Below are 49,266 nucleotides of genomic sequence, written 5' to 3' on the forward strand. Positions count from 1 at the left end.
TGGCCCGAAACAGATGTGGGAGCCGGCTTGCCGGCGATGCGCCGCGCGGGCGGCGCTCGATCTCACAGGCGCTGCAACTGTCGTGGCGAGCACCTGTTCGCCCTGGTGCCGAACCCAAGGCGAGCACCTGTCCGCCCTGACGCCAGTCCAAGGCATGCCCCGCTGCCCTCCATCAATTCCCTGACCTCCGGCAGATGAGCCCCCGGCGCTCCTATGGTAGAGTGGCGGCCTTTTTCCGAAGGGGCGTTTACTGTGTGGGAATTGGTCAAGTCCGGTGGTTGGATGATGCTGCCGATCATTCTGAGCTCCGTCGTTGCCATGGCTATCGTCGTCGAGCGCCTGTGGACCCTGCGCGCCAGCCGCGTCACCCCGCCGCACCTGCTGGGCCAGGTGTGGATGTGGATCAAGGACAAGCAACTGACCAGTGACAAGCTCAAAGCTTTGCGCGCCGATTCGCCACTGGGTGAAATTCTTGCCGCGGGCCTGGCCAATTCGCGCCATGGCCGCGAAATCATGAAGGAATGCATCGAGGAGGCCGCCTCGCGCGTCATCCACGAACTGGAACGCTACATCAGCACCCTCGGCACCATCGCCGCCATGGCGCCGTTGCTCGGCCTGCTGGGCACCGTGCTGGGCATGATCGACATCTTCAGTGCCTTCATGGGCTCGCAGATGACCGCCAACGCGGCCGTGCTGGCCGGCGGCATTTCCAAGGCTCTGGTCACCACGGCGGCCGGCCTGATGGTCGGCATCCCGGCGGTATTCTTCCACCGTTTCCTGCTGCGCCGCATCGATGAACTGGTGGTCGGCATGGAGCAGGAGGCGATCAAGCTGGTGGAAGTGCTCCAGGGCGACCGCGAAGTGGAAGTGGCCGGAGGCAAGGCGTGAAGTTCCGGCGCAATCGCCAGCGGGAGAACGTCGATATCAACCTGGCGTCGCTGATCGATGTGGTGTTCGTCCTGCTGCTGTTCTTCGTGGTCACCACCACCTTCACCCGCGAAACCCAGCTGCGCGTCGAGCTGCCCGAGGCCGCCAGCGCCGAACAGGCGCCACCGGACCAGGGCAAGCTGGTGGAAATCACCATCAGCGCCGAAGGCGTGTACTCGGTGAACAACCACCTGCTGCCCAAGAGTGACCTGGCCACCCTGAGCGAGGCGATCGAGCGCGAATCGGGTGGCGACAACAAGCTGCCGCTGGCCATCAGCGCCGATGGCAAGACCCCGCACCAGGCTGTGGTCACCGCGATGGATGCCGCCGGCAAGCTCGGTTTCAGCCAGTTGCGCATGACCACCGTCGAGGCGGCCCAGGGCACGCCTTGATGGCCTTCGCCGACCGCCTGCTCGCCGCCTGGTACGCCGGGCACCCGGCCCTGGCGCTGCTGCGCCCGCTGGAGGCGCTGTACCGTCGCGTGGTCACGCGCAAGCGCGCGCGCTTTCTCAGTGGCGAAAGCGCCAGCTACCGGGCGCCGGTACCGGTCATCGTGGTGGGTAACATCACCGTGGGCGGCACCGGCAAGACGCCGATGATCCTCTGGCTGATCGAGCACTGCCGCCAGCAGGGCTTGAAGGTGGGCGTGGTCAGCCGTGGTTACGGTGCCAAGCCGCCGCAATTGCCCTGGCGCGTGCAGGCCGACCAGCCAGCCGAACAGGCCGGTGACGAGCCGTTGCTGATCGTGCAGCGCAGCGGCGTGCCGCTGATGATCGACCCCGACCGTTCCCGCGCCGTGCAGGCACTGCTGGCCAGCGAGCCGCTCGACCTGATCCTGTGTGACGACGGCATGCAGCACTACCGCCTGGCCCGTGACCTGGAGCTGGTGCTGATCGATGCCGCGCGCGGCCTGGGCAACGGCCGCTGCCTGCCGGCGGGGCCGTTACGCGAGCCGGCCGAGCGCCTGCAAGAGGCGGACGCCGTGCTGTTCAACGGTACCCGCGAAGCCGGTGGCGATGGTTTCGCCTTCCACTTGCAACCGTCCGCCCTGGTCAACTTGCGCAGCGGTGAGCGCCGTGCCCTCGACCATTTCCCCGCTGGCCAGCGCCTGCATGCGGTGGCCGGTATCGGCAACCCGCAACGTTTCTTCAATACCCTGCTGGGGCTAAACTGGCAGCCGCTGCCGCATCCGTTTGCCGACCATGCCCAGTTCAGCGCCGAAAGCCTGGCGTTCAGCCCGCCGCTGCCGCTGGTCATGACCGAGAAGGACGCGGTGAAATGCCGGGCCTTCGCCGCTGACGACTGGTGGTACCTGGCCGTCGATGCACAGCCTGCGCCGGCTTTCGGCGCCTGGTTCGACGACCAGTTGCAGCGCTTGCTGCGCAAGCCCTGAGCCCGTTTTCATTTTTCCGGCCACCTGGCCCCAAGGAAGCCTTCAATGGACACCAAACTGCTCGATATCCTGGCCTGCCCGATCACCAAGGGCCCGCTCAAGCTCAGCGCCGATAAGACCGAGCTGATCAGCAAGGGCGCGGGCCTTGCCTACCCGATCCGCGACGGCATCCCGGTGATGCTGGAAAGCGAGGCGCGCACCCTGACCGACGACGAGCGTCTGGACAAATGAGCCTGAACTTCACCGTGGTCATCCCCGCCCGGCTGCGCTCCACGCGCCTGCCGGGCAAGCCGTTGTTGCCGATCGCCGGCAAACCGATGGTGCAGCATGTATGGGAACAGGCGCGCAAGAGCGGCGCCAGCCGTGTGGTCATCGCCACCGACGACGCCAGCATTGTCGAGGCCTGCCAGGCCTTCGGCGGTGAAGTGCTGCTGACCCGTGCCGACCATGAGTCCGGCACCGACCGCCTGGCCGAAGTGGCCGCGTACCTCGGCCTGCCGGCCGATGCCATCGTGGTCAACGTGCAGGGCGACGAGCCGCTGATCCCGCCGGTGATCATCGACCAGGTGGCGGCCAACCTGGCCGCGCATCCGGAAGCCGGTATCGCCACCCTGGCCGAGCCGATCCACGCACCGGAAACCGTGTTCAACCCCAATGCCGTCAAGGTGGTCAGCGACAAGAACGGCCTGGCCCTGACCTTCAGCCGTGCGCCGCTGCCGTGGGCCCGCGATGCTTTCGCCAAGGACCGCAGCGTGTTGCCCGAAGGCGTGCCTTATCGCCGCCACATCGGCATGTACGCCTACCGCGTCGGTTTCCTTCAGGACTTCGTCAGCTGGGGCCCGTGCTGGCTCGAGCAGACCGAAGCGCTGGAGCAGCTGCGTGCCTTGTGGCACGGCGTGCGCATCCATGTCGAGGATGCCATCGAGGCGCCAGCCGTGGGCGTGGACACCCCTGAAGACCTGGAGCGCGTACGGCGCTTGCTGGAGGCCTGATGCGCATCCTGTTCGTGTGCCTGGGCAACATTTGCCGCTCACCCACCGCCGAAGGCGTACTGCGCCAGCAACTGCAGGCCGCCGGGCTGGCCGACAGGGTGCATGTGGCGTCCGCCGGCACCGGTGACTGGCACGTCGGCAAGGCGCCTGACAGCCGCACCTGCAAGGCAGCGCTGGCGCGCGGTTACGACCTGTCGCAGCAGCGTGCCCAGCAGGTCAAGGCGGCGCATTTTGCCGAGTACGATCTGGTCCTGGCCATGGACGAGAGCAACCTGCGTGATCTGCATGCGCTGCGCCCGCACACCGCAGTCGGCGAACTCGACCTGTTCCTGCGCCGCTACGGCGCAGCCCTGGATGAAGTGCCAGACCCGTATTATGGCGGCGCCGACGGCTTCGAGCAGGTGCTCGACCTGGTCGAAGCGGCGTGCCAGGCGCTGGTCCTGGAAATCAAGGGGCGGCTATGACCGGGCAGTGGCAAGAGCAGGTATCGCTCAAGCCTTACAACACCTTCGGTATCGATGTGAAGGCGCGCTATTTCAGCCAGGCGCAGGATGACCAACAGGTGCGTCAGGCGCTGGCCCAGGCGCAGCAACAAGGCCTGCCGGTGCTGGTGATCGGCGGTGGCAGCAACCTGCTGCTGACCGGCGATATCGACGCGCTGGTGCTGCACATGGCCAGCCGTGGCCGGCGCGTGCTCAGTGACGATGGCGAACGTGTCGTGGTCGAGGCCGAGGCTGGCGAGCCGTGGCACCCCTTCGTGCAATGGACCCTGGCACAAGGGTGTTGCGGGCTGGAGAACCTCAGCCTGATCCCCGGTACCGTCGGCGCCGCACCCATGCAGAACGTCGGCGCCTACGGGGTCGAGATCAAGGATGTGTTCGCCGGCCTGACTGCCCTCGATCGCGAAACCGGCGAGCTGCGTGACTTCGGCCTGGCGGAATGTGCCTTTGGTTATCGCGACAGCCTGTTCAAGCGCAACCCCGGGCGCTGGTTGATCCTGCGCGTGCGCTTTGCCTTGAGCCGCACCCTGAAGGCGCACCTGGACTACGGCCCGGTGCGTCAGCGCCTGACAGAACAGGGCGTGAGCGAGCCGACCGCGCAGGCGATCAGTGAGGCGATCAGCAGCATTCGCCGCGAGAAGTTGCCGGACCCGGCCGAGCTTGGCAACGCCGGCAGCTTCTTCAAGAACCCGGTAGTGGCGGCCGCCCAGGTCGAGCGTATTCGGGCGCAGCACCCGGGGGTGGTGGCTTATCCGCAGGCGGATGGCCAGGCTAAGCTGGCGGCGGGCTGGTTGATCGAGCAGGCGGGCTGGAAGGGTTACCGCGAGGGGGATGCCGGGGTGCATCGTTTGCAGTCGCTGGTGCTGGTCAACCATGGCCAGGCGAGCGGGGCGCAAATGTATGCGCTGGCGCGGCGCATCCAGGCGGATATCCTCGAGCGCTTCGGGGTAGAGCTGGAGATGGAGCCTAACCTCTACTGATTCATTGCCTGGGCTGGCCCTTTCGCGGCTGAAGCCGCTCCCACAGGGGCCTCACAGGGCCTGAGGGTAGTGGGCGTCCTGTGGGAGCGGGTTTACCCGCGAAGAGGCTGTACAGACAAAACGCCCAACCAAGAAAAAGCCCCGCCAGTTCGCACTGGCGGGGCTTTTTCATTCAGCCTTGGCTATCAACCGTGATGAGGCTTGTGCTCATCGGCGGCTTCCAGGGCTGGCTCCTCGGAAGCTGCAACAGCGTCCTGTGCGGCTTTGGCGGCAGCCTCGGCCTCACGCTTGCGGCGGCGAACTTCACGTGGGTCGTTCGGTGCCCGGCCGTTGGCCAGCATCACGGTGGCAGGCTCTGCCACAGCTGGGGCTTCGACCGGCGCAGGCTCGGCAGGTGCAGGCTGCTCGGCAACCGGGGCAGCTTCGACCACGGCCGGGGCCTGTTCGATTTCACCGGCTTCGACAGCAGGCGCTTCTACCGGTGCTTCGACAGCTGCGGCCGGCTCGACCACCGCCACTTCTTCGGCGACCGGCTGCGGCGCAACTTCGACCACCGGCTCGGCAGTTGCCTCGACCACGGCCACAGGCTCGCTGAACGGCTGCTCGACCACTGGGGCCACGGCCACTTCGTCAGCCTGGGCGACAGCTTCGACCGGCTCGACCTGTTCAGCCTGCTCGACCGATTGGGCGATTTCGCTGTTGTCGGTTTTTGCGGCTTCAGCGGCTTCTGTGACAGCTGCGACTTCAGCGGTAGCGCGTTCGGCCTGCTCGTTGGCCTGGGCCTCGGCGTCGCTGCTGATGTTGCTGCTAGCGACAGCGGCAGTCACCGCCAGGCCGGCGGCCAATTCAGCACCCAGCTCGGTGGCCTGGTGCTGTTGTGGCTGCTCTTCGCCGCCTTCTTCTTCGCTGCCGTCGATCAGCTCGCCATTGGCGTTGCGCTGACGTTCACGACGGTTGCTGCGACGACGCTGGCCGCGGGAGCGGCGGCGCGGACGCTCGCCATCGGTGCCTTCCTGTTCGTCCTGCTGCAGTTCATCGTTCGGCAGTTGCTCTTCGGCCAGTTCGGCAGCCTGTTCGGCGGCTTCTTCGGCTGCGCGTGGCTGACGTTCCTCGCGTGGCGGACGCGGTGCACGTTCTTCGCGAGGAGCACGCTCCTCACGCGGTGCGCGTTCTTCACGCGGAGCACGCTCTTCACGCGGAGCACGTTCTTCACGCGGTGCGCGTTCTTCGCGCGGAGCACGTTCTTCACGCGGTGCGCGTTCTTCGCGTGGGGCACGCTCTTCACGCGGTGCACGTTCCTCGCGGGCTACACGCTCTTCACGCGGCTGGCGCTCTTCGCGTTCGACAGGCGGGGTGGCGTCCAGCGGCTCACGCAGTTCGCGCACGCGCTCTTCGCCACGGTTGCCGCGACGGTCTTCGCGTGGCTGGCGTGGGGCACGTTCTTCACGCGGTGCACGCTCTTCGCGTGGTGCGCGTTCTTCACGTGGCGCACGCTCTTCGCGTGGTGCGCGTTCTTCACGTGGCGCACGCTCTTCGCGCGGTGCGCGTTCCTCGCGTGGCTGGCGCTCTTCGCGCGGCTTGCGCTCTTCATCGCGGCGGCCGTTGCGGTTGCGGCTCTGCTGGCGGCCGTTACGGCGTTCTTCGTTGCGCGGGCCGCGCTCGGTGGCCGGTTTTTCGGTAGCGGTGACCACCGGTGCGGCAGCAGGTTCGTCCTTGCCGGCGAACAGGCTGACCAGCGACTTCACCAGGCCCTTGAACAGGCTTGGCTCCGGCGCGGCCGGGGCAGGGGCGACCGGGGCAACAGGCTGCGGCTCTTCGGCGGCGGCCGGTACTGGCGCGTTGGCGCGGGCCGGGGCGGTCTTGACCGCGGCTTCCTGGCGAACCAGGGTGCGGGTGGCGGTCGGCTGCGGCGCTTCTTCGGCCTCGCTGGCGGCGATTTCGTAGCTGGACTGGTTGTTCAGCACTTCCGGGTTGTCGTCGCGCAGGCGCTGGACTTCGAAGTGCGGGGTTTCCAGGTGATCGTTCGGCAGGATGATGATGCGCGCACGGGTGCGCAGTTCGATCTTGGTGATCGAGTTGCGCTTCTCGTTGAGCAGGAACGCGGCCACCGGGATCGGCACCTGGGCGCGGACTTCGGCGGTACGGTCCTTCAGGGCTTCTTCTTCGATCAGGCGCAGGATGGCCAGCGACAGCGACTCGACGTCACGGATGATGCCGGTGCCGGAGCAGCGTGGGCAGACGATACCGCTGCTTTCGCCCAGCGACGGGCGCAGGCGCTGACGGGACATTTCCAGCAGGCCGAAGCGCGAGATGCGGCCGACCTGAACGCGGGCGCGGTCGGCTTCCAGGCATTCACGCACGCGCTCTTCCACAGCGCGCTGGTTCTTCGCCGGGGTCATGTCGATGAAGTCGATGACGATCAGGCCGCCGATGTCACGCAGGCGCAGCTGGCGGGCGATTTCTTCGGCCGCTTCCAGGTTGGTCTGCAGGGCGGTCTCTTCGATGTCGCTGCCTTTGGTGGCGCGCGCCGAGTTGATGTCGATCGACACCAGGGCTTCGGTCGGGTCGATCACGATCGAGCCGCCGGACGGCAGATCGACCACGCGCTGGAAGGCGGTCTCGATCTGGCTTTCGATCTGGAAGCGGTTGAACAGCGGCACGCTGTCTTCGTACAGCTTGACCTTGCTGGCGTACTGCGGCATCACCTGGCGGATGAAGGTCAGGGCTTCTTCCTGGGCATCGATGCTGTCGATCAGCACTTCGCCGATGTCCTGGCGCAGGTAGTCGCGGATGGCGCGGATGATGACGTTGCTTTCCTGGTAGATCAGGAAAGGCGCGGCGCGGTCCTGGGACGCTTCCTTGATGGCGGTCCACAGTTGCAGCAGGTAGTCGAGGTCCCACTGCATTTCTTCGCTGCTGCGGCCAAGGCCGGCAGTGCGCACGATCAGGCCCATGTCGCCCGGCACGGTCAGGCCGTTCAGCGCTTCACGCAGTTCGTTGCGTTCTTCGCCTTCGATGCGGCGGGAGATGCCGCCGGCACGCGGGTTGTTGGGCATCAGCACCAGGTAGCGGCCAGCCAGGCTGATGAAGGTGGTGAGGGCGGCGCCTTTGTTGCCGCGCTCTTCCTTCTCGACCTGGACGATGACTTCCTGGCCTTCGCTGAGCACTTCCTTGATGTTGACCCGGCCTTCAGGGGCCTTCTTGAAGTATTCGCGGGAGATTTCTTTCAGCGGCAGGAAGCCGTGACGTTCGGAACCGAAGTCGACGAAGGCGGCTTCGAGGCTGGGTTCGATGCGGGTGATCTTGCCTTTGTAGATGTTGGCCTTTTTCTGCTCGCGCGCGCCGGACTCGATGTCCAGGTCGTAGAGACGTTGGCCGTCCACCAGGGCTACACGCAACTCTTCGGGTTGAGTCGCGTTAATCAGCATTCTTTTCATGTTGTACCGTCGGTTTCCGGGCTGCCGGAAACGGCGTTCGGCACACACGACTTCTCATGGTCGGTGCCAAGGTGCGCAAAGGGTGGCCGGGCCACCCCCGTGTCGAGCGACGTTCGGCACCAGCCGGTTGCCCAGCCTGCCGTTGTCGCGACGACGCGTCCTGTTTGCTGCGGTGCCAACAAGGCCCCGGTGGCTTCGAATTGGAATCCGAATCAACCAAGCGGGCCTTGTGCACTCAGTCAGGAGGAGGAATCAACCGTCAGCCGTGGACGCCCGGGGGCATCTGTTCAGGACCTTATCCGCTCGCCAGCCGTTCAATGGGCTGGTGGGCCGGACGCGGTGCTACACGGTCCGAGGGCTGTGCATCTCCACCCTGCACGTATCCCTGATAATTCGGGTGCTGCCGCGCGCTGAATCCGCAACGGGTTGCATTTTTCGCCAGCGCAGGTTCTGCGCTGGCGCCATTCATGTCCAAGGCAGGTATTTCCGAAGCATTCGCCGGGCGTTGCGTGGAAGCGACGTGGCGGGCAGAGGTGCAGCGAAAAGAATCGGGTAAGCAGGTGAAACACCGCACTTGTCGTTTTTTTTCGGTCTTCTCTACACAGCGCTGGTGGCGATTCCAGGCAATTCGGTAAACTGGCGAACACCCCGTAGGACGGCCTCGCGTCCTGGAGAATTGCGTAGGTCAGGAACCGGCCAAGGGCCTGGTTTCACTGGCCTGCCGCTTTTGGCGGCGTTCGCGACTATAGCAGCAATGATTAAGTGCTTCAATTCCATAAAAAATTGTTATGATCCCGCCATGACGACCAATACCCCTCCGACTTCCGGCGTTCAGCTGATCGAAGTCGCGCCGGAGCTTGCCGGCCAACGCATCGACAATTTCCTCATCACGGCCCTCAAGGGCGTGCCCAAGACCTTGGTCTACCGCATCCTGCGCAAGGGTGAAGTACGGGTCAACAAAGGGCGCGTCAAGCCGGAGTACAAGATCCAGGCCGGCGACATCGTGCGGGTACCGCCCGTCCGTCTGCCGGAACGTGACGAGCCGGCGCCGGTGGCGCAGGGCTTGCTGCAGCGCCTGGAGGCCGCCATTGTCTACGAAGACAAGGCGCTGATCGTGATGAACAAGCCGGCCGGCATCGCCGTGCATGGTGGCAGCGGCCTGAGCTTCGGCGTGATCGAGGCGCTGCGCCAGCTGCGCCCGGACGCCAAGGAGCTGGAGCTGGTGCACCGTCTGGACCGCGACACCTCGGGCCTGCTGATGATTGCCAAGAAACGCAGCATGCTGCGCCACCTGCATGCCGCGCTGCGTGGCGATGGCGTCGACAAGCGCTACATGGCGCTGGTGCGCGGCCATTGGCCGACCTCGAAGAAGCAGGTCAATGCGCCGCTGCTCAAGAGCAACCTGCGCTCTGGCGAGCGCATGGTCGAAGTCAACGACGAGGGCAAGGAGGCGTTGACCCTGTTTCGCGTGCTGCGCCGCTTCGGCGAGTTCGCCACCATTGTCGAGGCGCGCCCGATCACCGGCCGTACCCACCAGATCCGCGTGCACACCCTGCATGCCGGGCACATGATCGCCGGTGACAGCAAGTACGGCGACGAAGACTTCAGCCGCGAAATCCGCGAGCTGGGCGGCAAGCGCCTGTTCCTGCATGCCTATGCGCTGACCGTGCCGCTGCCGGACGGTGGCGAGCTCAAGCTCGAGGCGCCGGTGGATGAGGTGTGGGCGAAAACCGTTGAGCGGCTGAGTGCGTCCTGACCCATGAAAAAAGGCTATGAGCTACTGATCTTCGACTGGGATGGCACCCTGGCCGATTCCATCGGGCGTATCGTCGAGGCGATGAACGCCGCCGCCGCGCGTGCCGGCGAGGCGCAAAGCAGCGAGGATGCAGTGAAAGGCATCATCGGCCTGGCCCTGGGTGAGGCGATCCACACCTTGTACCCGCACCTGACGCCCGCGCAGGTCGACGGTTTCCGTCAGCACTATGCCGATATCTATATGGCGCTGGATCAACAGCCTTCGCCATTGTTCGAGGGTGTGGTGGAGTCGCTGGATGCCTTCCGCGCCGAGGGTTACCGCCTGGCGGTGGCCACTGGCAAGGCGCGTCGCGGCCTGGACCGGGTGCTCAAGGCCAATGGCCTGGAGCAGTTCTTCGACATCACCCGCGCCGCCGATGAGACCCGCGGCAAGCCGCACCCGCTGATGCTCGAGGAAATCCTCGGCCATTGCCGCGTCGAACCCGCGCGTGCGCTGATGGTCGGAGATTCGGCGTTCGACCTGCAGATGGCCAGCAATGCCGGCATGCATTCGGTGGCCGTGGGTTATGGTGCCATGTCGCTGTCGGCGCTGGCTGAATTCGGCCCGCAGGTGTGCATCGATCATTTTTCCCAGTTGCGAGAGTGGCTGGGTGGTTCCGCATTTCCTTTTCCAAGGTAGGTAAGCATGGCAGACGAATGGAAAGCCCCCGAGGCCGAACCCGAGGAGCGCGAAGAGCGCAAGAGCTGGAAGCTGCTGGAAAAGACCCTGCTGGCGAGCGTCCAGGAGCAGCGCCGGGCGCGGCGCTGGGGGATTTTCTTCAAGGCGCTGACGTTCGTCTACCTGTTCGGCATTCTGGCGTTGTTCACCCCGTTGATGGATATGGACAAGGCCGCCTCGCGCAGTACCAGCCATACCGCGCTGGTCGAGGTGCGCGGGGTGATTGCCGACCAGGAGCCGGCCAGCGCCGACAATATCGTCAAGAGCCTGCGCGAGGCGTTCAAGGACAGCAAGACCAAGGCTGTGGTCATGCGCATCAACAGCCCTGGTGGCAGCCCGGTGCAGTCGGGTTACGTGTATGACGAAATCCGCCGCCTGCGTGCCGAGTATCCGGCGATCAAGCTGTATGCGGTAATTGCCGACCTTGGCGCTTCCGGCGCCTACTACATCGCCAGTGCCGCGGACGAGATCTACGCCGACAAGGCCAGCCTGGTGGGCTCGATTGGTGTGACGGCAGCCGGCTACGGCTTTGTCGGCACCATGGAGAAGCTGGGTGTGGAGCGGCGCACCTATACGGCAGGCGAGCACAAGGCCTTCCTCGACCCGTTCTCGCCGCAGAAGCCGGAAGAGACCGAGTTCTGGCAGGGCGTGCTGAACACCACGCACCAGCAGTTCATCGCCATGGTCAAGCAGGGGCGCGGCGAGCGCCTGAAAGACAAGGAGCATCCGGAGCTGTTCAGTGGCCTGGTCTGGTCGGGTGAGCAGGCCAAGGCGCTGGGCCTGGTCGATGGGCTTGGCAGCGCCAGTTACGTCGCGCGTGAGGTGGTTGGCGAGAAGGACCTGGTGGACTTCACCGTGCAGGAGTCGGCGCTCGATCGCTTCTCCAAGCGCGTGGGCGCCAGCGTGGCCGAGCGCTTGGCGATGTGGATGGGGTTCCAGGGTCCGCAATTGCGGTGACCGGGATTGCCGGGGGGCGCTTTGCGCCCACCTGCGGGCTATGCGCTATCCCTGTGGGAGCGGGCGTGCCCGCGAAGGGCCGCAGCGCGGCCCCAAAACCTCAGGGAATCACCACCCCTTCCTTGGTCAACATGTCCACCAGTCGAATCAACGGCAGCCCGATCAGGCTGGTCGCATCGCAGCCGTGCGTGCTCTGGAACAGGCTCACCCCCAGCCCCTCCGCCTTGAAGCTGCCAGCGCAATCCAGCGGCTGTTCTGCCGCCACATAGCGCTCCACCTGCTCGCGGCTCAGTTCGCGCAGTGTCACGGTAAACGGCACGCAATCCACCTGGCACTGCCCGGTGGCGCTGTTCAGCAGCGCCAGGCCGGTCAGAAAGCTCACCTGTTGCCCGCTGCACTCCAGCAACTGCTCGCAGGCCCGCTCGAAGGTATGTGGCTTGCCCAGCACCTGCTCGCCCAGCACTGCAACCTGGTCCGAGCCGATGATCAGGTGCCCGGGATGGCTGCCTGCCAGGGCCTCGGCCTTTTGCCTGGCCAGCCGGCGCACCAGCGCCAGTGCAGGCTCGTCATCCAGGCGCTGCTCGTCTATGTCGGGGCTTGCCCAGGTGAAGGGCAGGCGCAGGCGCGCAAGCAGTTCGCGGCGATAGGCAGAGCTGGAAGCCAGTAACAGGGGAAGCATGGTAGACTCCTGGTTCGGTTGAACCAAATTCTATCACGCACGATGCCGCCGAATTTCCTTTGACAGGGGCGGGGGGCATCCCTAGAATGCTGCGCCTATGTTGAATGACCCGATTCCACCTCACGTTGACCCGCGCAAATTAGCCGATCGTGGCGTAACCATTAACGGTTCGCTGCAACTCGCTGATTTGGAAAGACTCTGCGACCCGCTTTCCGACAATGTCGGTACGGTGCAGGCGAAGTTCGATTTTGAACGAGATGAACAGCACGTGGTGGTTATCCACAGCGAGCTGGATGTCGAAGTCAAGATGGTTTGCCAGCGTTGTCTTGAGCTGGTCACCCTGCCGATCCACAGCGAATGTACGTACGCTGTGGTGAAAGAGGGTGCGAATACCCAGTCGTTGCCGAAAGGCTATGACGTGCTGGAACTGGGCGAAGATCCATTGGATCTGCAGGCACTGGTCGAGGAGGAGCTTCTGCTCGCCTTGCCAATCGTGCCTGCTCACCATCCGGAAGAATGCCAGCAGCCGGCGGGCGCAGACGAGCCCGAATCGAGCAAGGACGAGGTATCGCGGTCCAACCCGTTCAGTGTTTTGGCGCAGTTAAAGCGTGACCCAAACGTTTAGGAGTTAATCAATTATGGCTGTTCAGCAGAACAAAAAATCCCGCTCTGCCCGTGACATGCGCCGTTCGCACGACGCCCTGTCGGAAAACGCGCTGTCGGTAGAGAAAACCACCGGTGAAGTACACCTGCGTCACCACGTTTCGCCAGAAGGCGTATACCGTGGTCGCAAAGTGGTCGACAAGGGCGCTGACGAGTAATCCTTGTCCGCTCAGATCATCGCGATCGACGCAATGGGCGGGGACTTCGGTCCCCGCAGCATTGTCCAGGCTAGCATTGCCTGCCTTTCGGCTACTCCCTCGCTGCACCTGACCCTCGTCGGTCAACCCTCCCTCCTTGAAGATCTTGTCAGTGGCCTTGCGGCTGCGGATCGCGCGCGCCTGCAAATCGTGGCCGCCAGCGAGGTGGTCGGCATGGACGAGCGGCCATCCCAGGCGCTGCGCGGCAAGCCGGACTCGTCGATGCGCATCGCCCTCGAACTGGTACGCGACGGCAAGGCCCAGGCCTGCGTCAGTGCCGGCAATACCGGCGCGCTGATGGCGCTGTCGCGTTTCGTGCTCAAGACACTGCCAGGTATCGATCGGCCGGCCATGGTGGCGGCGATTCCGACCCAGGCCGGTTACTGCCAGTTGCTCGACCTTGGCGCCAATGTCGACTGCAGCGCCGAAAACCTCTACCAGTTCGCCGTGATGGGCTCGGTAGCGGCTCAGGCCCTGGGCGTGCAACGGCCGCGCGTGGCGCTGCTGAACATCGGCACCGAGGACATCAAGGGCAATCAGCAGGTCAAGCTGGCGGCCAGCCTGTTGCAGAGCGCCCGTGGGCTCAACTACACAGGCTTCGTCGAGGGTGACGGGTTGTACCGTGGCGAAGCCGATGTGGTGGTGTGCGACGGCTTTGTCGGCAACATCCTGCTCAAATCCAGCGAAGGGCTGGCGACCATGATCGGTGCGCGCATCGAGCAGTTGTTCAAGGGTGGCGTATTGTCGCGGGCAGCCGGGGCTGTGGCCATGCCGCTGCTCAAGCGCCTGCAGGCCGACCTGGCCCCGGCGCGGCACAATGGCGCGAGCTTCCTGGGGTTGCAGGGGATCGTCATCAAGAGCCATGGCTCGGCTGGCGTGCAGGGCTTCCAGAGTGCCATCCAGCGGGCATTGATCGAGATTCAGGAGAACCTGCCGCAGCGCTTGCATGGGCGCCTGGAGGATCTGCTCCTGTAGCTGTGTCGGCCTCTTCGCGGGTAAACCCGCTCCCACAGGATTGCCACAGGGCTGAAGATTGTGGGGTATCTGTGGGAGCGGGCAAGCCCGCGAAAGGGCCGGTACAGGTAAACACAGACCTTAGGCATATCGCCGCTGAAGTGCTTAAATGTGACCGCTTGGGCTCTGTCTCCATCCAAGCTTTCAGATTCCGCGCCCGGCCCAGGCCTGGCGCACCCTATCCGACGACAAGATCATAAGGGCTTGTTCAATGTCTGCATCTCTCGCATTCGTCTTTCCCGGTCAAGGTTCCCAGTCGCTGGGCATGCTCGCCGAGCTCGGCGCCGAGAAGCCAGTGATCATCGAGACCTTCAAGGAAGCCTCCGCAGCACTCGGCTATGACCTGTGGAAGCTGGTTCAGGAAGGGCCGGAAGAGCAACTCAACCAGACCGACAAGACCCAGCCGGCCATCCTCACCGCGTCTATCGCGCTGTGGCGCCTGTGGCTGGAAGAGGGCGGCGCCAAGCCAGCCTTCGTTTCTGGTCACAGCCTGGGCGAGTACAGCGCCCTGGTTGCTGCAGGCAGCCTCAGCCTGAAGGACGCCGTTCGCCTGGTCGAGCGCCGCGGTCAGCTGATGCAGGAAGCCGTACCGGCAGGCCATGGTGCGATGGCTGCCATTCTCGGCCTGGACGACGCCGTAGTCGTCGAGATCTGCGCTGAAGCGGCCGAAGACCAGGTGGTCAGCGCCGTCAACTTCAACTCGCCTGGCCAGGTGGTGATCGCCGGTAACAAGGCGGCGGTAGACCGCGCCATCGAGCTGTGCAAGGCCAAGGGCGCCAAGCGCGCCCTGCCGCTGGCGGTCAGCGTGCCGTCGCACTGCGCCCTGATGAAGCCGGCTGCCGAGCGCTTTGCCGAGGCGGTCAACGCCATCGACTGGCAGGCCCCGCAAATCCCCGTGGTACAAAACGTCACCGCTGCCGTTGCCGCCGACCTCGACGCCCTCAAGCACGACCTGCTGGCGCAGCTGTACCAGCCGGTGCGCTGGGTCGAATGCGTGCAGACCCTGGCCGCGAACGGTGCCGTCAACCTGGTCGAGTGCGGCCCGGGCAAGGTCCTGGCCGGCCTGAACAAGCGTTGCGCCGACGGTGTGACCACCTACAACCTCAACACCCCTGACGCCGTCGCCGCCACCCGCGCGGCGCTGGCCTGATTTGGAGAAGCTTGCATGAGCCTGCAAGGTAAAGTTGCACTGGTCACCGGCGCCAGCCGTGGTATCGGCCAGGCCATCGCCCTCGAGCTGGGCCGCCAGGGCGCGACCGTGATCGGCACCGCCACTTCGGCTTCCGGCGCCGAGCGTATCGCCGCCACCCTGAAAGAGCACGGCATTACCGGTACCGGCATGGAGCTGAACGTGACCAGTGCCGAGTCGGTTGACGCTGTGCTGGCCGCCATCGGCGAGCAATTCGGTGCCCCGGCGATCCTCGTCAACAACGCCGGTATCACCCGCGACAACCTCATGCTGCGCATGAAGGACGACGAGTGGTTCGACGTCATCGACACCAACCTGAACAGCCTCTACCGTCTGTCCAAGGGTGTGCTGCGTGGCATGACCAAGGCGCGTTGGGGTCGTATCATCAGCATCGGCTCGGTCGTCGGTGCCATGGGCAACGCCGGCCAGGCCAACTATGCGGCCGCCAAGGCCGGCCTGGAAGGCTTCAGCCGCGCCCTGGCGCGTGAGGTGGGTTCGCGTGGCATCACCGTCAACTCGGTGACCCCGGGCTTCATCGACACCGACATGACCCGCGAGCTGCCGGAAGCGCAGCGCGAAGCCCTGCAGACCCAGATCCCGCTGGGCCGCCTGGGCCAGGCTGACGAAATCGCCAAGGTGGTTTCGTTCCTGGCATCCGACGGCGCAGCCTACGTAACCGGCGCTACCGTGCCGGTCAACGGCGGGATGTACATGTAACGCTGCAACTCAATGTGACGGATTTCGTAAAAAAAGAGTCATACTGCGAGCCTAAAATCCGTTATAAAGCTGCAACCAGATTCCAGGCAGCGGGTGCGGTGACTAGCCTGAAGGTACGTTCAGCTTGAAAAGCGAACGTCTTTCTATAAAATTAGCCACCGGCCAGCTGCCTGACATATATCCATTAGGAGTAAACCTAGGTATGAGCAACATCGAAGAACGCGTCAAGAAAATCGTCGCCGAGCAACTGGGCGTCAAGGAAGAAGAAGTGACTCTCGAGAAGTCCTTCGTCGATGACCTGGGTGCCGATTCGCTTGACACCGTTGAGCTGGTGATGGCTCTGGAAGAGGAATTCGAGACCGAAATCCCTGACGAAGAAGCCGAGAAGATCACTACCGTTCAAGCTGCCGTAGACTACGTCAAAGCCCACCAGGCCTAAGACGCTCTAGTCGACGCTACTTGTCGGGGAAAACCGCACTGCCTTCGCCGGCGTGCGGTTTTTTCTTTGCGAGCGCCCGCATTTCAGGCCGCTTCGTTCACCGCGCACCAAGAGCTTGTTGCCATTTCATTCCATTGCTTGAATGCAATGGCAAGAAACTCTGTGATTAGAAAAGGAGAGTACTGTGTCGCGTAGACGCGTCGTGGTCACCGGTATGGGTATGCTGTCGCCTCTGGGTACCGATGTACCGAGCACCTGGCAGGGCATTCTGGCTGGCCGCAGTGGCATTGGTCCGATCGAACACACGGACCTGTCTGCCTACTCCACCCGTTTTGGCGGCTCGGTGAAAGGCTTCGAGGTCGAGCAGTACCTGTCGGCCAAAGAGGCCCGCAAGCTCGACCTGTTCATTCAGTACGGCCTGGCGGCCGGTTTCCAGGCGGTGCGTAATGCCGGGCTGGAAGTCACCGACGCCAACCGCGAGCGGATCGGCGTGGCCATGGGCTCGGGCATCGGCGGCCTGACCAACATCGAAGAAACCAGCCGCACCCTGCACGATTCGGGGCCGCGGCGTATTTCGCCGTTCTTCGTGCCGGGCTCGATCATCAACATGATCTCCGGTTTCCTGTCGATCCACCTGGGGCTGCAAGGGCCGAACTTCGCCATCGCCACGGCCTGCACCACCGGCACCCACTGCATCGGCATGGCCGCGCGCAACATCGCCTACGGTGAAGCCGATGTGATGATCGCCGGTGGCGCCGAAATGGCTGCGTGCGGCCTGGGCATGGGCGGTTTCGGTGCCTCGCGCGCGCTGTCCACCCGCAACGACGAGCCAAGCCGGGCCAGCCGTCCGTGGGACAAGGGCCGTGACGGCTTCGTGTTGTCCGACGGCGCCGGTGCCCTGGTACTCGAAGAGCTGGAACACGCCAAGGCACGGGGTGCGACCATCTATGCCGAGCTGGTCGGCTTCGGCATGAGCGGCGATGCCTACCATATGACTTCGCCACCCGACAGCGGCGAAGGCGCTGCCCGCTGCATGGCCAATGCCCTGCGCGACGCCGGCATCCAGCCGGAAGAGGTCAGCTACATCAATGCCCACGGCACCTCGACCCCGGCCGGCGACATTGCCGAAGTCGCAGCGATCAAGCGCGTGTTCGGCGAGCATGCCTACAAGCTGGCGGTCAGCTCGACCAAGTCGATGACCGGCCACCTGCTGGGCGCTGCAGGCGCCGTGGAAGCGATCTTCAGCGTGCTGGCGATCAACAGCCAGATGGCCCCGCCCACCATCAACCTGGACGAGCCGGACGAAGGTTGCGACCTTGACTTCGTGCCGCACCAGGCACGCAGCATGCCGATCGATGTGGTGCTGTCCAACTCGTTCGGCTTTGGTGGCACCAACGGTTCGCTGGTGTTCCGCCGGTTCGCCGGTTGATGCAAAGCTGGCTCGACGGCCAGCCGGCGGCTGCAGTCAACCTGCAGAACCGCGGCCTGGCCTACGGCGATGGCCTGTTCGAGACCATCGCCGTGCGCGGTGGCCGGCCGCGCCTGCTGGACGCCCACCTCGCACGCCTGGCGCTTGGCTGCCAACGCCTGGCGATCAGCGCCGACCTGGCGCTGGTGCGCGACGAACTGCTGCGCTACGCCAGCCAGCTGGGTGATGGCGTCGCCAAACTCATCATCACCCGTGGCGACAGCCAGCGCGGCTATGCCCCACTGGCCGGTACTGTACCGCGGCGTATCCTGCAGGGCAGCCCGTTGCCCGGCTATCCTGACGGGCATGCCGAGCAGGGCGTGCGCCTGTTCCCCTGCCAGACCCGGCTCGGGGAACAACCTTTGCTGGCCGGCCTCAAACACCTCAACCGCCTCGAGCAGGTGCTGGCCCGTGCCGAATGGCAGGACAGCGAACATGCCGAGGGCCTGATGCGTGACGGCCAGGGCAGGGTGATCGAAGGGGTTTACAGCAATCTGTTCCTGGTGCGCGATGGCGTGCTGCTCACGGCTGATCTCAGCCGCTGTGGCGTCGCTGGCGTGATGCGCGCTGCGTTGCTGGAGCAGGCAGCGCTGCAGCGCATCCCGGTGCAGGTCTGTGACCTGCCGTACCAGGTGCTGGAGCAGGCCGATGAAGTATTTGTCTGCAACAGCGTCTACGGTGTCTGGCCTGTGCGTGGCATTGCCGCGCTAAACTGGTCGCCGGGCCCGCTCACCCGTAAACTGCAGGCCGTTGCCCGTACGTTACTGGAAACCTGAATTCGTGAGACGAAAACTCCTGCTGCTGCTGGAAATGGGTTTGATCCTTGCCGGCCTTGCCGTGGGCTGGTCGGCCTGGAAGGTCAACTCGGTCCTGCAGCAGCCCCTGCACGTGACAGAGGAACGCCTGCTCGACGTGCCCAATGGGACCAACCCCAATCGCATGTTCTATCGCATGCAGAGCGAAGGGCTGCTCGACGATGCCGTCTGGTTGCGCCTGTACTGGCGCTTCAACATGGCCGGCACCCCGCTGCACACCGGCGAGTATCGCCTGACCCCCGGCATGACCGTGGAACAGTTGTTCGATGCCTGGCGCCGCGGCGATGTGGTGCAGTACAACCTGACCCTGGTCGAAGGCTGGACGTTCCGCCAGGTGCGCTCGGCCGTGGCCAGGCATGAAAAGATCAAGCACACCCTGGACGGCCTGTCCGACTCGCAAGTGATGGATAAACTCGGCCATACCGGTGTGTTCCCCGAGGGGCGCTTCTTCCCGGACACCTACCGCTTCGTGCGCGGCATGACCGATGTCGAGCTGCTGCAACAGGCTTACATGCGCCTGGACGAAGTGCTGGCCAAGGAGTGGGCCGAGCGCAGCACCGACTTGCCCTACCGTGACCCGTACCAGGCGCTGATCATGGCCTCGCTGGTGGAAAAGGAAACCGGCATACCCCAGGAGCGCGGGCAGATCGCCGGCGTTTTCGTACGGCGCCTGCGCCTGGGCATGATGCTGCAGACCGACCCGACGGTCATCTATGGCATGGGTGAGCGCTATAACGGCAGGATCACCCGTGCCGACCTGCGCGAGCCGACGCCGTACAACACCTATACCATCACTGGCCTGCCGCCGACCCCCATCGCCATGGTCGGCCGCGAGGCGATTCACGCGGCGCTCAACCCGTCCGAGGGCACCAGCCTGTACTTCGTCGCCCGGGGCGACGGCAGCCATGTGTTTTCCGACGACCTCGACGACCACAACTCGGCGGTGCGTGAGTTTCAGCTCAAGCGCCGTGCGGACTATCGCTCCAGCCCTGCGCCGCAACCGCAGCCGGAGAGCGACGAGGCCGCAGCGCCGCAAGCGCCTGAGCCGACCGAGCCGGCCGAACAGCCAGCGCCCGAGCCGGACGCCCCTGCCGGCGGTGCGCAAGCGGCTGAACGGCCGACGCCTGACGAACAACATTAAGGACTGCCTGTGAGCGGCTTGTTTATTACGATGGAAGGCCCCGAAGGCGCGGGCAAGAGCACCAACCGCGACTACCTGGCCGCGCGCCTGCGCGAGCAGGGCCTGGATGTGGTGCTGAGCCGTGAGCCCGGCGGCACGCCGCTGGCCGAAAAGGTCCGTGAGCTGCTGTTGGCGCCCAGCGATGAAAGCATGGCGGCCGACACCGAGCTGCTGCTGGTGTTCGCGGCGCGTGCCCAGCACCTGGCGCAGGTGATTCGCCCGGCGCTGGCGCGCGGGGCCGTTGTCTTGTGTGACCGCTTTACCGATGCCACCTACGCCTACCAAGGCGGCGGTCGCGGGTTGCCGGTCGAGCGTATCGCCACCCTGGAGCAATTCGTCCAGGGCGACCTGCGCCCCGACCTGACCCTGGTCTTCGACCTGCCGGTGGAGGTGGGCCTGGCCCGTGCCGCGGCCCGCGGTCGTCTCGACCGGTTCGAGCAGGAAGGCCAGGCGTTCTTCGAAGCCGTGCGCCAGGCCTACCTGCAGCGCGCCGCGCGCGCGCCCCAGCGCTACCGCCTGCTCGACGCCGGCCAGCCGCTGGAGGCCGTGCAGCGCGCCATCGATGCGCTGCTGCCGGGCATCGTGGAGCGCTGCCGTGGCTGAGGCCTACCCTTGGCAGGAGGCCCTCTGGCAACAGCTCGCCGGCCGCAGCCAGCACGCCCACGCCTACCTGCTGCACGGGCCGCAGGGTATCGGCAAGCGCGCCCTGGCCGAGCGCCTGATGGCGCGCTTGCTGTGCCAGCAGCCCTTGGGGCTGGAGGCTTGCGGCGGGTGTAAATCCTGCCTGTTGCTCAAGGCCGGCAGCCATCCGGACAACTTCATCCTCGAACCCGAAGAAGCCGACAAGCCGATCAAGGTCGACCAGGTGCGCGAGCTGGTGGCCTTCGTGGTGCAGACCGCGCAACTGGGCGGGCGCAAGGTGGTGCTGATCGAGCCGGTGGAGGCGATGAACGTCAACGCCTCCAATGCCCTGCTCAAGAGCCTCGAAGAGCCCTCCGGCGATACCGTGCTGTTGCTGGTGAGCCACCAGCCCAGCCGCCTGCTGCCGACCATCAAGAGCCGTTGCCAGCAGGTAACCTGCCCGCAGCCCAGCCTGGCCCAGAGCCAGGCCTGGCTGGCCGGCGCGCTGCCCGACAGTGACGAGGCCGAGCGCGACGAGTTGCTGATTCTGGCGGCCGGTTCGCCTTTGCTGGCGGTCAGCTTGCAGCAGCAAGGCGTGCGCGAGCAGCGCGCGCTGGTCACCGACGGGGTGAAGAAGCTGCTCAAGCAGCAGCAGTCGCCCAGCCAGTTGGCCGACGCGTGGAACGGCGTACCGCTGTTGCTGCTGTTCGACTGGTTCTGCGACTGGGCGCACCTGATCCTGCGCTACCAGTTGACCCAGGACGAGGAGGGGCTAGGCTTGGCCGATATGCGCAAGGTGGTGCAGTACCTGGCGCAGAAGAGCCGCCAGGCCAAGGTCCTGGAGGTGCAGGCGTGGATCCTCGAACAACGCCAGAAAGTGTTGGGCAAGGCCAACCTCAATCGCGCCCTGCTGCTCGAATCGCTGCTGGCCCACTGGCTGCAATTGCCGGGTGCTCGCTGATTTTTCATTTTTTGTGTGCCGTTAACCATGCTCGTAGATTCCCATTGCCACCTCGACCGTCTTGACCTCAGTGCCTACCAGGGCTCCCTCGATGCAGCCCTGCAGGCGGCGCGCGAGCGCGGGGTCGGGCATTTCCTGTGTATCGGCGTGAGTGCCGAGAATGCCGGCGCGGTGAAGGCGCTGAGCGAGCAGTACGCCGATGTCGATTGCTCGGTGGGCGTGCACCCGCTGGACCTTGCGCCGGGCGAAACGCCGGCGCTGGAATGGCTGCTGCGCGAGCTGGCTCACCCGCATGTGGTGGCCATTGGTGAAACCGGGCTGGATTATCACTACGAGCCGGAGGCGGCCGAGCTGCAACAGGCTTCGTTCCGCCTGCACCTGGAAGCCTCGCGGCAGACGGGCAAGCCGGTGATCGTGCACACCCGCGCGGCGCGTGCCGATACCCTGGCGCTGCTGCGCGAAGCCAGCCTGCCGCAGGCGGGGGTGTTGCACTGCTTCACCGAAGACTGGGAAATGGCCAAGGCGGCGCTGGACCTGGGCTATTACATTTCGCTGTCCGGCATCGTTACCTTCCGCAATGCCGATGCGCTGCGTGAAGTGGCACGGCAGGTGCCGGTCGACCGCTTGCTGGTAGAAACCGATTCGCCGTACCTGGCGCCGATTCCGTACCGTGGCAAGCCGAATTTGCCACAGTACGTGCGTGAGGTGGCAGAGTATGTGGCTTCATTGCGCGGGGCCAGTTATGAGCAATTGGCCGAACAGACCACCGCCAACTTCAAGCGCTTGTTCCCGTTGGCGCGCGTGAGCTGAGCGCAGTTCAACCCAATCGCAAAGCCAAAATCGCTCTCTCTCGCTCTCGCTTTTGCTTCTAAGCGCGCGGTAGTTCAGGCGCCGCCGATTGCGACTTCAGGAGGCCGAGCGAAGGGGCTGCGGAGGGAGGTGACGGGCATGGATGCCCGTCAAGCGCTGAGGCCCCATGGATGGGGCCTACAGCGCGTACTCCCGGGAGCAGGCCCGTAGCGAGGGAACCCCGGAGCGAAGCGTAGGGGCCGGATGATGGGAGCGGACGGTTTTTGGTTCCTTTTTGCCACGACAAAAAGGGACCCGCCGTAAGGGCGGAAAGGTGACTTGCCGCCACCATCGCGAACGAATGCTTACCCGATGTAACCGCCCACATCCAAAAGCCCAAAAGCCCAAAAGCCCAGGAGAACAGCCCGTCACATAAACAAAAAAAAACCCGGGTTCTGGGGGGGGAATCCGGGTTAAGACCATTAGGAGTAAAACAAAGGTACGCGGTCCCTGAGCACCTTTATCGGCGCGCCACTTGGGGGGGATGCGCCGCGCCAACACTTCAAGTATTGGCCAGGTTTGGCGCCGTGCCAGTACCTATTGGTCGTTTTTTAAACAGATTTGGAATACGTCGGCGTTTCATTCCTTCCGCAGTGCATGGCTGTAAGCATCATGAAACACAGACTTGCGTGGATGATCCGTGCAATTTCCCGCAAGTTAGGCATAATAAACCGCTTCGATTGTCATCCCAGTCCTTCCTATGCAGAAAGAACCTCGTAAGGTCCGTGAGTTTCGCCGTCGCGAACAGGAAATCCTCGACACCGCGCTCAAGCTGTTTCTCGAACAGGGAGAGGACAGCGTCACCGTCGAGATGATCGCCGACGCCGTGGGCATCGGCAAAGGCACGATCTACAAGCACTTCAAGTCCAAGGCGGAAATCTACCTGCGCCTGATGCTCGACTACGAGCGGGACCTGAACGAGCTGTTGCACTCGGCCGACGTCGACCGCGACAAGGAAGCCCTGTCGCGCGCCTACTTCGAGTTCCGCATGCGCGACCCGCAGCGCTACCGGCTGTTCGACCGCCTGGAAGAAAAGGTGGTCAAAGGCAACCAGGTGCCGGAAATGGTCGAGCAGTTGCACAGCATCCGCGCCTCCAACTTCGACCGCCTGACCCAGCTGATCAAGGGCCGTATCAGCGAAGGCAAGCTCGAAGACGTGCCGCCGTACTTCCATTACTGCGCCGCCTGGGCACTGGTTCACGGTGCCGTGGCGCTGTATCACTCGCCGTTCTGGAGCAATGTGCTGGAGGACCAGGAAGGTTTCTTCCAGTTCCTGATGGACATCGGCGTGCGCATGGGCAACAAGCGCAAGCGCGATCCGGAACCCTCCAACTGAGCCAGCAAGCCAGGCGCTATGTCTATGGGCGCCTGGCTTGGCTAGGCAAAAGCACCCGCCACCGACATCGGCAACAGGCAGGGGGCTTGCAAAAACCTGATTTATGAGTCAGGTTTTGACAGCCCCATCATCCATGCCGGAGTCATTCATGATCGTCGATCGTCAAGGCAGGCGTTTTCGCAACCTGCGCGTCAGCCTGACGGCTGCCTGTAACTACGCCTGCACCTACTGCGTACCAGACGGCAAACGCCTGGTGGCGGCGCAGGATGAACTGTCGGCGGACGCTCTGGCGCATGGCGTGGCCTACCTCATCGAAGCCGCCGGCATCGAGCGCTTGCGCATCACCGGGGGTGAACCCTTGGTCAGTCCGCGCCTGGATGCCTTTCTGGCGGCTGTGGCCAAGCTCGACCTCGACGATATCTCGCTGACCACCAATGGCCAGCTGCTTGCGCGCAAGCTGCCGCAGTTACAGGCGGCGGGTATCCGCCGGTTGAACGTTTCCCTCGACAGCCTCGACCCTCAGGCCTTCCGCCGCATTGCCCGGGGCGGTGACCTGGCCAGCGTGCTGGCGGGCATGGAGCAGGCCAGCGCCATGGGCATGCAGATCAAGGTGAACATGGTGCCGATGCGCGGGCACAACCTCGACCAGGTGCTGCCGCTGCTGGACTACTGCCTTGCGCGCGGCTTCGAACTGCGCTTCATCGAGCTCATGCGCATGGGCCACCTGGCCCGTGACCACAACGCCTTCCTGCAGCAGTTCGTCGGCCTTGACCAGTTGCTTGCGCTGATCGGCGGCCGGCATGCCTATGCCCAGGTTGACGCGCCGCTGGATGCCACTGCCTTGCGCTATCAGATCCCGGGCAAAGGCCACTTCGGCGTGATCGCCAATGAAAGCGTACCGTTCTGTCGTACTTGCTCGCGGCTGCGGCTTTCCTCCACCGGCTGGCTGCATGGCTGCCTGTCATCGGGCAACCGTCATTACCTCGGCGACCTGCTGGAGAAACCGCGCCATCAGGCGCTGCCAGCCCTGCAGCGCTTGCTGGTCAAGGCCCTGGCCGACAAGCAGGACCTGGCGTTTTCCGGCGATGTGATGGTGATGAAGGTGATTGGCGGCTGAAGCTGGCGCAAAAGCTGCATCCGCCGGCTATTCGCCGGTTTTTCGTCGCCGGCCACTGGAGGAAAGATGCGTAGCCTGGTTTTGCTGCTGGCGCTGATGGCGCTGGGCGGCTGCATGAATGTCAGCGATATGGGCGAGGGCGTCCGCTACCACATGAGCGATGCCGGTCTGCTCGACCATAGCGATACCCGTCGCACCCTGTCGATCCGCCTGCAGCCCGATTCGTTCATATTCATCGGCCAGGGCGCGTTCGTGCCGCCAGGCAAAGGCCCGGTACCCCGGCAGAACGTGGTGGCCGAGCAGGCGTTCAAGAGCTTTGTCGAGTATTTCCCGCTGGTGCGTCGCGCCCAGGGCCCGCTGGGCCTGGAAGAGGCCATCGCCCAGGCGCGTTCGGTGGGGGCCGACTACGTGCTGTACACCCGCTTTGCGCGTACCAATGACCGGATCGGCAACGGCGACGAATGGTATGACGAACAGGCCGTCGATCGCCTGGGCTGGGACACTGGCGTGGTGCAGATGATGCTGATCGAGACCAGTACCCGCTACCTGATCGATACTGCACGGATCAAGAGCCGTGGCGGTTTGTTGACGTTCCACGACAACACCCCCGAGGATTTGCTTGCCGCGCCAATGCGCGAGTACGCTCGTAGCCTTCTGGGCATGAGTGAGTGAGGCAAGCGCGATGAGCGATTCGGCCAAGGCCAATGATCTTCTGGCGCAGATCCCCAAGGCCAAGGGCCTGCCGCCGGTGCATCTGTGGAACCCGGATTTCTGCGGCGACATCGACATGCGCATCGCCCGCGACGGCACCTGGTATTACCTGGGTACGCCGATCGGGCGCAAGCCGATGGTGCGGTTGTTTTCCAGCATCATCCGCCGCGACGGCGATGATTACTTCCTGATAACCCCGGTGGAGAAAGTCGGCATCCGTGTCGATGATGCGCCGTTCGTGGCCGTGGCGCTGGATGTGGACGGGGAGGGTGAGGATCAGGTGCTGCGCTTCACCAGCAATGTCGAGGACCAGGTCGAAGCCGGGCCGGCGAACCCGCTGCGCGTGCTCATCGACCCGGTCACACAGGCGCCATCGCCGTATGTGCTGATGCGCAGCAACCTTGAGGCGCTGATTCATCGCAACGTGTTCTACCAGTTGGTGGAGCTGGCGGTGCCGCGGGAAATCGAGGGGGAGGAGTGGCTTGGGGTTTGGAGCCAAGGTGAGTTCTACCCGATCGGGCGTAGTAGCTGAAATTGTCTCGCCAGTGCTGGCCTCTTCGCGGGTGAACCCGCTCCCACAGGGTTCTCCACAGGTTTCAACGGCTGCGCTGTTCCGTGTGGGAGCGGGCGAGCCCGCGAAGAGGCCGGAACAGGCAAAATCGGCGCCCTGCTTTTACCTCGAATTGGCCATTTGTCGCTGGCTTCCCAGGGCCTAACCTGCAGGCAGTCCTCCAGGAGAAGCCCATGAAACCCCTAGCCATCATCCTTTTCGCTTTGCTCGCCGCGCAAACCCCCGCCTGGGCGCACGGCGAGGTCGCCGACCAGGTCAAGGTCCTGCAGCAGCAACAACCCTCGAACGCCCCCGGCAAGAACGCCGTGATGCTCACCGTCAGCTACGCCCCTGGCCAGGCTTCGCCTGCGCATCAGCACCCAGGTGCAGTCATGGCCTACGTGCTGGAAGGGGCGGTGGTATCGAAGCTCAACGACGAACAGGAAAAGACCTACAAAGCCGGCGACTACTGGTACGAAGCGCCAGGCACCCTCCATAGCGTTTCGCGCAACGCCAGCAAGACCCGGCCTGCCCGTTTGCTGGTCTGGAGCCTGGTAGATGAAGGCAAGCCCGTGACCGAGCCGCTGAACAACTGATTTCGCGCCCAGACGAAAAAGCCCCCGGTTGCTTGCGCACCCGGGGGCTTTTTCAGTGTCTGGCTCCGCGACCTGGACTCGAACCAGGGACCCAATGATTAACAGTCATTTGCTCTACCGACTGAGCTATCGCGGAATCTGCGCACATCTTACTGATTGCCCGGGGGAAGTCAAGCTGCCCCCTGACAAATCAAGCAGTTACAACACTTCGACGATGGCCTTGGTGACCACGTGGATGTTGCTCTGGTTCAGCGCGGCAACTGCGATGCGGCCGGTGTCCAGGGCATAGATGCCGAAGTCGTTCTTCAGGCGGGCTACCTGTTCCACGGTCAGGCCCGAGTAGGAGAACATGCCGACCTGGCGGCCAACGAAGCTGAAGTCGCGGTTGGCGCCGTATTCGGCCAGCAGCGACACCATCTGCTTGCGCATGCCGTGAATACGCTCGCGCATTTCGGCCAGTTCGGTTTCCCACATCTGGCGCAGTTCGGCGCTGTTCAGCACGGTGGCAACGATGGTTGCGCCATGGGTCGGCGGGTTGGAGTAGGTGGTGCGGATCACCCGCTTGACCTGCGACAGTACGCGGGTGCTCTCGTCCTTGGACGCGGTGACGATCGACAGCGCGCCGACGCGCTCGCCGTACAGCGAGAACGACTTGGAGAACGAGCTGGAGACGAAGAACTCCAGGCCCGACTCGGCGAACAGGCGCACGGCGAAGGCGTCTTCGGCGATGCCATCACCGAAGCCCTGGTAGGCCATGTCGAGGAACGGCACGTGGCCCTTGGCCTTGACCACTTCCAGGACGTTTTTCCAGTCGTCCAGGGTCAGGTCGACGCCAGTCGGGTTGTGGCAGCAGGCGTGCAGGACCACGACCGAGCCGGACGGCAGGTTGTTCAGGTCTTCGAGCATGCCGGCGCGGTTGACGTCGTTGGTCGGTGCGTCGTAGTAGCGGTAGTTCTGCACCGGGAAGCCGGCCGATTCGAACAGCGCGCGGTGGTTTTCCCAGCTCGGGTCGCTGATGGCGACCACGGCGTTCGGCGAAATGCGCTTGAGGAAGTCGGCACCGATCTTCAGTGCGCCGGTACCGCCGACGGCCTGCACGGTCACCACGCGGCCAGCGGCCAGCAGCGGCGATTCGTTACCGAACAGCAGCTTTTGTACAGCCTGGTCGTAGGTGGCGATGCCATCGATCGGCAGGTAGCCGCGCGAGGCGTGCTGGGCGGCACGCTGGGTCTCGGCTTCGATCACGGCGCGCAGCAGCGGAATGCGGCCTTCCTCATTGCAGTACACGCCTACGCCCAGGTTGACCTTGTCGGTACGTGGGTCGGCGTTGAATGCTTCGTTGAGGCCCAGGATAGGGTCGCGGGGTGCCAGCTCGACAGCGGAAAACAGGCTCATTGTTACTTCGGCTCTGATTGGAGAGTGATAGGGCGTACACGCTCCAGCCGAATGCACTGAAGCGGTGCACAAACGGGGAGTCAGTATAGTGATACCGACCGGTCACGGCGACACTCCGACGCAGCTTTTCCGGCGTTTTGCGCAAATATTTTTCGACCATTGGTCTATTTGGCGGGTCCACCGTAACAAGCACTCACAGCTGTGCCTTGAAAGCGGTCCCCGGCGGGCGCATTTGGGTATAGACTACTGGCTAAATTTACAGTTGCTGCAGCATCGCGAGGTCCGTCATGTCCGAGTTCCAGCTCGTCACCCGTTTCCAGCCGGCCGGCGACCAGCCCGAGGCCATTCGCCAGATGGTCGAAGGTATCGAGGCAGGCTTGTCGCACCAGACGCTGCTCGGGGTGACCGGTTCGGGCAAGACCTTCAGCATCGCCAACGTCATCCAGCAGGTGCAGCGCCCGACCCTGGTGCTGGCACCGAACAAGACCCTGGCTGCGCAACTGTATGGCGAATTCAAGGCATTTTTCCCCAATAACGCGGTGGAGTATTTCGTTTCCTACTACGACTACTACCAGCCCGAAGCCTACGTGCCGTCGTCCGACACCTTCATCGAGAAGGACGCCTCGATCAACGACCACATCGAGCAGATGCGCCTGTCGGCGACCAAGGCACTGCTGGAGCGACGCGACGCGATCATCGTCACCACCGTGTCGTGCATCTACGGCCTGGGCAGCCCGGAAACCTACCTGAAAATGGTCCTGCATGTGGACCGCGGCGACAAGCTCGACCAGCGCGCGCTGCTGCGACGCCTGGCCGACCTGCAATACACCCGCAACGAAATGGACTTCGCCCGCGCCACCTTCCGTGTCCGTGGCGATGTGGTCGATATCTTCCCGGCCGAATCGGACCTGGAAGCCATCCGCATCGAGCTGTTCGATGACGAGGTGGAGAACATCGCCGCCTTCGACCCGTTGACCGGCGAGGTCTTCCGCAAGCTGCCGCGTTTCACCTTCTACCCCAAGAGCCACTACGTGACCCCGCGGGAAACCCTGCTGGATGCGGTCGAGGGCATCAAGGAAGAACTCAAGGACCGCCTCGAATACCTGCACAAGGCTAACAAGCTGGTCGAAGCCCAGCGCCTGGAGCAGCGTACCCGTTTCGACCTGGAGATGATCCTCGAGCTGGGCTACTGCAACGGCATCGAAAACTACTCGCGCTACCTGTCCGGGCGCCCGGCCGGGGCGCCGCCGCCCACCCTGTACGACTACCTGCCGGCCGATGCGCTGCTGGTGATCGATGAGTCGCATGTCAGCGTGCCGCAGGTGGGCGCCATGTACAAGGGCGACCGTTCGCGCAAGGAAACCCTGGTCGAATACGGCTTCCGCCTGCCCTCGGCGCTGGACAACCGGCCCATGCGCTTTGACGAATGGGAGGCGGTCAGCCCGCAGACCATCTTCGTCTCCGCCACGCCGGGCACCTACGAGGCCGAACACGCCGGGCGCGTGGTGGAGCAGGTGGTGCGCCCGACCGGCCTGGTCGATCCGCAGGTAGAAGTGCGCCCGGCCCTGACCCAGGTCGACGACCTGCTGTCGGAAATCCGCAAGCGCGTGGCCCAGGGCGAGCGGGTGCTGGCGACCACACTGACCAAGCGCATGGCCGAAGACCTCACCGACTACCTGGCCGACCACGATGTGCGGGTGCGCTACCTGCACTCGGATATCGATACCGTCGAGCGGGTGGAGATCATCCGCGACCTGCGTCTGGGCACTTTCGATGTGCTGGTGGGGATCAACCTGCTGCGTGAGGGCCTGGACATGCCCGAGGTGTCGCTGGTGGCGATCCTCGATGCCGACAAGGAAGGCTTCCTGCGCTCCGAGCGCTCACTGATCCAGACCATCGGCCGCGCCGCGCGTAACCTCAATGGCCGGGCCATCCTCTACGCCGACAACATCACCGGCTCCATGCAGCGTGCCATCGACGAAACCGAGCGCCGCCGCGAGAAGCAGATCGCCTTCAACCTGGCCCATGGCATCGTGCCCAAGGGCGTGGTCAAGGACATCACCGACATCATGGAAGGCGCCACCGTGCCCGGTTCGCGCAGCAAGAAGCGCAAGGGCATGGCCAAGGCGGCAGAGGAGAGCGCCCGCTACGAGGCCGAGCTGCGCACGCCGGGCGAGATCACCAAGCGCATCAAGCAGCTGGAAGAGAAAATGATGCAATTCGCCCGCGACCTGGAGTTCGAGGCGGCGGCGCAGTTGCGTGACGAAATCGCCCAGCTGCGGGAGCGGTTGATTACCAGCTGATTTTCATATTGCTTGTGCCGGCCTCTTCGCGGGTAAACCCGCTCCCACAGGTACAGCGCAGGTCCTGAAACCAGTGTAAAACCCTGTGGGAGCGGTTTTACCCGCGAAGAGGCCGGCACAGACAATACCTAACTCAATGGGCTTCCCCAGCCTTCAACCCTTCCGGCAACCTGCGCGTCAGCAACACCGCCACCATGCTCACCGCCAAACCGATCCCGACAAAGTGGAAGGCATCGTTGTAAGCCATGATCAGCGCCTGCTGGTGGGTAATCTCGCTCAGCTTGCCCAGCGCCGCATTGTCGTTCCCCAGCCGCTCCGCCAGTTGCGAAAGCCGCTCCGCCACCTGCGGGTTGCTCGGCACCACCGACTCCCGCAGATAATCGAAATATACCTTGGTCCGCGCATCCAGCAGCGTGGCCAGCAAGGCAATGCCGATGGCTCCGCCCAGATTGCGCAGGATATTGAACAGGCTGGACGCCGACCCTGCATCCTGTGGCTGTATGTACGCCGTGGCGATCAGCGAGATGGTCACCATGATCATCGGCTGGCCGAGGGCGCGAATGATCTGGATATGGTTGAACTGCGGCCCGGCAAAATCCGGGTTAAGCGCCCCGGAGCCGAAACTGGCCACGCCGAACAGGCAGAACCCCAAGGCGCACAGCACCTTGGGCGAGACCACTTTCATCAGTTGCGGCACCAGCGGTATCAGAAACAGCTGCGGAATACCCATCCACATGATCACCTCGCCAATCTGCAAGGCGTTGTAGCCCTGCACCTGCGCCAGATACAGCGGCAACAGGTAGATCGACCCGTACAACCCTACGCCCATACCCAGGCTGGCGATGCTCGACAGGCCGAAATTGCGGTTGCCGAGGATGCGCAGGTTGATCAGTGGCTGGGGCCTGGAGAACTGCAGGATGACGAAGGTGATCAGGCTGAGCAGGGCAACGGTGCCCAGGCCGACGATCAGTTGCGATTCCAGCCAGTCCTTGCGGTGGCCTTCCTCGAGGAACACCTGCAGGCAGCCCAGGCCCAGGCCCAGGGTGACGATACCGGCATAATCGGTGCTTTGCAGCAGCTCCCAGTGCGCGTCCTTCTTCTCCAGCCCGTACAGCAGGCCGGCGATCATCACCAGGCCCGGCGGGATGTTGATGTAGAAGATGTATTCCCAGCCCCAGTTCTCGGTCAGCCAGCCACCCAGGGCAGGGCCGATGGAGGGCGCGAATGTGGCAGTCATGGCAAACATGGCCATGCCCTTGGCGCGGTGATGCTCGGGCAACTTGATCAATGTCAGGGTGAAGGCCAGCGGGATCAGCGCGCCGCCGGTAAAACCCTGCACGGCCCGGAACAGGATCATGCTTTCCAGGTTCCAGGCCATCGAGCACAGCAGCGACGACAGCAGGAAGCCCCCGGACACCCACACCGCCAGGCGCCGCGCCGACAGCAGCTGCACCAGCCAGGCGGTGAGCGGGATCATGATGATTTCCGCCACCAGGTACGAGGTGGAAATCCATGAGCCTTCCTCCAGGGTCGCCGACAGCGCGCCCTGGATGTCCTTCAGCGACGAGTTGGTGATCTGGATGTCCAGCACCGCCATGAAGGCGCCGAGCATCACGCTCATCACCGCGATCCAGTCGCGCCGGGTCGGCTCCGCGGTGGGCCTGAGCAGCGCGTCACCGGCCATCGCGGCCCTGGCCCTCGCTGCGCAGGTCGACGGTGGCGGTCACCGACATGCCGGGGCGGATGCGCCCGTGCAGTGGGTTGTCGGCACGCAAGGTCAGCTTGACCGGGATGCGCTGCACCACCTTGGTGAAGTTGCCGGTGGCATTGTCGGGCGGCAGCAGGCTGAACTGCGCCCCCGAGGCGGCGAACAGGCTGTCGACCCGGCCTTCGATTGGCGTGTCGGGGTAACTGTCGAACCGCAGCTCGGCACGCTGGCCGGGCTGCATGCGGCCGATTTGGGTTTCCTTGAAGTTGGCCTGCACCCAAAGGTCTTCGTCCGGCACGATCGACAGCAGGTAGGCGCCAGCCTGCACGATCTGGCCATTGCGCGCGTTGCGCTGGCCGATGGTGCCGCTGATCGGCGCGCGGATCTCGCAGCGGGTCAGGTTCAGTTCGGCCTGGGCCAGGTCGGCGCGGGCGTTGCTGATTTGCGCGTCGAGGCGCTTGAGTTCGGCAGCCAGGGCGTTGACCTGCTGGCGCTGGCTTTGCAGGTCGGCCCGGGCCTTGTCGACCTGCGAGCCGGCGACATGGCTGTCCGCCGACAGGGTAGTGACGCGTTCCTCCGAAACGAAACCTGGCTTGCGCAGCTTCTCGGCACGGCTCAGGTCCAGGCGTGAGCGGTCGAAGGTGGCCTGGTTGGCCGCCACCTGGGCCTGACCGGCGGCGATCAGGCTGGCTTGCTGGGTCAGGCGGCTTTGCGCCTGCAGCTGTTCGGCTTCGCGGCTGGCCAGGGCGGCGCGGGCGCGTTGCACGGCCAGCTCGAAGTCGGCGACCTCCAGGCGCACCAGCAAGTCGCCTTGTTTGACGTGCTGGTTGTCCTCGACCCGGACCTCGTCGATACGCGCGCTCAGCTGGCTGGAAATGCGCGTGATCTCGCCCTGCACGTAGGCATTGTCGGTGCTCTCGTAGAAGCGGCCCTTGAAGTACCAGTGGCCCAGGAAGGCGAGGGCAATGATGGCAACCAGGGTAAAGAACACCAGCAGGCGGCGTTTGAGTTGGGCAGGCATGGGGGCTATCGTTCGAGAAATGTAAATAAATTTAACAGCGGCACAGGGCCGGACGACAAGTGACGTTCGCGCCATTGCTGGAGCCCGGTGCCCGCCTCCTGCTAACATCCCGCCTTTGTTTCATCTTTCGTTCGAGACCCTCCATGACCACCGTACGCACGCGTATCGCGCCATCGCCGACCGGCGACCCCCATGTCGGCACCGCCTACATCGCCCTGTTCAACTACTGCTTTGCCAAGCAGCACGGCGGTGAGTTCATCCTGCGCATCGAAGACACCGACCAGCTGCGCTCCACGCGCGAGTCGGAACAGCAGATCTTCGACGCCCTGCGCTGGCTCGGCATCGAATGGAACGAAGGCCCGGACGTCGGCGGCCCGCATGGCCCGTACCGGCAGAGCGAGCGTGGCGAAATCTACGCCAGGTACGCCAAGCAGCTGGTCGACGCCGGCCACGCGTTCTATTGCTTCTGCACCGCCGAAGAGCTGGAGCAGATGCGCGCCGAGCAGCAGGCCCGTGGCGAGACTCCACGCTACGACGGCCGTGCGCTGCTGCTGAGCGCCGAGGAAGTGCAGCGCCGCCTGGACGCCGGCGAGCCGCACGTGATCCGCATGAAAGTGCCGAGCGAAGGCGTGTGCGTGGTGCCGGACATGCTGCGTGGCGATGTCGAGATCCCGTGGGACCGCATGGACATGCAGGTGCTGATGAAGAACGACGGCCTGCCGACGTACTTCCTGGCCAACGTCGTCGACGACCACCTGATGGGCATCACCCACGTGCTGCGCGGCGAAGAGTGGCTGCCGTCGGCGCCCAAGCTGATCAAGCTGTACGAGTACTTCGGCTGGGAACAGCCCAAGCTGTGCTACATGCCGCTGCTGCGCAACCCGGACAAGTCCAAGCTGTCCAAGCGCAAGAACCCGACCTCGGTGACCTTCTACGAGCGCATGGGCTTCATGCCCGAAGCGATGCTCAACTACCTGGGCCGCATGGGCTGGTCGATGCCGGACGAGCGCGAGAAGTTCTCGCTGGCCGAGATGGTCGAGCACTTCGACCTGTCGCGTGTCTCGCTGGGCGGGCCGATCTTCGACATCGAGAAGTTGTCTTGGCTGAACGGCCAGTGGCTGCGCGAGCTGCCGGTCGAAGAGTTCGCCGCGCGCCTGCAGAAGTGGGCGTTCAACAGCGACTACATGATGAAGATTGCCCCGCATGTGCAGGGCCGGGTGGAAACCTTCAGCCAGGTCGCCCCGCTGGGTGGGTTCTTCTTCGAAGGCGCGCTGAAGCTGGACGCCCGGCTGTTCGAAAGCAAAAAGCTCTCGGCTGACCAGGTGCGTCAGGTGATCCAGCTGATCCTGTGGAAGCTCGAAAGCCTGCGTCAGTGGGAAAAAGAGCGCATTACCGGCTGCATCCAGGCCGTGGTCGAGGCGCTGGAGCTGAAACTGCGTGACGCCATGCCGCTGATGTTCGCGGCCATCACTGGCCAGGCCAGCTCGGTGTCGGTGCTCGACGCCATGGAAATCCTCGGCCCGGACCTGACCCGCTACCGCCTGCGCCAGGCCCTGGACCTGCTGGGTGGGGTGTCGAAGAAAGAAAACAAAGAGTGGGAAAAGCTGCTGGCTTCGATAGCCTGATTCAGCTTTACACCTAACCTGTGGGAGCGGGCGTGCCCGCGAATGCGATGGTAGATCAGACACCGCTTTCGCGGGCACGCCCGCCCCCACAGGTCCAGCTGAACCCTGAAAAACCGGGGCAGGGCGGTAAGTGATTGTTATCTGTGAAAAAATTTTTGATTATTTTGAAAAATTCGTTTGACAGCCCTGCAATCCGATCTTAATATGCGCCCCGTCCACAGCGATGAACGAAAATGAAACGCCAGGCACCCAGCCAGCGATTCGGTTCAGCGCGACATTGTGGGGCTATAGCTCAGCTGGGAGAGCGCCTGCATGGCATGCAGGAGGTCAGCGGTTCGATCCCGCTTAGCTCCACCAATTTGCCGCGGTTCGCGCAAGCGGATCGGCACGAAGGTTACGTCCCCTTCGTCTAGTGGCCTAGGACACCGCCCTTTCACGGCGGTAACAGGGGTTCGAGTCCCCTAGGGGACGCCACTTTTCCTGCGTTTTGCAGGGCTTTAAAGGCTCGTCGATTACTGATGAGCCTTTTGTTTCGGGGCTATAGCTCAGCTGGGAGAGCGCCTGCATGGCATGCAGGAGGTCAGCGGTTCGATCCCGCTTAGCTCCACCATTTTTGCCGCGGTTCGCGCAAGCGGATCGGCACGAAGGTTACGTCCCCTTCGTCTAGTGGCCTAGGACACCGCCCTTTCACGGCGGTAACAGGGGTTCGAGTCCCCTAGGGGACGCCACGTTTACCCGCGTTTTGCGGGACTTTCAAGGCTCATTCGATTATTGAATGGGCCTTTTGTTTTTTCTCCATTCCCAAAATTCCAGACCGACAGCCGGCTGCAAATTCTGCTTGCGAAAAAATATGATGAGAATAATATTTCGATCATCATATTCCTCGGCGAGTGCCCTGATGAGCGACAAGAAGAGCAGAACCCGCGAACGCATTCTCGAGGCGGCGCGCAGTGCGCTGATCCAGCACGGTCCGGCCGAACCCAGCGTCAGCCAGGTCATGGGCGCGGCGGGGCTGACCGTCGGCGGTTTCTATGCCCACTTCGACAGCAAGGACGAGTTGATGCTCGAGGCGTTTCGCCAGTTGTTGGGCGAGCGTCGCGCCTTGCTCGCGCAGATCGACCCCAACCTCGACGGCGCCGGGCGCCGGGCCCTGGCCAGTGCCTTCTACCTGTCGCGCAAGCACCGGGATGCCGAAGTGCACGCCTGCCCGCTGCCCAATTCGCTGGGCGAAATGCAGCGCCTGCCGGAGGCCTTTCGCGAGGTGCTGGCCGAACACATCGAGCTGATGGCGGCGGCGATGGTCGACCGCCCCGAGGACGCCGACAAGGCGCTGGCCGACCTGGCCCTGATGGTCGGTGGCCTGGCCCTGGCCCGGGCCTTGGGTACCAGTGACCTGTCTGACCGTATTCTGCGTGCCGCCAAATCGGCGGTGCTTTGAACCCTGGAGCATGGCGATGACTACCCTGAGCTGGATTCGTGGTGTCAATGGCACCTTGGGCCGCCTGGCCCCCGAGCATGTCGCGGGCAAGATGCGCCGTGCCTTCATGACCCCGCGCAACCTGCCGCCGCGCGACTGGGAGCTGCCCGTGCTGGCCAGTGCCGAACGCATCACCCTGCGCTTCGGCTTGTCGGCCTTGCGCTGGGGCAAGGGGCCGACGGTGCTGCTGATGCACGGCTGGGAAGGCCGGCCAACCCAGTTTGCCGCGTTGATCGAGACCTTGGTCCAGGCCGGGCACACCGTGGTGGCGCTGGAAGGGCCGGGGCATGGCCGTTCGCCGGGCGAGCAGGCGCATGTGGTGCTGTTCGCCCGGGCGCTGCTGGAAGCTGCCGCCGAATTGCCGCCGCTGCGCGCCGTGATTGGGCACTCCATGGGCGGCGCCAGTGTGTTGCTGGCCTTGCAGATGGGCTTGCGCACACAAGCGGCGGTAAGCATCGCGGCTCCGGCGCGGCTGCTGGGGGTGTTGCGCGGCTTTGCCCAGCGCCTGGGCTTGCCGGCGCGGGCGCGGGCGGCGTTCATTCGCCAGGTAGAGCGCGATGTCGGCATGCAGATTGCGCGGCTGGATGTGAGTGGTTACCAGCTGGAGCTGCCGGGGCTGGTGGTGCATGCGGCCGATGACGGCCTGGTGCCCGCTGATGAAGCGCGCGTCATTCACAAGGCCTGGTTCGACAGCCGGCTGCTGTTGCTGGAGGAGGGCGGCCACCAGCGGGTGCTGGCCGACCCGCAGCTGAGCGAGGCGGTGCTCGAGTTGCTGGCCCGGGCGGCTGCGCCGGTGCGGCAAAGCGCCTAGTTGAAAACCGGGCACGGAAGGGCTGGACATTATCCGCCAGGTCACTGCTAAATCCACTTTTGTGCCAAGGAAGCGAACATGAGCTGGGACCTGGCAACACCCTTCGTCATCGACCTGCGGGTCGGCAGCGAAGACATCGACGGCCTCGGCCACGCCAACAACGCGGTTTACCTCACCTGGCTGGAGCGCTGTGCCTGGCGCCATTCCCAGCGCCTGGGCCTGGACCTGGCCGAGTACCGCCGGCTGGACCGGGCCATGGCCGTGGTGCGCCACGAAATCGACTACCTGGCCGCGGCCTACGAGGATGACGAGCTGCAACTGGCCACCTGGATTGTCGACTGGGACCAGCGCCTGCGCATGACCCGGCGCTTCCAGCTCAAGCGCCCGCGCGACGGCGTGACCCTGTTGCGCGCGCAGACCACCTTCGCCTGCATCGAGCTGTCCAGCGGCAAGCCCAGGCGCATGCCGGCGGAATTCCTCGACGGTTACGGCCCGGCGCTGATCGGCGCCTGAAACACCGGCAATTTTTGCTAGACTGCCGGCTTTTTCCGCCGAGACCCCGACATGCAAATTGCCCTGGCCCCCATGGAGGGGCTGGTCGACAACATCCTGCGCGACGTGCTGACCCGCGTGGGCGGTATCGACTGGTGCGTCACCGAATTCATTCGCGTGTGCGACCGCCTGCTGCCGCCTTCCTCGTTCGACAAACTGGCGCCCGAGCTGCGCCAGGGCGCGCGGACCGCCGCCGGGGTGCCCATGCGTGTGCAGTTGCTGGGCTCGGACCCGGTGTGCCTGGCGGAAAATGCCGCACTGGCCTGCGAGCTGGGGGCGCCGGTGATCGACCTGAACTTCGGCTGCCCGGCCAAGACCGTGAACAAGTCGCGCGGTGGCGCGGTGCTGCTCAAGGAACCTGAGCTGTTGCACGCCATCGTGCGCGAAGTGCGCCGCGCCGTGCCGGCGAACATCCCGGTCACCGCCAAGATGCGCCTGGGTTTCGACAGCCCGGATGGCGCGCTGGAGTGTGCCACGGCACTGGCCGAAGGCGGCTCGGCGCACCTGGTGGTGCATGCACGGACCAAGGTCGAGGGCTACAAGCCGCCGGCCCACTGGGAATGGGTGGCGCGGGTGCAGGATGTGGTCAAGGTGCCGGTGTTCGCCAATGGCGAGATCTGGACGGTGGATGACTGGCGGCGTTGCCGTGAGGTCAGTGGCGCTGAACACATCATGCTCGGGCGTGGGTTGGTCTCGCGCCCTGATCTGGGCTTGCAGATTGCCGCCGCGCGGGACGGGCGGGCTTATCAGCCGCTGAGCTGGGACGACCTGCTGCCCTTGCTGCGCGAGTTCTGGCGCCAGGCCCAGGCCAAGCTGTCGCCGCGTTATGCGCCAGGGCGGATGAAGCAGTGGCTGGCGATGCTGACGCGCAGTTATCCCGAGGCGGTGGTGTTGTTCGCCGAGTTGCGCCGGGAAGACGACTGCGCACGGATCAGCCGCTTGCTGGTGGTTGCGCCGCAGGCCCAGGCGGCTTGTGTAGCGTGATCCGGCCCTTTCGCGGGTGAACCCGCTCCCACGGGGGGCTTCCAAACCTTGGGGCCTGTGTAGTGCCTGTGGGAGCGGGTTTACCCGCGAAGAGGCCATCAAACCAAAAGCTGATTTCAGATTTTTTTTGCTTGCCCCTTGAAAGCATTTCCCTCGGCCATATCTCTTCAGTACGCGATGCCGAAGTCGGGTCGCGTAATGACTTACTTGCTGATTCTCAGGAGTTTATGACCATGACTACTGCTTTCTCTCTCGCTCCGCTGTTCCGCCACTCCGTTGGTTTCGACCGTTTCAACGACCTGTTCGAATCCGCGGCACGTAACGAGGCCGGTAGCAGCTACCCGCCCTACAACGTGGAAAAGCATGGCGATGACCACTACCGCATCGTGGTAGCCGCAGCCGGCTTCCGCGAGCAGGACCTCGACCTGCAAGTCGAGAAGGGTGTCCTGACCGTGTCGGGTGGCAAGCGCGACAACGAGGGCGCTGAAGTGACCTACCTGCATCAGGGTATCGCCCAGCGCGCCTTCAAACTGTCGTTCCGCCTGGCCGACCACATCGAAGTCAAGGCCGCCGACCTGGCCAACGGCCTGCTCAGCATCGACCTGCTGCGCATCGTGCCGGAAGAAGCCAAGGCCAAACGCATCCCGATCAACGGCGACAAGCCAGCGCTGAACTGATCGCGATGATCTGAAGAAGGGCACCCTCGGGTGCCCTTTTTTGTGGGCGCAGCGGGTCAGTAATCTGCCGGCGCCTCCAGCAACATCTGCCGAAACTCCGGCAGCGGCAGCGGCCGGCTGTGCAGGTAGCCCTGGTACAGGTGGCACCCCAGTCGCTCGAGGAATTCCAGCTGTTCGGTCAGTTCCACCCCTTCGGCAATCACCGCCAGGTCCAGGCTGCGGGCCATGGCGACGATGGCGCGGACGATTTCGGCGTCGTTGGGGTCCACCGGGGCATCGCGCACGAAGGTCTGGTCGATCTTCAACGCATCCACCGGCAGGCGTTTCAGGTAGGTCAGCGAGGAATAGCCGGTGCCAAAATCATCCATGGCAAAGCTGACCCCGTAGCGCTTCAACTCGCGCATCTTGCTGATGGTGTCTTCCAGGTTCTGGATGACGATGCCTTCGGTAATCTCCAGCTTGAGCATCTGCCGCGGCAAGCGGTAATCGTCCAGGCTGCGCAGCACTCGCCCGACAAAGTCGTTCTGGCGGAACTGCCGTGGGCTGATGTTGACGCACAGGCTGAAACTGTCGGCGTCGATCAGCCCGTCGCTGAGCATGCGCGCACAGGCATCGCAAGCTTCGTCGAGGAGCCAGCTGCCAACTTCAAGGATCAGACCGCTTTCTTCCAGTACCTGGATAAACTGCGCGGGTGGCTGCTGGCCCAGTTGCGGGTGGTGCCAGCGCAGCAGCACCTCGGCGCCGACGATGCGGTTGTCACGGGCATCCACCTGCGGCTGAAAATGCAGCGCCAGTTCGCCACGGGCCAGGGCCAGGCGCAGGTCGTTTTCCATGCGCAGGCGCTCGCTGGCGGCCTTCTGCATGGTGGTATGGAACAGTTGGGTGGTGTTGCGCCCGGAATCCTTGGCCCGGTACAGGGCGATATCGGCCCGCTTGAGCAGGTCGGCCGGGGTCGCGCCGTGGTCGGGGATCAGCGCGACGCCGATGCTCGGGGTTACCTGCAGGCGCTGGCCGTCCAGCGACATCGGCTCGGCCAGCAGCTCGCGCAGGGTGTCGGCCAACTCGCGAACCTTTTCTTCGACCAGCTCGCGGCTGCCTTCCAGGCCGCTGAGCAACACCACGAACTCGTCGCCGCCCAGGCGCGCCACGGTGTCTTCCAGGCGCACGCTGGCTTCCAGGCGCGCGGTGATGATCTTCAGTACCGTGTCACCCACCGGGTGGCCCAGCGAATCGTTGATGTGCTTGAAGTGGTCGAGGTCGAGAAACAGCAGGGCACCGCGCAGGTTGTGGCGCTTGAGCAGGGCGATCTGCTGGCTCAGGCGGTCCATCAGCAGGGCGCGGTTGGGCAGGTTGGTCAGCGGGTCGTGGTAGGCCAGGTGGCGAATCTGCGCCTGGGCGTTCTTCAGCAGGCTGACATCGCGGGCGGTCAGCAGCAGGCAGTCGACCTCGTTGAGCGTGATCGGCTCCACCGACACCTCCACGGTCAGAATGTCGCCACGTTTGTTGCGCCCGAGCATTTCGCGGTGGTGCACCCGGCCACGCTCGCGCAGCTCGTTGAGCAGCGCGCTGCGCTGCTTGTCGTCGGCCCAGATACCAATCTCGTACACCGTGTGGCCGACCACCTCGGCGGCGCTGTAACCGGTCAGGCGGCAGAAGCCGTCGTTTATCTCCAGGTAACGGCCGCTGTGGCGTTCGGTGATGGTGATGGCGTCGGGGCTGGAGTGGAAGGCCTTGGCGAACTTCTCTTCGCTGGACTTCAGTGCCGCCTCGGCACGCTGCTGCTGGGTGATGTCGCGCAGGGTGGTGACACTGCAGGGCTGGTCATCGACGGTGATCAGGCGGCTGGAAATCACGCAGGTCAGCGGTGCGCCATTGCGGTGGTTGACTACCACCGCGACATTGCTCAGGGCTTGCTCGCGGATCACCCGCTCGATGCGTTGCGCGCGCTCCACCGACTCGGCCCACAGGCCGATCTCTTCTGCCGTGCGGCCGATCACCTGGTCGGTGCTCCAGCCGAAGGTCTGGGTGAATGCCGGGTTGATTTCGATGAACTGCCCGGTGTCCTGGCGGGTGACGCAGATCGGGTCGGGGCTGACCTGGAACAGGCTGGCGAATTTCTCTTCCGAGGCGCTCAGGCGCTGTTCGCGCTCCACCTGGTCGGTAATGTCGAGCAGGGTGCCGGCCATGCGCAGCGGGTTGCCCTGCTCGTCACGGTACAGCCGGGCGCGGCTTTCGATATAGCGCGAGATGCCGTTTTCCAGCTGCACCCGGTAGGTGATCTGGTAGTTGCCGGCGGGCCCTTCGCGCAGGCTGCGGTAGGCCTGGCGCATGACATTGCGCTCCTGCTCGGGTACGCCTTCGAAAAATGCGTCGAACGATTCGTGAAAGGGAATGGGCGGCAGGCCGTGCAATTGCGCGGCGCGGGCCGAGCCGTAGAGCATGCCGCTGGGAATATGCCAGTCCCAGGTGCCCAGCTGGGCCGAGTCCAGCGCCAGGTCCAGGCGCTCCTGGCTGTCCTTCAGGGCTTGCTCGGCGCGCTTGCGCTCGGTGGTGTCGATGAAGGTGCTGAGCAGAAAGGTCACGCCTTCCAGCTCGATGCCCTGGGTGCAGAGAATGCCGTCATGCACCTTGCCGCTGGTGGCGCGGAACTGCACCTCGAGAATCAGCGGGCCGTTGTTGCTGCGGGTCGACTCCAGTAGTTGGTAACGCTGCTCGGGGTTGACCCACAGGCCCAGCTCCAGGCTGGTCTTGCCGATCACCTGGCTGCCTGGCCAGCCGAACATGTCTTCGAAGTGCTGGTTGACCTCGAAGATCATGCCGTCGTGGCGGCGAGTCAGCAAAATGGCGTTGGGGCTGAGGTGGAACAGCGTGGCGAAGCGCTTTTCCGAATTGATCAGCGCAGTTTCCCGCTCGCGCTGACGGGTGATCTCACGGATCACCCCGATCATCTGCGGCCGGCCCTGCAGGTCGTGGGTCAGGCTGCCGTTGATCTCCAGCCAGTGCAGGCTGCCGTCCGGCCAGCGGATGCGGTGGCGCATGGCTTTTTCTGCCGGTTCGCCGTTGACCACGGCCTGGAACAGCTGGCGGGTGCGGGCGCGGTCCTCCTCCGGCAGCAGGTCGAGGTAGTCGATATCGCCTGGCAGCGGTTTGTGCGGGTCGAAACCGAACAGCGCCTGGGTACCGCGCGACCAGCTCACCCGGCCGGTCTGGATATCCCACAACCAGGCGCCCAGCCGGGCCCCGTTGAGCGCGGCCAGCAGCTGCGGGGCGTTCTGCCAGGCCTGCTCCGACTCCTGAGGGTCGGCCGCCGGGATACGCGGCAGGCGCGGAAAGCGGTTTGCTGATTTGGGCATCGGTACCAGACCTTTGGCGTATGACGCGTCCTTGGGGTGGAAATACCGGACTGACGACCGGTCAGGCGGGCCCTGCATGGCTGTCGAGCAAGGCCATGAACGCTTTGGCCGCGTTCGATAGCGTACGCTCCGTGTGCAAAATGTAGCCTAGCTGGCGCGACAGCTGTATGCCCGGCAAGGCGATGGGTGCAACCTGTTCGTCGAGCATGGTGCGCGGCAGCACGCTCCAGGCCAGGCCGATCGACACCATCATCTTGATGGTTTCCAGGTAGTTGGTGCTCATGGCGATGTTCGGCGTCAGGCCCTGGCTTTCGAACAGGCGCTGGACAATATGGTGGGTAAAGGTGTTGCCGCCGGGGAACACGGCCGGGTGGCGGGCGACGTCGGCCAGGCTGACCGCGTGATTGTTGGCCAGCGGGTGCTCGGGGGCGGCGACGAAGTCCAGGGCGTCGTCCCATACCGGCACCGCCTGGACCAGGTGGTGTGGCTCTGGCGCCAGGGTGATCACGGCAATCTCGGCGCGGCCATGCAGAATCTCGTCGTAGGCCTGTTCCGAATCCATGAACTGAATATCCAGCGCCACGGCCGGGTGCTGGCGGGTAAAGGCCCGTAACAACGGGGGCAGGCGGTGCAGGCCGATGTGATGGCTGGTGGCCAGGGTCAGGCGACCGCTCACTTCCCCGCTCAGATTGGTCAATGCGCGGCGTGTATCATCGAGCACATTGAGAATCTGGTAAGCCCGTGGCAGCAGGGCGCGCCCAGCCTCGGTCAAGGTCACCTCGCGGCCCAGGCGGTCGAACAGGCGCACATCCAGCTGCTGCTCCAGGCCGGCGATGCGTTTGCTGATGGCGGGCTGGGTCAGGAACAGGCGTTCAGCTGCTCCGGAAAAACTTCCCGTTTCAGCGATGGCGATGAAGGCACTAAGGTTGGCGAGATCCATGGGTTTGCATTCCTTTGGGTTATCCAAAGTATAAAAATTATGAATTTGAGTTATTCAATCTATCGCCATAGCATCGTCCGTACAAGCCAAGGGGTCTTTGGCATAGAAAGACGCTGATGAGGAACAGTCTGATGGCTGGCAAAACGCTCTACGACAAACTCTGGGAAGCCCATGAGGTCAAGCGCCGTGATGACGGCTCGTCCTTGATCTACATCGACCGCCACATCATCCACGAAGTGACGTCGCCCCAGGCCTTCGAAGGCCTGCGCCTGGCCAAGCGCAAACCGTGGCGCATCGACGCCAACATCGCCACACCGGACCACAACGTGCCGACCACGCCAGAGCGCAAGGGCGGTATCGAGGCCATCGCCGACGAGGTGTCGCGCCTGCAGGTGCAGACCCTCGACGAGAACTGTGACGAATACGGCATCGTCGAATTCAAGATGAACGACGAGCGCCAGGGCATCGTCCATGTCATCAGCCCGGAGCAGGGCGCCACCTTGCCTGGCATGACCGTGGTCTGCGGTGACTCGCACACCTCCACCCATGGCGCCTTCGGTGCCCTGGCCCACGGCATCGGCACTTCCGAGGTCGAGCACGTGCTCGCCACCCAGTGCTTGGTCGCCAAGAAGATGAAAAACATGCTGGTGCGCGTGGAAGGCCAATTGCCTGCCGGCGTTACCGCCAAGGACATCGTGCTGGCCGTTATCGGCAAGATCGGCACCGCCGGTGGCAACGGCCACGCCATGGAATTCGCCGGTAGCGCCATTCGCGAATTGTCGATGGAAGGCCGCATGACCATCTGCAACATGTCCATCGAAGCCGGTGCCCGCGTCGGCCTGGTGGCCGTGGATGACACCACCGTTGCCTACGTCGAGGGCCGCCCGTACGCGCCGAAGGGCGCGCAGTGGAAGCAGGCGGTCGAAGCCTGGAAAGGCCTGGTTTCCGACGCTGATGCGGTGTTCGACACCGTGGTCGAGCTGGACGCTGCGCAGATCAAGCCGCAGGTCAGCTGGGGCACCTCGCCGGAGATGGTCCTGGCCGTCGACCAGCGCGTGCCGGACCCGGCTGCCGAGCCTGACCTGATCAAGCGTGGTTCGATCGAGCGTGCCCTCAAGTACATGGGCCTGGCCGCCAACCAGGCGATCACCGACATCAAGCTCGATCGCGTGTTCATTGGTTCGTGCACCAACTCGCGCATCGAAGACCTGCGCGCCGCCGCGGCAATCGCCAAGGGCCGCAAGGTCGCTGCCAACGTCAAGCAGGCGCTGGTGGTCCCGGGCTCGGGCCTGGTCAAGGCCCAGGCCGAGCGTGAAGGCCTGGACAAGATTTTCCTCGAAGCCGGTTTCGAATGGCGTGAACCAGGCTGTTCGATGTGCCTGGCGATGAACCCGGACCGCCTGGAGAACGGCGAGCACTGCGCGTCCACCTCCAACCGCAACTTCGAAGGCCGCCAGGGCGCCGGTGGCCGTACCCACCTGGTCAGCCCGGCCATGGCCGCCGCTGCCGCGGTGACCGGCCACTTCATCGATGTCCGCGAGTTGATCCAAGGGAGCGCAGCATGAAAGCCTTTACCCAGCACACTGGCCTCGTCGCGCCGTTGGACCGTGCCAACGTCGACACCGACCAGATCATCCCCAAGCAGTTCCTGAAGTCGATCAAGCGCACCGGCTTCGGCCCCAACCTGTTCGACGAGTGGCGTTACCTGGATGTCGGCCAGCCCTACCAGGACAACAGCAAGCGCCCGCTGAACAAGGAGTTCGTGCTCAACCACGAGCGTTACCAGGGTGCCAGCGTGTTGCTGGCGCGTGAGAACTTCGGTTGCGGCTCCAGCCGCGAGCACGCCCCGTGGGCGCTGGACGAATACGGCTTCCGCAGCGTGATCGCACCCAGCTTTGCCGACATCTTCTTCAACAACAGCTTCAAGAACGGCTTGCTGCCGATCATCCTCAGCGATGAGGAAGTCGACGAGCTGTTCAAGCAGGTCGAAGCCAACCCGGGCTACCAGCTGGTCATCGACCTGCAGGCGCAGGCGGTGACCCGCCCGGATGGCAAGGTGCTGCACTTCGAGATCGATGCGTTTCGCAAGCATTGCCTGCTCAACGGCCTGGACGACATCGGCCTGACCTTGCAGGACAGCGATGCGATCAAGGCCTTCGAAGGCAAACACCGTGCAGCGCAGCCTTGGCTGTTCCGCGATGCCTGAAATGTGTAAGTGACAGTATCGGCCTCTTCGCGGGCACGCCCGCTCCCACTCGGTTACTCGCTTTCTGTGGGAGCGGGCATACCCGCGAAAGGGCCGGTACAGGCAGCAACAAACCAACAGGATCAAGACATGACCAGCACCCAGCACACCGATGTGGTCCAGCGCCAGTTCGGCGAACAGGCCAGCGCCTACCTCAGCAGCGCCGTGCACGCCCAGGGCAGTGAATTCGCCTTGCTGCAGGCCGAACTGGCAGGGCAGGGCGCTGCCCGCGTGCTGGACCTGGGCTGCGGTGCCGGGCATGTCAGTTTCCACGTCGCCCCACTGGTTGCCGAAGTGGTCGCCTACGACCTCTCGCAAGCCATGCTCGATGTGGTCGCCAGCGCCGCCGCCGAGCGCGGTCTGGCCAATATCAGCACCGAACGCGGCGCCGCCGAACGCCTGCCGTTCGCTGACGCCGCCTTCGACTTCGTCTTCAGCCGCTACTCGGCGCACCACTGGAGCGACCTGGGCCTGGCCCTGCGCGAAGTGCGTCGGGTGCTCAAGCCGGGTGGCGTGGCTGCTTTCATCGACGTCATGTCGCCGGGTAGCCCGCTGCTCGACACCTACCTGCAAACGGTCGAAGTGCTGCGCGACACCAGCCACGTGCGTGACTATTCTGCCGCCGAATGGCTGTGCCAGGTCAGCGAAGCCGGCCTGCACGTGCGCAGCCACACCCGCCAGCCGTTGCGCCTGGAGTTCGCCAGCTGGGTCGAGCGCATGCGTACCCCCGAGCCGATGCGCGTGGCCATCCGCCAATTGCAGCAAGCCATGGGTGAAGAAGTACGGCAGTATTACCGCATCGAGGCCGACGGCTCGTTCAGCACCGATGTGCTGGTGTTGTGGGCCGAGCGTTAAGAACTTTTCGGTGCGGCCCGCTTGGCCGCACTGCGTGAATGAATAGAGGAAAGCATGAGCAAGCAGATTCTGATTCTCCCAGGTGACGGTATCGGCCCGGAAATCATGGCCGAGGCCGTCAAGGTGCTGGAGCTGGCCAACGACAAGTTCCAGCTCGGCTTCAGCCTGGCGCATGACGTGATTGGTGGCGCGGCCATCGACAAGCACGGCGTGCCGCTGGCCGACGAGACCCTGGAGCGTGCGCGCAAGGCCGATGCCGTGCTGCTGGGCGCCGTGGGCGGGCCGAAGTGGGACAAGATCGAACGTGACATCCGCCCTGAGCGCGGCCTGCTGAAAATCCGTTCGCAACTGGGCCTGTTCGCCAACCTGCGCCCGGCCATCCTCTACCCGCAGCTGGCCGATGCCTCCTCGCTCAAGCCAGAGATCGTCTCGGGCCTGGACATCCTCATCGTTCGCGAGCTGACCGGTGGCATCTACTTCGGTGCCCCGCGTGGCCAGCGCGAGCTGCCAGGCGGCGAGCGTCAGGCGTACGACACCTTGCCGTACAGCGAAAGCGAAGTGCGCCGCATCGCCCGTGTCGGCTTCGACATGGCCCGCGTGCGTGGCAAGAAGCTGTGTTCGGTCGACAAGGCCAACGTGCTCGCTTCCAGCCAGTTGTGGCGCGAAGTGGTCGAAGACGTGGCCAAGGACTACCCGGATGTCGAGCTGAGCCACATGTACGTCGACAACGCGGCCATGCAGCTGGTGCGCGCACCCAAGCAGTTCGACGTCATGGTGACCGACAACATGTTCGGTGACATTCTGTCGGATGAAGCTTCCATGCTGACCGGTTCCATCGGCATGCTGCCCTCGGCGTCGCTGGATGCCGACAACAAAGGCATGTACGAGCCGTGCCACGGTTCGGCGCCGGACATCGCTGGCCTGGGTATCGCCAACCCGCTGGCGACCATCCTGTCGGTGTCGATGATGCTGCGTTACAGCTTCAATCAGTCGGCTGCCGCCGAGGCGATCGAGAAGGCCGTGAGCCTGGTCCTCGACCAGGGCCTGCGCACCGGCGATATCTTCTCGCAGGGCTGCCGCAAAGTTGGTACGCAGGAAATGGGCGACGCAGTAGTCGCAGCGCTGCGGAATCTGTAATCTCTCTGGCCCGCCACCCTAAATTCCCGGTGGCGGCCCACTTTTAGCAAAGGTGTAGTTGCGATGAAACGTGTAGGTCTGATCGGTTGGCGCGGTATGGTCGGTTCCGTGCTCATGCAGCGGATGCTGGAGGAGCAGGATTTCGACCTTATCGAGCCGGTGTTCTTCACTACCTCCAATGTTGGTGGCCAGGGCCCGAACGTGGGCAAGGATACTGCTCCGCTCAAGGACGCTTATTCGATTGAAGAACTCAAGACCCTCGACGTGATCCTGACCTGCCAGGGCGGCGACTACACCAACGAGGTCTTCCCCAAGCTGCGTGAAGCCGGCTGGCAGGGTTACTGGATCGACGCCGCCTCGTCCCTGCGCATGCAGGATGACGCGGTGATCATCCTCGACCCGGTCAACCGCAAGGTCATCGACCAGCAGCTGGATGCCGGCACCAAGAACTACATCGGCGGCAACTGCACCGTCAGCCTGATGCTGATGGGCCTGGGCGGCCTGTTCGAAGCCGGCCTGGTCGAGTGGATGAGCGCCATGACCTACCAGGCGGCCTCGGGCGCCGGTGCGCAAAACATGCGTGAGCTGATCAAGCAGATGGGCGCTACCCACGCGGCCGTTGCCGATGACCTGGCCAACCCGGCCAGCGCCATCCTCGACATCGACCGCAAGGTTGCCGAGGCCATGCGCAGCGAAGCGTTCCCGACCGAAAACTTCGGTGTGCCGCTGTCTGGCAGCCTGATCCCGTGGATCGACAAGGAACTGCCGAACGGCCAGAGCCGTGAAGAATGGAAGGCCCAGGCCGAGACCAACAAAATTCTCGGTCGCTTCAAGAGCCCGATCCCGGTCGATGGCATCTGCGTGCGCATCGGTGCCATGCGTTGCCACAGCCAGGCGCTGACCATCAAGCTGAACAAGGACGTGCCGCTGGCCGATATCGAAGGCATGATCAGCCAGCACAACCCTTGGGTGAAACTGGTGCCGAACCAGCGTGAAATCAGCATGCAGGAGCTGAGCCCGACCAAGGTTACCGGTACTCTCAACATTCCGGTTGGCCGTTTGCGCAAGCTGAATATGGGGTCGCAGTACCTCGGCGCGTTCACCGTGGGTGACCAGCTGTTGTGGGGTGCGGCCGAGCCGCTGCGTCGCATGTTGCGGATTCTGCTGGAGCGTTGATCGTTCCGGTGTGAGCGAAAACCCGCGCTGGTGACAGCGCGGGTTTTTTGTTTCCGATGTTTGCCCAGCCCAGCCCAGCCCAGCCAGCTTGCTTTTGCTTTTGCTTCTAAGCGCGCGATAGCCCAGGCGCCGCAGATTGCGACTTCAGGAGGCCGCATGATGGGAGCGGTGTACGGGTCACCCACATGGGTTACATAAAAGTTCACTCACATAGGTGACACTTTCAGCGTCACATAGCCATCAATG

At 64.2% G+C, this 49,266-nt stretch carries 46 protein-coding genes and 5 tRNA genes; 43 read left to right on the forward strand and 8 right to left on the reverse strand.

Features of this window, described 5'->3' with window-relative positions:
- Positions 1 to 252 precede the first annotated feature (252 nt).
- Genes C6A77_RS15900 through murB form a run of 7 tightly spaced genes read left to right on the forward strand, consistent with a single transcriptional unit; the run spans position 253 to position 4,792 of the window.
- The gene (locus tag C6A77_RS15900; protein ID WP_114170330.1) at positions 253 to 888 is read left to right on the forward strand and encodes a MotA/TolQ/ExbB proton channel family protein; all 636 of its coding nucleotides are present in this window, start codon (positions 253 to 255) and stop codon (positions 886 to 888) included.
- The gene (locus C6A77_RS15905; protein WP_046617071.1) at positions 885 to 1,319 is read left to right on the forward strand and encodes a biopolymer transporter ExbD; all 435 of its coding nucleotides are present in this window, start codon (positions 885 to 887) and stop codon (positions 1,317 to 1,319) included. The genes C6A77_RS15900 and C6A77_RS15905 overlap by 4 nt, the downstream gene beginning before the upstream one ends.
- On the forward strand, positions 1,319 to 2,320 hold the full coding sequence (gene lpxK, locus C6A77_RS15910; RefSeq protein ID WP_114170331.1) for a tetraacyldisaccharide 4'-kinase: 1,002 nt from the start codon (positions 1,319 to 1,321) through the stop codon (positions 2,318 to 2,320). The genes C6A77_RS15905 and lpxK overlap by 1 nt, the downstream gene beginning before the upstream one ends.
- A gap of 45 nt (positions 2,321 to 2,365) precedes the next feature.
- On the forward strand, positions 2,366 to 2,551 hold the full coding sequence (locus tag C6A77_RS15915; protein WP_003247142.1) for a Trm112 family protein: 186 nt from the start codon (positions 2,366 to 2,368) through the stop codon (positions 2,549 to 2,551).
- Positions 2,548 to 3,312, forward strand: a complete 765-nt coding sequence (gene kdsB, locus C6A77_RS15920; protein WP_114170332.1) for a 3-deoxy-manno-octulosonate cytidylyltransferase — start codon at positions 2,548 to 2,550, stop codon at positions 3,310 to 3,312. Before C6A77_RS15915 ends, kdsB begins: the two co-directional genes overlap by 4 nt.
- Positions 3,312 to 3,776 (forward strand): low molecular weight protein-tyrosine-phosphatase, encoded by a 465-nt coding sequence (locus C6A77_RS15925; protein ID WP_114170333.1) that lies wholly within the window; start codon positions 3,312 to 3,314, stop codon positions 3,774 to 3,776. Before kdsB ends, C6A77_RS15925 begins: the two co-directional genes overlap by 1 nt.
- Positions 3,773 to 4,792 (forward strand): UDP-N-acetylmuramate dehydrogenase, encoded by a 1,020-nt coding sequence (murB, locus tag C6A77_RS15930; RefSeq protein WP_114170334.1) that lies wholly within the window; start codon positions 3,773 to 3,775, stop codon positions 4,790 to 4,792. Before C6A77_RS15925 ends, murB begins: the two co-directional genes overlap by 4 nt.
- 185 nt (positions 4,793 to 4,977) lie before the next feature.
- Here murB and rne read toward each other — a convergent pair whose 3' ends face one another.
- The gene (gene rne, locus C6A77_RS15935) at positions 4,978 to 8,229 is read right to left on the reverse strand and encodes a ribonuclease E (RefSeq protein ID WP_114170335.1); all 3,252 of its coding nucleotides are present in this window, start codon (positions 8,227 to 8,229) and stop codon (positions 4,978 to 4,980) included.
- A 799-nt stretch (positions 8,230 to 9,028) separates the two neighbouring features.
- Between rne and rluC the strand changes: the two genes are divergently transcribed.
- Genes rluC through sppA form a run of 3 tightly spaced genes read left to right on the forward strand, consistent with a single transcriptional unit; the run spans position 9,029 to position 11,659 of the window.
- Positions 9,029 to 9,985, forward strand: coding sequence for a 23S rRNA pseudouridine(955/2504/2580) synthase RluC (rluC, locus tag C6A77_RS15945; protein ID WP_103449704.1), 957 nt, complete (start codon positions 9,029 to 9,031; stop codon positions 9,983 to 9,985).
- A 3-nt stretch (positions 9,986 to 9,988) separates the two neighbouring features.
- On the forward strand, positions 9,989 to 10,663 hold the full coding sequence (locus C6A77_RS15950) for an HAD family hydrolase (RefSeq protein WP_114170336.1): 675 nt from the start codon (positions 9,989 to 9,991) through the stop codon (positions 10,661 to 10,663).
- A 6-nt stretch (positions 10,664 to 10,669) separates the two neighbouring features.
- Positions 10,670 to 11,659: a signal peptide peptidase SppA gene (sppA, locus tag C6A77_RS15955; protein WP_114170337.1), complete on the forward strand. Its 990-nt coding sequence runs from the start codon at positions 10,670 to 10,672 to the stop codon at positions 11,657 to 11,659.
- A gap of 100 nt (positions 11,660 to 11,759) precedes the next feature.
- Here sppA and C6A77_RS15960 read toward each other — a convergent pair whose 3' ends face one another.
- Positions 11,760 to 12,338 carry a nucleoside triphosphate pyrophosphatase gene (locus C6A77_RS15960; protein WP_114170338.1) on the reverse strand — a complete coding sequence of 193 codons (579 nt, stop codon included), beginning with the start codon at positions 12,336 to 12,338 and terminating at the stop codon, positions 11,760 to 11,762.
- Positions 12,339 to 12,435: 97 nt separating this feature from the next.
- On the opposite strand from C6A77_RS15960, the gene C6A77_RS15965 reads away from it, so the two are divergent.
- From C6A77_RS15965 to C6A77_RS16045, 17 genes are all read left to right on the forward strand, one after another.
- Positions 12,436 to 12,963, forward strand: coding sequence for a YceD family protein (locus C6A77_RS15965; RefSeq protein ID WP_114170339.1), 528 nt, complete (start codon positions 12,436 to 12,438; stop codon positions 12,961 to 12,963).
- 13 nt (positions 12,964 to 12,976) lie between these two features.
- Positions 12,977 to 13,159: a 50S ribosomal protein L32 gene (rpmF, locus tag C6A77_RS15970; protein ID WP_003247154.1), complete on the forward strand. Its 183-nt coding sequence runs from the start codon at positions 12,977 to 12,979 to the stop codon at positions 13,157 to 13,159.
- Positions 13,160 to 13,192: 33 nt separating this feature from the next.
- The gene (gene plsX / locus C6A77_RS15975) at positions 13,193 to 14,173 is read left to right on the forward strand and encodes a phosphate acyltransferase PlsX (RefSeq protein ID WP_241507432.1); all 981 of its coding nucleotides are present in this window, start codon (positions 13,193 to 13,195) and stop codon (positions 14,171 to 14,173) included.
- Positions 14,174 to 14,423: 250 nt separating this feature from the next.
- Positions 14,424 to 15,362 carry an ACP S-malonyltransferase gene (gene fabD / locus C6A77_RS15980; protein ID WP_114170341.1) on the forward strand — a complete coding sequence of 313 codons (939 nt, stop codon included), beginning with the start codon at positions 14,424 to 14,426 and terminating at the stop codon, positions 15,360 to 15,362.
- 15 nt (positions 15,363 to 15,377) lie between these two features.
- Positions 15,378 to 16,118, forward strand: a complete 741-nt coding sequence (fabG, locus tag C6A77_RS15985) for a 3-oxoacyl-ACP reductase FabG (RefSeq protein WP_009685066.1) — start codon at positions 15,378 to 15,380, stop codon at positions 16,116 to 16,118.
- A gap of 202 nt (positions 16,119 to 16,320) precedes the next feature.
- A complete protein-coding gene (acpP, locus tag C6A77_RS15990; protein WP_016715141.1) occupies positions 16,321 to 16,557 on the forward strand; it encodes an acyl carrier protein in 237 nt (78 codons plus the stop codon).
- A 184-nt stretch (positions 16,558 to 16,741) separates the two neighbouring features.
- Positions 16,742 to 17,986 carry a beta-ketoacyl-ACP synthase II gene (gene fabF / locus C6A77_RS15995; RefSeq protein ID WP_114170342.1) on the forward strand — a complete coding sequence of 415 codons (1,245 nt, stop codon included), beginning with the start codon at positions 16,742 to 16,744 and terminating at the stop codon, positions 17,984 to 17,986.
- Positions 17,986 to 18,801: an aminodeoxychorismate lyase gene (gene pabC, locus C6A77_RS16000; RefSeq protein WP_114170343.1), complete on the forward strand. Its 816-nt coding sequence runs from the start codon at positions 17,986 to 17,988 to the stop codon at positions 18,799 to 18,801. The genes fabF and pabC overlap by 1 nt, the downstream gene beginning before the upstream one ends.
- 4 nt (positions 18,802 to 18,805) lie before the next feature.
- Complete coding sequence (gene mltG / locus C6A77_RS16005) at positions 18,806 to 19,981, forward strand: endolytic transglycosylase MltG (RefSeq protein WP_114170344.1); 1,176 nt, start codon at positions 18,806 to 18,808, stop codon at positions 19,979 to 19,981.
- 9 nt (positions 19,982 to 19,990) lie between these two features.
- Positions 19,991 to 20,623 carry a dTMP kinase gene (tmk, locus tag C6A77_RS16010; protein WP_114170345.1) on the forward strand — a complete coding sequence of 211 codons (633 nt, stop codon included), beginning with the start codon at positions 19,991 to 19,993 and terminating at the stop codon, positions 20,621 to 20,623.
- Positions 20,616 to 21,602: a DNA polymerase III subunit delta' gene (locus C6A77_RS16015; RefSeq protein WP_114170346.1), complete on the forward strand. Its 987-nt coding sequence runs from the start codon at positions 20,616 to 20,618 to the stop codon at positions 21,600 to 21,602. Before tmk ends, C6A77_RS16015 begins: the two co-directional genes overlap by 8 nt.
- 27 nt (positions 21,603 to 21,629) lie before the next feature.
- Positions 21,630 to 22,412, forward strand: coding sequence for a TatD family hydrolase (locus C6A77_RS16020; protein ID WP_114170347.1), 783 nt, complete (start codon positions 21,630 to 21,632; stop codon positions 22,410 to 22,412).
- 739 nt (positions 22,413 to 23,151) lie between these two features.
- Positions 23,152 to 23,787: a TetR/AcrR family transcriptional regulator gene (locus C6A77_RS16025; protein WP_003247170.1), complete on the forward strand. Its 636-nt coding sequence runs from the start codon at positions 23,152 to 23,154 to the stop codon at positions 23,785 to 23,787.
- 148 nt (positions 23,788 to 23,935) lie between these two features.
- Positions 23,936 to 24,904 carry a radical SAM protein gene (locus C6A77_RS16030; RefSeq protein ID WP_114170348.1) on the forward strand — a complete coding sequence of 323 codons (969 nt, stop codon included), beginning with the start codon at positions 23,936 to 23,938 and terminating at the stop codon, positions 24,902 to 24,904.
- A gap of 66 nt (positions 24,905 to 24,970) precedes the next feature.
- The gene (locus C6A77_RS16035; protein WP_114170349.1) at positions 24,971 to 25,576 is read left to right on the forward strand and encodes a DUF4823 domain-containing protein; all 606 of its coding nucleotides are present in this window, start codon (positions 24,971 to 24,973) and stop codon (positions 25,574 to 25,576) included.
- Positions 25,577 to 25,586: 10 nt separating this feature from the next.
- Positions 25,587 to 26,147 (forward strand): DUF1285 domain-containing protein, encoded by a 561-nt coding sequence (locus C6A77_RS16040; RefSeq protein WP_114170350.1) that lies wholly within the window; start codon positions 25,587 to 25,589, stop codon positions 26,145 to 26,147.
- Positions 26,148 to 26,359: 212 nt separating this feature from the next.
- Positions 26,360 to 26,761, forward strand: coding sequence for a cupin domain-containing protein (locus C6A77_RS16045; protein WP_114170351.1), 402 nt, complete (start codon positions 26,360 to 26,362; stop codon positions 26,759 to 26,761).
- 60 nt (positions 26,762 to 26,821) lie between these two features.
- On the opposite strand, the gene C6A77_RS16050 is transcribed toward C6A77_RS16045, so the two are convergent.
- A tRNA-Asn gene (locus C6A77_RS16050) sits at positions 26,822 to 26,897 on the reverse strand.
- 62 nt (positions 26,898 to 26,959) lie between these two features.
- Complete coding sequence (locus C6A77_RS16055) at positions 26,960 to 28,156, reverse strand: amino acid aminotransferase (protein WP_114170352.1); 1,197 nt, start codon at positions 28,154 to 28,156, stop codon at positions 26,960 to 26,962.
- A 287-nt stretch (positions 28,157 to 28,443) separates the two neighbouring features.
- Here C6A77_RS16055 and uvrB point away from each other — a divergent pair, with 287 nt between their 5' ends.
- Entirely contained in the window at positions 28,444 to 30,459 is a 2,016-nt protein-coding gene (gene uvrB / locus C6A77_RS16060; RefSeq protein WP_114170353.1) for an excinuclease ABC subunit UvrB, read from the forward strand.
- A gap of 133 nt (positions 30,460 to 30,592) precedes the next feature.
- On the opposite strand, the gene C6A77_RS16070 is transcribed toward uvrB, so the two are convergent.
- Both C6A77_RS16070 and C6A77_RS16075 read right to left on the reverse strand, forming a co-directional pair.
- Positions 30,593 to 32,083 carry an MDR family MFS transporter gene (locus tag C6A77_RS16070; RefSeq protein ID WP_178082388.1) on the reverse strand — a complete coding sequence of 497 codons (1,491 nt, stop codon included), beginning with the start codon at positions 32,081 to 32,083 and terminating at the stop codon, positions 30,593 to 30,595.
- Positions 32,084 to 32,132: 49 nt separating this feature from the next.
- Complete coding sequence (locus C6A77_RS16075) at positions 32,133 to 33,188, reverse strand: HlyD family secretion protein (RefSeq protein WP_114170355.1); 1,056 nt, start codon at positions 33,186 to 33,188, stop codon at positions 32,133 to 32,135.
- A gap of 143 nt (positions 33,189 to 33,331) precedes the next feature.
- Here C6A77_RS16075 and gltX point away from each other — a divergent pair, with 143 nt between their 5' ends.
- From gltX to C6A77_RS16125, 10 genes are all read left to right on the forward strand, one after another.
- On the forward strand, positions 33,332 to 34,813 hold the full coding sequence (gene gltX / locus C6A77_RS16080; RefSeq protein WP_114170356.1) for a glutamate--tRNA ligase: 1,482 nt from the start codon (positions 33,332 to 33,334) through the stop codon (positions 34,811 to 34,813).
- Positions 34,814 to 35,094: 281 nt separating this feature from the next.
- Positions 35,095 to 35,170, forward strand: a tRNA-Ala gene (locus tag C6A77_RS16085).
- A gap of 41 nt (positions 35,171 to 35,211) precedes the next feature.
- Positions 35,212 to 35,287, forward strand: a tRNA-Glu gene (locus tag C6A77_RS16090).
- Positions 35,288 to 35,347: 60 nt separating this feature from the next.
- Positions 35,348 to 35,423, forward strand: a tRNA-Ala gene (locus C6A77_RS16095).
- Between the two features lie 42 nt (positions 35,424 to 35,465).
- Positions 35,466 to 35,541: transfer RNA gene (locus tag C6A77_RS16100), tRNA-Glu, on the forward strand.
- A gap of 170 nt (positions 35,542 to 35,711) precedes the next feature.
- A complete protein-coding gene (locus C6A77_RS16105) occupies positions 35,712 to 36,251 on the forward strand; it encodes a TetR/AcrR family transcriptional regulator (RefSeq protein ID WP_114170357.1) in 540 nt (179 codons plus the stop codon).
- Positions 36,252 to 36,267: 16 nt separating this feature from the next.
- Positions 36,268 to 37,101: an alpha/beta fold hydrolase gene (locus tag C6A77_RS16110; RefSeq protein ID WP_114170358.1), complete on the forward strand. Its 834-nt coding sequence runs from the start codon at positions 36,268 to 36,270 to the stop codon at positions 37,099 to 37,101.
- A gap of 78 nt (positions 37,102 to 37,179) precedes the next feature.
- A complete protein-coding gene (locus C6A77_RS16115) occupies positions 37,180 to 37,614 on the forward strand; it encodes a thioesterase family protein (RefSeq protein ID WP_114170359.1) in 435 nt (144 codons plus the stop codon).
- A 51-nt stretch (positions 37,615 to 37,665) separates the two neighbouring features.
- Positions 37,666 to 38,637, forward strand: coding sequence for a tRNA-dihydrouridine synthase (locus C6A77_RS16120; protein ID WP_114170360.1), 972 nt, complete (start codon positions 37,666 to 37,668; stop codon positions 38,635 to 38,637).
- A 233-nt stretch (positions 38,638 to 38,870) separates the two neighbouring features.
- A complete protein-coding gene (locus C6A77_RS16125; RefSeq protein WP_114170361.1) occupies positions 38,871 to 39,314 on the forward strand; it encodes an Hsp20 family protein in 444 nt (147 codons plus the stop codon).
- 56 nt (positions 39,315 to 39,370) lie between these two features.
- Here the strand turns inward: C6A77_RS16125 and C6A77_RS16130 are convergent, their stop codons facing one another.
- Both C6A77_RS16130 and C6A77_RS16135 read right to left on the reverse strand, forming a co-directional pair.
- Positions 39,371 to 42,667: a PAS domain S-box protein gene (locus C6A77_RS16130; protein ID WP_114170362.1), complete on the reverse strand. Its 3,297-nt coding sequence runs from the start codon at positions 42,665 to 42,667 to the stop codon at positions 39,371 to 39,373.
- Between the two features lie 61 nt (positions 42,668 to 42,728).
- Entirely contained in the window at positions 42,729 to 43,607 is an 879-nt protein-coding gene (locus C6A77_RS16135) for a LysR family transcriptional regulator (protein WP_114170363.1), read from the reverse strand.
- 131 nt (positions 43,608 to 43,738) lie between these two features.
- Here C6A77_RS16135 and leuC point away from each other — a divergent pair, with 131 nt between their 5' ends.
- The 5 genes from leuC (at position 43,739) to asd (ending at position 49,020) form a co-directional block, all read left to right on the forward strand.
- Positions 43,739 to 45,172, forward strand: a complete 1,434-nt coding sequence (gene leuC, locus C6A77_RS16140; RefSeq protein WP_114170364.1) for a 3-isopropylmalate dehydratase large subunit — start codon at positions 43,739 to 43,741, stop codon at positions 45,170 to 45,172.
- Positions 45,169 to 45,813: a 3-isopropylmalate dehydratase small subunit gene (leuD, locus tag C6A77_RS16145; RefSeq protein WP_114170365.1), complete on the forward strand. Its 645-nt coding sequence runs from the start codon at positions 45,169 to 45,171 to the stop codon at positions 45,811 to 45,813. Before leuC ends, leuD begins: the two co-directional genes overlap by 4 nt.
- Positions 45,814 to 45,942: 129 nt before the next feature.
- A complete protein-coding gene (locus tag C6A77_RS16150) occupies positions 45,943 to 46,707 on the forward strand; it encodes a class I SAM-dependent methyltransferase (protein WP_114170366.1) in 765 nt (254 codons plus the stop codon).
- A 54-nt stretch (positions 46,708 to 46,761) separates the two neighbouring features.
- Positions 46,762 to 47,844, forward strand: a complete 1,083-nt coding sequence (gene leuB / locus C6A77_RS16155) for a 3-isopropylmalate dehydrogenase (protein ID WP_114170367.1) — start codon at positions 46,762 to 46,764, stop codon at positions 47,842 to 47,844.
- 63 nt (positions 47,845 to 47,907) lie between these two features.
- Entirely contained in the window at positions 47,908 to 49,020 is a 1,113-nt protein-coding gene (gene asd, locus C6A77_RS16160) for an aspartate-semialdehyde dehydrogenase (protein ID WP_114170368.1), read from the forward strand.
- The last annotated feature ends 246 nt before the right edge of the window (positions 49,021 to 49,266 follow it).

This window comes from Pseudomonas sp. AFG_SD02_1510_Pfu_092 (assembly GCF_003331055.1).
Lineage (GTDB): Bacteria > Pseudomonadota > Gammaproteobacteria > Pseudomonadales > Pseudomonadaceae > Aquipseudomonas.

Excerpts from the sequence above, each read along its gene's own strand:
- C6A77_RS16075 (WP_114170355.1), bottom strand. The coding sequence starts at position 33,188 with ATGCCTGCCCAACTCAAACGCCGCCTGCTGGTGTTCTTTACCCTGGTT.
- fabD (WP_114170341.1), top strand. The coding sequence starts at position 14,424 with ATGTCTGCATCTCTCGCATTCGTCTTTCCCGGTCAAGGTTCCCAGTCG.
- C6A77_RS16030 (WP_114170348.1), top strand. The coding sequence starts at position 23,936 with ATGATCGTCGATCGTCAAGGCAGGCGTTTTCGCAACCTGCGCGTCAGC.
- rne (WP_114170335.1), bottom strand. The coding sequence starts at position 8,229 with ATGAAAAGAATGCTGATTAACGCGACTCAACCCGAAGAGTTGCGTGTA.
- C6A77_RS16120 (WP_114170360.1), top strand. The coding sequence starts at position 37,666 with ATGCAAATTGCCCTGGCCCCCATGGAGGGGCTGGTCGACAACATCCTG.
- C6A77_RS15950 (WP_114170336.1), top strand. The coding sequence starts at position 9,989 with ATGAAAAAAGGCTATGAGCTACTGATCTTCGACTGGGATGGCACCCTG.
- leuD (WP_114170365.1), top strand. The coding sequence starts at position 45,169 with ATGAAAGCCTTTACCCAGCACACTGGCCTCGTCGCGCCGTTGGACCGT.
- pabC (WP_114170343.1), top strand. The coding sequence starts at position 17,986 with ATGCAAAGCTGGCTCGACGGCCAGCCGGCGGCTGCAGTCAACCTGCAG.
- C6A77_RS16055 (WP_114170352.1), bottom strand. The coding sequence starts at position 28,156 with ATGAGCCTGTTTTCCGCTGTCGAGCTGGCACCCCGCGACCCTATCCTG.
- leuB (WP_114170367.1), top strand. The coding sequence starts at position 46,762 with ATGAGCAAGCAGATTCTGATTCTCCCAGGTGACGGTATCGGCCCGGAA.
- C6A77_RS16110 (WP_114170358.1), top strand. The coding sequence starts at position 36,268 with ATGACTACCCTGAGCTGGATTCGTGGTGTCAATGGCACCTTGGGCCGC.
- C6A77_RS16040 (WP_114170350.1), top strand. The coding sequence starts at position 25,587 with ATGAGCGATTCGGCCAAGGCCAATGATCTTCTGGCGCAGATCCCCAAG.
- C6A77_RS15925 (WP_114170333.1), top strand. The coding sequence starts at position 3,312 with ATGCGCATCCTGTTCGTGTGCCTGGGCAACATTTGCCGCTCACCCACC.
- uvrB (WP_114170353.1), top strand. The coding sequence starts at position 28,444 with ATGTCCGAGTTCCAGCTCGTCACCCGTTTCCAGCCGGCCGGCGACCAG.
- sppA (WP_114170337.1), top strand. The coding sequence starts at position 10,670 with ATGGCAGACGAATGGAAAGCCCCCGAGGCCGAACCCGAGGAGCGCGAA.
- rpmF (WP_003247154.1), top strand. The coding sequence starts at position 12,977 with ATGGCTGTTCAGCAGAACAAAAAATCCCGCTCTGCCCGTGACATGCGC.
- C6A77_RS16150 (WP_114170366.1), top strand. The coding sequence starts at position 45,943 with ATGACCAGCACCCAGCACACCGATGTGGTCCAGCGCCAGTTCGGCGAA.
- C6A77_RS16135 (WP_114170363.1), bottom strand. The coding sequence starts at position 43,607 with ATGGATCTCGCCAACCTTAGTGCCTTCATCGCCATCGCTGAAACGGGA.
- acpP (WP_016715141.1), top strand. The coding sequence starts at position 16,321 with ATGAGCAACATCGAAGAACGCGTCAAGAAAATCGTCGCCGAGCAACTG.
- leuC (WP_114170364.1), top strand. The coding sequence starts at position 43,739 with ATGGCTGGCAAAACGCTCTACGACAAACTCTGGGAAGCCCATGAGGTC.
- C6A77_RS16020 (WP_114170347.1), top strand. The coding sequence starts at position 21,630 with ATGCTCGTAGATTCCCATTGCCACCTCGACCGTCTTGACCTCAGTGCC.
- C6A77_RS16105 (WP_114170357.1), top strand. The coding sequence starts at position 35,712 with ATGAGCGACAAGAAGAGCAGAACCCGCGAACGCATTCTCGAGGCGGCG.
- C6A77_RS16115 (WP_114170359.1), top strand. The coding sequence starts at position 37,180 with ATGAGCTGGGACCTGGCAACACCCTTCGTCATCGACCTGCGGGTCGGC.
- C6A77_RS15960 (WP_114170338.1), bottom strand. The coding sequence starts at position 12,338 with ATGCTTCCCCTGTTACTGGCTTCCAGCTCTGCCTATCGCCGCGAACTG.
- C6A77_RS15915 (WP_003247142.1), top strand. The coding sequence starts at position 2,366 with ATGGACACCAAACTGCTCGATATCCTGGCCTGCCCGATCACCAAGGGC.
- murB (WP_114170334.1), top strand. The coding sequence starts at position 3,773 with ATGACCGGGCAGTGGCAAGAGCAGGTATCGCTCAAGCCTTACAACACC.
- plsX (WP_241507432.1), top strand. The coding sequence starts at position 13,193 with ATGGGCGGGGACTTCGGTCCCCGCAGCATTGTCCAGGCTAGCATTGCC.
- C6A77_RS15965 (WP_114170339.1), top strand. The coding sequence starts at position 12,436 with ATGTTGAATGACCCGATTCCACCTCACGTTGACCCGCGCAAATTAGCC.
- kdsB (WP_114170332.1), top strand. The coding sequence starts at position 2,548 with ATGAGCCTGAACTTCACCGTGGTCATCCCCGCCCGGCTGCGCTCCACG.
- C6A77_RS16045 (WP_114170351.1), top strand. The coding sequence starts at position 26,360 with ATGAAACCCCTAGCCATCATCCTTTTCGCTTTGCTCGCCGCGCAAACC.
- C6A77_RS16025 (WP_003247170.1), top strand. The coding sequence starts at position 23,152 with ATGCAGAAAGAACCTCGTAAGGTCCGTGAGTTTCGCCGTCGCGAACAG.
- C6A77_RS16130 (WP_114170362.1), bottom strand. The coding sequence starts at position 42,667 with ATGCCCAAATCAGCAAACCGCTTTCCGCGCCTGCCGCGTATCCCGGCG.
- C6A77_RS16125 (WP_114170361.1), top strand. The coding sequence starts at position 38,871 with ATGACTACTGCTTTCTCTCTCGCTCCGCTGTTCCGCCACTCCGTTGGT.
- lpxK (WP_114170331.1), top strand. The coding sequence starts at position 1,319 with ATGGCCTTCGCCGACCGCCTGCTCGCCGCCTGGTACGCCGGGCACCCG.
- C6A77_RS16035 (WP_114170349.1), top strand. The coding sequence starts at position 24,971 with ATGCGTAGCCTGGTTTTGCTGCTGGCGCTGATGGCGCTGGGCGGCTGC.
- fabG (WP_009685066.1), top strand. The coding sequence starts at position 15,378 with ATGAGCCTGCAAGGTAAAGTTGCACTGGTCACCGGCGCCAGCCGTGGT.
- gltX (WP_114170356.1), top strand. The coding sequence starts at position 33,332 with ATGACCACCGTACGCACGCGTATCGCGCCATCGCCGACCGGCGACCCC.
- asd (WP_114170368.1), top strand. The coding sequence starts at position 47,908 with ATGAAACGTGTAGGTCTGATCGGTTGGCGCGGTATGGTCGGTTCCGTG.
- rluC (WP_103449704.1), top strand. The coding sequence starts at position 9,029 with ATGACGACCAATACCCCTCCGACTTCCGGCGTTCAGCTGATCGAAGTC.